Source organism: Spirosoma pulveris (genome assembly GCF_054781875.1).
Window position 1 is genome coordinate 403701 of the sequence record NZ_BAAGTO010000003.1, and the last position, 57671, is coordinate 461371.

Below are 57671 nucleotides of genomic sequence, written 5' to 3' on the forward strand. Positions count from 1 at the left end.
TTATGAGTCCATTAGCCGATTGGACGCGGGTGTTGGCCGACTGATGGACTACCTGAAAGAAACCGGACAGTACGATAATACCCTGATTGTGTATCTGTCGGACAATGGCGCGCCTTTTCCGGGGGCAAAAACAACCCTCTATGAACCGGGAATGCGGTTGCCGTGCATTGTTAAGCTACCTAAACCCACCAAACGGGGATTTGTCCAGGACGCCATGATCTCTTGGGCCGATATAACACCTACGCTGCTGGACTTTGCCGGTGTCTGGTTCGGCATGTCGCCAACGTACGGGCGTTCTTTCAAAGACATCATTGAGCAGGAAAATGTATCGGGTTGGGATGACGTATATGCCTCACACTCGCTACACGAAGTGACTATGTATTACCCCATGCGGGTGGTCCGGGAACGCCGGTATAAACTGATTTATAACATTGCCCATCAACTGCCCTTTCCCATGGCACTCGACTTGTATCACTCCTTTACGTGGCAGGATATTCTCCGGACGAAGCAGAAAGTATACGGTAAACGAACGGTGAATGCTTATCTGCATCGCCCCCGGTTCGAGCTGTACGACCTGCAAACGGACCCTGATGAGGTGCGAAATCTGGCGGCTGACCCGCGTTATCGGGATGTATTAAGCCGAATGCAAACCAAGCTTAAACGGTTTCAGCAGCAAACGCATGACCCGTGGGTTAGTAAATGGGATGTTGAGTGAGGTATGTAAGGGCTACGTTAAAAAGAGATCTAACCAAAAAGGCGCAAAGGTCACAGAGTATGGAGTTCTCTGTGACCTTTGCGCCTTTTTGGTTATAACTTTCACTTTGCTAGTGTCGCAATTTTCAGCTCGTTCAACTGCGCCTGCGAAATGACGGAAGGCGAGTCGATCATGACATCGCGGCCCGAATTGTTTTTCGGGAAGGCGATAAAGTCGCGGATGGAATCGGCCCCACCGAAGAGCGAACACAGCCGGTCGAAACCAAAGGCGATGCCACCATGCGGGGGAGCGCCAAATTCAAAAGCATCCATCAGGAATCCGAACTGCGCTTTGGCCTCTTCGTCCGAGAAGCCCAGAATGCTGAACATACGGGCCTGTAAATCGCGGTTGAAAATCCGGATCGAACCGCCACCTACTTCCGTTCCATTGATGACCAGGTCATACGCATTGGCCCGAACAGCCCCCAGATCGGTGTCCAGCAGCGGAATATCTTCCGGCTTGGGCGAGGTGAAGGGGTGGTGCATGGCAAACCAGCGGTTCTCTTCTTCGCCGAATTCCAGCAGCGGGAAGTCGAGAACCCATAATGTACTGAACACGTTTGGGTCGCGCAGGCCCAGACGGCTGCCCATTTCCAAACGCAGTTCGCTTAATTGCTTGCGGGCTTTCGCACAATCGCCCGACATGATCAGCATCAGATCGCCGGGTTTAGCCCCAAAATGGGCGGCCCAGGCTTTCAACTCCGTCTCGGAATAGAACTTGTCGACGGACGATTTCAGTGTACCATCTTCATTGTAGCGAACATAGATCAGCCCCTTGGCGCCAATCTGCGGGCGTTTGATCCAGTCGGTCAGTTCGTCGAGCTGCTTACGGGTGTAATGCGCGCAACCAGTGGCGTTAATGCCCACGACCAACTCGGCCGAGTCAAATACGCCGAAGCCTTTGCCCGAGGTCATGTCGACGGTATCGAAGGGTGCTTTTAACTCGACGAACTCCATGCCGAATCGGGTATCTGGCTTGTCGGAGCCGTAGAACTTCATCGCGTCGGCATAGGTCATGCGGGGAACCGAAGCCATATCAATGCCTTTGACGGCCTTGAACAGGTGACGGACCAGCCCTTCAAACATATTCAGAATATCTTCCTGCTCCACAAACGACATTTCGCAGTCGATTTGTGTGAACTCCGGCTGGCGGTCCGCGCGAAGGTCCTCGTCCCGGAAACACTTGACAATCTGATAATACCGGTCAAAACCCGAAACCATCAGCAATTGCTTGAATGTCTGGGGCGACTGGGGCAGGGCATAAAATTCGCCTGGGTTCATGCGGCTGGGAACGACAAAATCCCGTGCGCCTTCGGGTGTCGATTTGATCAGAACGGGCGTTTCCACTTCAATGAAGTCCTGCCCATCCATGTAAATTCGGGTTTGCTGGGCCATGCGGTGGCGCAGCTCAAGGCTCTTGCGAACGGGATTCCGACGTAAGTCGAGATACCGGTACTTCATGCGGAGGTCATCGCCCCCGTCGGTTTCGTCTTCGATGAGGAAAGGCGGCAGTTTAGCAGGGTTCAGCACCTCCAGCGACGTTACCTTCAACTCAATCTCACCGGTTGGAATATTCGGGTTTTTCGATTTCCGTTCGATAACGGTTCCCGTGGCTTTCACCACGAATTCACGGCCCAGGGAGCGGGCAATGGTGAACAGTTCAGGAGCTGTTTGGCCGTCTTCGAGCAAAAGTTGTGTAATACCGTAGCGATCACGGAGGTCAATCCATAGAACACCGCCTTTATCGCGGATGGTCTGAACCCAACCGCAAAGGGTTGCTGTGGTGTTGTGGTCAGTAAGGCGGAGTTCTCCGCAGGTGTGCGTCCGAAGCATGGTTTCGTAGGTAAAGGTCTGTTACACAGAGATGCACGGAGGATAAAAGAGATACACTAAGAACTCTGCGTATCTCTTTTATCCTCCGTGCATCTCTGTGTAACAGTTATTTTATAAACCGCAAAGGTACCAACTCACTTCCGGTAATCCAATGCTGGTTTACGATCGCCAAGCAGGGCTTCGTATTTAAAGTTGGCCCCACGCTTCTGAATCCATTCAGCCCGGGCTTTCTCGATAAGGGCGGGCGATTTGTATAAGTCCAGCGCCGTCAGGGCCAGCGTCTTGGCAGCTACGATCATGCCTTTCTGCCCAATGCTCATGCCACTGGCCGCCGTCGACTGCCAGCTGTGGGCCGACGAACCCGGTACCCAGGTAGCCGTCGACAGGCCAACGGTGGGGACCGTCCAGCTTACATCGCCCACATCGGTAGAACCACCACTGGTTGCACTCTCCGACGCATCCCGGAAATCTTTCACCAGTGCCGCGTTGGTAATGGGTACTTTCTGTTCGCCAAAGGTTGCGCTGATTTTCTCGGCGAAGGCCGTTTCTTCGGGTGTGTACGTAACACCACCAACGGTTTTCAGATTCTGGTGCATCACTTCGGCCAGCGTGACGTTGGGTAGCAGGTTAAAAACACCACCCAGCACTTCCCACTCCACTTGGGTGCCGGTACCTTTGGCCGCCCCTTCGGCCGCATTCTCGATCCGTTTCCAGACACTCTGCAGAATATCGCGATCTTTATGCCGGGCGTAATAATAGACCTCCGCAAAAGCCGGAACCACATTCGGAGCGTCGCCCCCTTTAGTAATTACGTAGTGAATCCGGGTATCCTGCGGAATGTGTTCACGCATCATGTTGACCATGTAGTTCATGGATTCAACGCCATCCAGCGCCGACCGACCCCGTTCGGGCGATGCGGCTGCGTGAGCGGCAATTCCCCGGAAACGGAATTTAGCATTCTTATTCGCCAGCGATGTGCCGGCATCGGCGGCATTCTGCGAACCAGGGTGCCAGTGCAAGACCACATCGACGTCGTTGAACAACCCTTCGCGTACCATGTACACCTTACCCGCGCCCCCTTCTTCGGCCGGGCAGCCGTAAATTTTGATCGTTCCCGAATGCCCCGACGATTTAAGCCAGTCTTTTAGTTCGACTGCAGCGGCCATTGACGCCGTCCCGAACAGATTATGCCCGCAGCCATGCCCGCCACGCTGTCCCGGAATGGGGGTAAAGTCGGGCTTGGCTTCGGTAGCGAGGCCGGGCAGGGCATCGTACTCACCCAGTATGCCGATAACGGGTTTACCGGAACCGTAGGTCGCCACAAAGGCGGTTGGAATACCCGCCACGCCCGTTTTTACGTCGAAGCCTTCTTTTATGAGCTGATCCTCCAGTAGTTTCGAGCTTTTCTCTTCCATATAGCCCAGCTCGGCAAAGTCCCATATTTTTTTGGAGATCCCCGCGTACTCGGGCGAGCGTTTGTCCAGATTGGCTAGGATGGCCTGCTTGTCCTTGTCGGGGCTGGCGGTTGCGCCCGTTTTTTTGTTTCGGCCCGATTGGGCGAAAACCAGCACAGGCAGTAGCAGTGCTGCTGTAAGAAGTTGTGTTTTCATGCGGGTGTATTCAGTAATAGGGAGTGATAACCGATAAAAATAGGAGAAAAACATAAGTCCGGCAATCCTGCCACGACAATGTTGTACATACCAGGTCATTCATACTCCACTAAGTTCGCTGCCGATCGTATTGGCGCACCGCCGGAGGAGAGATCAAACAAAACAACATCGGCCATAAAACGGGACAAAATGCCTGTTTTATGGCCGATGTTCAGGAGGGAATGCCTCCTCGTGACGGAGGAAAAACGATTGGAGCTTATAGAGGCAGCCGGATAACGCAAAGGATACTCGCTGTAGGGCAACCACTATCGAGGGGATTAGCCCATTGATATGCCCAGCTTACTCAACTCATGTTGCTGACGTATCCAGATTGTTTCCCGCTTTAGCTGAAATGATTTTGTTACTTCTGAGATCTCCTGCTCTATATCTATTGACTTGTCGGAATTCATGAACCGGCTGTACATGTGTCTGGCTTTTACCGCCTGGATTGCCTGACTCTCTGAACCGTAATGCTGCTTCCATTCCTGAACATGGCGCTGAAGAACAACCAGCCAGCCAGGGGTATTATCGGGAGAGCTTGCCTGAACGGCGGCAGTACTTGAGTCAACCACTTGCTGACGGTACTCATTAAATAACTGATTAAAACTTTCTCTTGTCATAATTACTAACTATCAGTGGATAGAGATAGTAAATAGGTTTACGTTTATGTACAAAGAAACAAGTATTTAAGGTCAGGTCGTATTATCCGTACAATAGTTTTTTATTTTGGTGCTTAGGTATTTACTAAATGGTAAGTTAATAATACGGATAATTACTTTCGGTAACAAGGTTTTTGCCTGAAACGCCTTGACAAGCAGGTGCAAAACCCTACTTAACCAGCCATTGCGGCCTAAGAGGTGGGTTGTTTATTTTTGTCTACCAGCATCTGTATCGTCGTTTTCTCATATACGGCCAGGTTCGCATCACGAACCCGAAGCATGATTGGGCGGATCGAACACGTCTCTTCATCGTTGCAATCGTCGCAGCGCACGTAGAAGTTCAGGGAAACGCAGGGGGTAGGAGCAATGGGGCCATCGATGATCCGGATCACCTGAGCCAGATTGATGCGCTCCGGGTCTACCCGTAACAGATAGCCGCCCCCTTTGCCTTTCTGGCTTTGCAGAATGCCATGATTGCGCATTTCCAGCAGAATACCCTCCAGAAATTTATGGGGAATGTTTTCCCGCTTGGCAATATCCGTAATCAAGATGGGTCCGGCTCCGTAAGATTCAGTCAATGCTTTGAGAGCCTTAATCGCGTACTTTGCTTTTTTTGAGATCATAGATACGTTTATTTTTCGGGACGTTCCCGATAGCGCAAGTGAAATAGTCAGTTTATCCTATAAAGTTTGTGTAGTAAATTGGAAAATAAAAATTATGACCGTTATTTTACTCATTGGGTTGTCGAAAAAAGTCGTTTTCTGCTGATCTCAGCGTAGTTGGCTGCCCCCATTGCCCCATTGACATCGTTTGTCAATGGGGCTTGTTACTCTTACTGTATGCGTATAAAATCCCTTGACCTTTTACGGCAGGAAGCCGCTCAAAGCGGAGAATCGACTCTTAAACGGTCCCTTGGTGCATTCAATCTGGTTGCCATTGGCATCGGTGTTATTATTGGCGCCGGTTTATTTTCACTAACCGGGCTGGCGGCCGCCAATCATGCCGGACCGGCTGTTACCCTTTCGTTCGTGGTGGCCGCCATTGGGTGCGCATTCAGTGCCTTGTGTTACGCCGAATTTGCGGCTATGGTGCCTGTGGCGGGCAGTGCTTATACGTATGCCTATGCTACCCTGGGCGAACTGTTTGCCTGGATCATTGGCTGGGATTTGGTGCTGGAGTATTCGGTAGGGGCGGCAACGGTGGCCATCAGCTGGTCGCAGTACTTGACCCGGTTTCTGAGCTATTTTGGGCTGCATCTACCGCCCCGCTTCATGGCGTCGCCGTTTGAAACGGTACTCGGAGCCGATGGAACGACCGTTTCCGGCTTCGTTAATCTGCCCGCCGTCCTGATTGTGGTGCTCATCACCGGCATTATTATCCGCGGAACGTCGGGCTCTACCCTGTTCAATTCCGTTGTAGTAACGCTGAAAGTACTGGTTGTGCTGGTGTTCATTGCGCTCGGCTGGCAGTATATAGATCCCGCTAATTACCAGCCGTATATTCCAGAAAATACCGGCACTTTTGGTGAGTTTGGCTGGAGTGGGGTGTTACGCGGGGCCGGGGTTGTGTTCTTCGTATTTATTGGGTTTGACATTGTGGCGACTATGGCGCAGGAGGCCCGCAATCCCCAGCGCGACATGCCCATTGGAATTATTGGTTCGCTAGTGGTTTGTACGCTGTTATTCGTGCTCTTCGGGTATGTCATGACGGGTATGGCCAACTACACGGAGTTTAAGGATAGTGCGGCTCCGGTAGCCATCGCCATTGCCAAAACGCCCTATCGCTGGCTGGGTCAGTTAATTATTGGTGCCATCCTGATCGGCTATACATCGGTCATTCTGGTCGACTTACTGGGTCAGTCGCGGGTGTTTTTCTCAATGAGCCGCGATGGGTTGCTGCCCAAAGTATTTTCTGAGATTCACCCCCGTTTCCGAACGCCCTGGAAGGCAAACTTGCTGCTGTGCGTGTTCATTGGCCTCTTTGCGGGCTTTGTGCCCATCCGGGTAGTTGGCGAAATGACAAGCATCGGAACCTTGCTGGCGTTCGTGATGGTGTGTCTGGGCATACTGATTCTCCGCAAAAAACAGCCGGATGCGCCCCGATCCTTTCGGACGCCCTGGGTGCCGGTGGTTCCTATCCTGGGCATTCTTACCTGTTTGGTCATGATGGTCTCCTTACCCGGCGATACGTGGCTGCGGCTGGTGGTGTGGCTGGCTATCGGCCTGGTAATTTATTATTCGTATGGCCAAAAGCGGAGTAAATTGCGGGAAAGCTGATACGCCTATGACTCCACCCGCCCCCGAGACAGGGCTAGACCGGGCTATCCGGCCGTTCGATTTTATTGCGCTGATTATCAATATCACTATTGGGGCGGGAATTCTGGGTTTGCCCGCTAAAATTTATGGGCTGGTGGGCGCCTGGAGCTTACTGGCTTATGGAGTTAGTGCAGCCATCGTGACACTCATTATCCTGTGTTTTGCTGAGGTAAGCAGCCGGTTTAGTGGCACGGGCGGGCCATATCTCTACGCGCGTGTTGCGTTCGGGCCGCTGGTGGGCTTTGAAGTTGGCTGGCTGTTCTGGCTCTCCCGCATGGCCGCCTTTGCCTCCATCTGTAATTTGGTTGTGAACTACGCTGCACTTTTTCGCCCTCAGCTGGGCAGCGGCTGGGAGCGTACCGCACTGATAACGTCAATTGTGCTGGCCCTGGCTATCCTGAACTACCTGGGTGTGCAACGGTCGGCTCGGGTCAATACGGTGTTTACCATTAGTAAGCTACTGGCTATTGGCGCGTTTGCCGTGGGCGGGCTCTTTTTCATAAACCCGGACGCCTTTGTGTTTCCCCGTTTTCCGGACTATACGCCGTTTTCGCAGGCCGTCCTGTTGCTGATCTTCACGTTTTCCGGCTTCGATGTAGCGGCCATTCCATCGGGGGAGGTGCAGCATCCGCAACGAACGGTGCCGCTAGCCTTACTGGTGTCCATTGGTACGGTGGCGGTGTTGTTCATGGCCGTGCAGGTTGTTTGCATCGGTACGTTACCCGATCTGGCGCATTCGGATCGTCCGCTGGCCGATGCCGCCGGGCAGTTTATTGGTCCGGCCGGGGCTGTGTTTATCGCAGTTGTGGCTCTGCTCACAGCCCTGGGCACACTGCACGCGCTCATGCTGACCGGTCCGCGCCTGCTGTTTGCCATGGCCGAGCAGAAACAACTGCCCCGCTGGCTGGCCCGAACGCACCCTCGTTTTCGTACGCCTTATATTGCCATCTTCGTTACGGCTGCGTTGCAGCTTCTGCTGGCCGTAACGGGTACCTTCCTCTACGCACTCACGCTAAGCACCCTGATTCGGTTGGCGTACTTCGCCCTGACCAGCGCGGCCCTGCCTGTGCTGCGTCGGCGTACCGATGTGCCAGTGGCGCAGTTTCGGGTGATGGGTGGTGTAGTTGTTGCGAGCGTTACGGTTTTGTTGTGCGTCTGGCTGCTGAGCAATAGTTCGGGTCGTGAAGCCCGCGATGTGGCCATTGCCGCTGGGATTGGGCTGCTTATTTTTCTGGGGATGCGAAGAAAAGCGAGCGGAAATTGAAGAAGGGGTGTCACGGTTGCAACCGTGACACCCCTTCTTTCATTATTCCGATGAGAAAACAGCGTCCTAATTCTTTTTGCCCGATGACATTCTGGCCGGGGCACCGCCCGCAGGCGTTTCGGCCGGGGGAGTGGATGAACTCAGTACGTTGCCTTCTTTATCCAGTTCGACCAGTTCGTAGCCCAGTTTTTCCAGGCCGGGTTTGATCAACTGTTTGTTACCCACCACCGTAATGATCATGTTATTGATTGGTAGTTGTTTTTTGGCAACGGCGTCGATTTCGGCTTTGGTGATCTTGCGAAGAATTTCACTCTGCTGTTCCACATAATTGCGGGGCAGGTTGTACTCGATGATCCGGCTGAGGAAAAATGCCTTCTGGAGCGACGTTTCGTAACGCAGGGCATCGCTCTGGCCCAGTGAGCTCTTCACAAAGGTCAGTTCCTGCTCCGTTATGCCCGATTTGGCGTAGTTGGTTATTTCCTTCACAAACTCAATCACCGAGCTATCCGTTGCGGCCGCTTTTACGCCCGCCTGCGCCGTAAAGGGACCGGGGGTGTTGGTGCTCGAAAAACCCGAGCGAGCCCCGTAGGTATAGCCTTTGTCTTCGCGCAGGTTCATGTTGATGCGGCTGCTGAAGGCCCCGCCCAGCATGTAGTTGGCCAGGCTTGCCTTGTAATAGTCGCCGGTGGCGTCGTAAGGCAGGTTCGTGATATAGCCTATCCGGATTTCGGACTGGGCTGCCTGCTCTTTATCAATCAGGTAAAGACGGGTTTTGTCGATTTTTTTAGGCGCCGGGGAGGTTGGGATTTTCACCGGTTTCGCTGCCCATTTCGACAAAAATGCCAGCTTGGGCATGATCGCTGCCTGTTCAATATCGCCCACAATCACCATGTTTGTTACCGATGGCGACAGGTAATTTTTGTAAAATGCCTTTACATCGTCCAGCGTAATGGATTCAACCGTTTTGGTGGTTCCACTTAAAGGCACCGACCGGATATTATCGGAGCCATAAAGCAGCTTGCTGTAGGCTTTGTTGGCAATCACAACCGGCTGCGTGCTCTGGTTGCTGATCAGTTCCAGCTGTTGCTTTTTCAACCGATCGAAATCATCCTGGTCAAATTTGGGGCGCAGCAGTTTCTCTTCCACCAGCGCCAGTGTCGAATCCAGATTCTTCATTAATGCTTCGACCGAGATGGTGATCTCTTCGGTATTGGCCCGGATATCGATGCTGCTGCCCAGCTTCTCGAGCTTCGTGTTAAGCTGCTCGTTGGTGTAGTTCTGCGTAGCCTCGTTCATGAGCGAAGCCGTCAGTTGCGCCACCCCTGCCTTCGACGGGTTATTGGCTTCCAGCAAATGTCCGCCCTTGATGGTGAACAGCATCGTTATGGCCGGAATCTCGTCGTTACGCGTGCCAATTACCTTGATCCCGTTGGGCAGTTTGTCGTTCCAGAAGGGGGGTACTTTCAGGGCCGGATTGGCGCCGGGGCCGGGTTTCGTTTTCCGGTCGAAACTATCTTTGGGTTTGGTGTAAGTCAGACCGTTATAGCCGTAATCCGGGGCCTTGTAGTTGGCCGTCGACACTGTGTAGTTATCGGGTTTCGCCACAATTTCGGGCTTGCCTTTAGGATATACCGTCAGGATTACCGCGTTTTTACCCTTTATGTACTGGTTAAATACCCGCATCACATCGGCTTTCGTCACACTCGTGTAGCGTTTCAGTTCCTGAGGCAGGTAGTTTGGGTTGCCGAGGTAGGTTTGAAAAGCTGCCAGCTGCGATACTTTGCCGGATACGCTCGACAGGCCGTTGATCAGATCCGCTTCGCGGGTGGCTCTGAACTGCGCAATGTCATCATCGGTAGCACCCCGGCGTTCAAATTCGGCCAGCGTCCGGCGAACAACGGCTTCGGTGCTATCCAGACTCTTGCCGGGGAACGGCAGGACGATCAGCGCCATCTGGCCAGCCAGCTCGGTGGCGGGGTGCGAGGCATTGGCCTGAACAGCCAACTGCGTTTTTACCAGATTCTTATAGAAGAGTGAGTTTTTACCACCGCCCAGAATTTCGGCCAGTGCGTCGAGAGGAGCTTCGTCCGGGTGGTAGTTCGGCACCGTTGGAAATACCAGTTGCAGCATGGGGAAGCGCACGTTATCCTCGTACGAAACGTACCGATCTTTGTCTATCACAGGCGTGGGCACCTGCGTTTTAGTCACTTCCGGACCACGGGGAATCGAGCCGAAGTACTTTTCGGTCAGAGCTACTACCTGTTTGGCGTTTACGTCGCCCCCAATCGTCAGCACGGCATTGTTGGGACCGTACCAGCGCAGGAAGAAGTTTTTCAGGTCGTTCACATTTACCCGGTTCAGGTCTTCGATGTAGCCGATGGTAAGCCAGGAGTAGGGGTGCCCATACGCATACAGGTTTTTAGCTACGTACTCACTGGACAGTCCGTAAGGTCGGTTGTCGTAGTTCTGGCCGCGTTCGTTTTTAACGGTGGCCCGCTGAATCTCGAACTTTTTCTGAGTAACGGCATCCAGCAGAAAGCCCATGCGGTCGGCTTCGAGCCAGAGTGCCCGTTCGAGCTGGTTGCTGGGCAGCGTTTCGTAGTAGTTCGTTCGGTCGCGGTTGGTCGATCCGTTGAGCGTTCCGCCCGATTCCGTCACGATCTTGAAATGCTCATCGTCGGCTACGTGGTCGGAACCCTGAAACATCATGTGTTCGAAGAAGTGAGCAAAGCCCGACTTCCCGATTTCTTCCCGGGCCGAACCCACGTGGTATGTGACGTCGACGTGAACGACGGGGTCGGAGTGGTCTTCGTGAACAATCAGCGTTAAGCCATTGGGCAGTACGTATTTCTCGTAAGGGATTACGAGCTCATTACCCTTTCGGGTTACTTTCTCAACCAGCCGGGTCTGGGAATGAGCCACTCCAACCGATAACAGGCATAGGAATGGCAGTAGTAAAGGAAAGCGTATGTTCATGAAATGGGTTATTAAGCAGACAAAGTACGAAATAAATACTATCTTAAAATCCCGATTACCCGATTTTCGTTACCAAAACATGCTTTCCCAACCTATTTCAACCATTGCTACCCGAACAACAGACCGTGTTTGTGAAGTAGCCTGGTTTTCTGATCTCTGCGGAGAAGATACCGAATTTATCAGCGTTCGTGAGCCTGCCAACAGTACCTTTTCACACTGCCGCGATATTGCGCTGACCGCCGAACGGCTCGGTTTTGCCAACTTACTTTTACCCACGTCGTACATGATCGGGCAGGAGGTGATTCCTTTTGCGGCCGGCGTCGCTCCTGATCTGCACACCATTAACCTGCTCACCGCCATCCGGTGCGGGGAAATGCACCCGCCCATGCTGGCTCGCTCGCTGGCCTCCCTCGACCACATGCTTCAGGGACGGCTCACGATAAATATTATCAACTCCGATCTGCCCGGCTATCGTGAAGATGCCGATTTCCGGTACCAGCGATGCGCCGAAACTATTCAGATTCTGAAGCAAGCCTGGACGAGTGACCGTATTGAACACGACGGGCCTGTTTACGGAAAAATCAGTCTGGCCGCCGACCCGGTTAAGCCGTATCAGCAAAACGGCGGGCCATTGCTGTACTTTGGTGGTACATCGGATGGGGCGCGGGACGTTTGCGCCCGTTACTGCGATGTATTTTTGATGTGGCCCGAAACGGAAGAGCTATTGTACGCCAACATGCAGGACGTTGCCGAACGAGCCGCCCGCTATGGCAGGCAGGTGGATTTTGGCTTACGAATCCACGTGATTGTGCGCGAAACCGAGGCCGAAGCCCGCAACTGGTCCCGGCATATCATGTCGAAGTTCGACCCGGTACGTGGGGCTGCTATGAAACAGTCATCACAAAGCTCGTGGTCGCTGGGGGTGAAACGGCAGAACGAATTGCGCGAAGCCGCTGATACCGATGGGTACGTGGAGCCGCTGCTCTGGACCGATATTGGCAAAGCCCGTTCGGGAGCGGGCGGAGCGCTGGTAGGCAGTGCCGATCAAATCGTAGAGAAGATCAATCGCTATATGGACATGGGTATCCGGGCCTTTATTTTTTCAGGCTATCCGCTCAAGGAAGAGGCCGACTACTTTGCCCGGCTGGTATTACCCCGTTTGCCCCAAACGACGCTCTCGCGTTTGCAGAACCGGATGCCTGTTAGGTAAGTCCAACGGTATTCTTCTTGAAGATCTGTTGAATCTGATGGATCTCGTCGTGGTAGATAGTTTTCTTTCGGGTGCCGAAATAGAGCGTATTTTCAATGATGGTTGTGCCATCCCATACTTTTTTGACCTTTCCTGCGTCGATCTCTTCCCGGCAGAGAAAGTCGGGAATGATCGAAAATCCCTCCCCGTCACTCAGACACCGGACAATGGAGCAGATGTTGGGCACAATGTAGTTCGGTTTGAAATCGGGGTGTCTGTTGAAGTTCAGATGCCAGAATTTTTTCAGGTTGTCCATGTCCGCTGCGGTACTGTACCAGATGTGCTGCTTCAACCAGACTTCGGCCTCATCGAATTTTCGGTCTGCCAGTAAGCTGTTCAATTCTGTAGTATCCGATTTGGCTCCGCTTACCAGCACAATACGCTCTTTGGAAAATGGGTTGTACTCCAGGTTTGGCTGTGGTCCTTTTTGTGGGGTGATTATCAGGTCCAGCAGGCCTTTGTCCAGATCCTGCTGCATTTCGGGATACTCGCCGAACTTGATGATAACATTGAAGGGGAGGCTCGCGATATGAGGTTCCAGCGTGAACTGGAAAGTTTCAAAGCACATGCCAATGCTGATCGTGGCCTTGTCCGTTTTTGAGCTTTTATGAAAATGCTGCTCGGCGGCTTCCAGTTTGCCAATTGGTTCCAGAATGAAATTATAGAGGACCTTGCCGCGCTCGGTCGGTACCATCCGGCGGGCGGCCCGATCGAACAGTTTGTATCCCGTGTGTGCTTCCAGCGAATTCAGGTGCAGGCTCACACCCGGTTGAGAAATGTATAATGCCTGAGCCGCTGCCGTTAAGGACCCCGTCTCATAAATGGCTTTGAACGTTCGGAACCATTCCAGATTGACTACCATAATCTATCAGTTTACTGATTTAAAGCTACTATTTAACTTATTTTTATGATAGATCATGCCTATCTAATTTTGCATCTGTCAATCTGGTAGGAATAGTAAATACTACTGGAATAGAGCAAACAGCTATTTCAAAATGAAAAATATATTTGTTATCAACGGCGGACAGAAGTTCGCTCATTCCGGGGGATTGTTCAACGAAACACTTACGGGCTGGACGCTCGACTTTCTGTGTCAGCATCCGGAATTTGCCGTGAAGGTCACCAATATCAACGAGCACTACGACCCAGTCGACGAGGTGGAGAAATACGTTTGGGCGGATGTGGTCATTTACCACACGCCGATCTGGTGGTTTCAAGTGCCTCACCAACTTAAACAATACATCGATCTGGTTTTTACGGCCGGGCACCAGCGCGGTATCTATACCAGCGATGGCCGCTCGCGGAAGAATCCTGCCATCAATTACGGAACTGGCGGTTCGCTGCAGGGTCGGCAATACATGCTCACCACCAGCTGGAATGCGCCAAAAGAAGCCTTTACACTACCGGGTGAATTTTTTGGGCAGAAAAGCGTCGATGAGGGGGTTATGTTTGGTTTCCACCGGATGAATGCCTTTACCGGTATGACTCCTCTGGCAGGCATGCACTTTCATGACGTTGAAAAGAATGCTGACATGAACCGCGACCGACAGCTCTATACGGCTCATCTGGCCAAGATACTACTGAGTGATCCTGATGCGACCGGCATTATAGCCGAATGCAGGGAGGGGGAGTTAGTTGTCGGTTGAAGAATTCGAATACAAAAACGCGTCCTGCCGACTGCTGGAAATACAATCCTTAAGTTTGTCTCCAGCAGTCGGCAGGGCGCGTTTTTGCTTAAATTCGTTCGGCAATAAAAGCCGCTACTTCAGCTAATCGGTTTGAAAAGCCCCATTCATTATCATACCAGGCTGCTACAGACAACAGGTTGCCTTCTTTAGCCGTAAGCGGTAAGTCAATAATGGACGAGTGGGGGTCGGCAACAATGCGGGCCGACGACCATTCGTCTTCCAGCGTATCCATTACTCCTTTCAAAGGGCCTTCTGCGGCTGCTTTGCGGAAGGCATCATTCACTTCCTGCACCGTACAGTCTTTCTCGGTAATAAGATTCAGTTCGGCAATGCTGCCGGTACGCGTGGGTACCCGGTACGCCTTGCCCGTAATCTTAAGGTCTTTCCAGATGAATTGCAACGCTCTGGCGGCTCCCGACGATGATGGAATGATGTTTTCGGCTGCGGCCCAGGAGTCACGCCGGTCTTTCATCGGCTGGTCCGTTAAGGATTGGGTATTGGTATACGAGTGAACCGTTGAAAAGAGGCCGTACTGAATGCCGAAGTTTTCCCGAATGACCTTTACAACGGCCGCCAGGGCATTGGTTGTGCAGCTACCCATGCTGACAATATGGTGGTTGGCCGGATCGAAAGTATCCAGGTTTATGCCTTTCAGCAACACCGCATCGCAGTCGTCCAGCGATTTGCTGGGGGCGCTGATGAGCACGTATTTGGCACCTTTATCGAGGTGAGCCTGTGCCCCCGCCCGGGTAGTGGCACGACCGGTACAGTCAATCACAAGGTCGACACCCAGAGCGCTCCAGTCTGGTATATCTTTGGATGAATTAATATACGGAATGGTTCGCTCACCAATGGTTAGCTTGCCTTCGCTGCCGGAAACGGGTTCGTGCCAGCGACCGTAGTTTGTGTCGACAGCGAAGAGAGCGGCCAAGGTGGGCTCGTCCCGGATGTCGGAAATAGAAACAGGTACGAATAAGTTATTCTGCAAGCCAACGCGCAGAAACTGTCGGCCAATACGGCCAAATCCATGCAAAGCGATTGTTGCCATACGAAGCAGGAATAGAGATTTGATTCTGGTATGTTATACGAACAGCAATAACAAAAAACTGCACCGGCGGGGTGTACCCTGGCGGTGCAGTTTTTAAAATGCTCCCGTACCTAAGCAACTACGTTGTCTGGTAGTTGTTTGGCAGGAACCCAAAATCATGACTCGTATGCAAGGCAAGTCGGCCCACCTGCCCCAGCCTAATAAGCAGCTTGAATATATAGGCGACGGACTTTTTCGCGCGAGCGTTTCAGCCGCATTTTTACGGCGCTCACATTTAAATCGAGCTCTTTGGCAATCTGATTGATATCCAGCCCCTGCTGGTACTTCATTTGCAGAAGTGTAACATCTTCAGTCGCTATTTTACTTAATGCTTTGGCAAGATGGTATGCACGCTCTTCAAACAGGTCCGAATCATTCATATCCACAAACTGATGGGTCAGATCTTCGTCTAAGGATTTGATTGGCAGACGGTTGGATATTTTAATCTGGTCCATGCAATAGTTATAGGCAATGGAATAGAGCCAGGTAGAGAAGGTTGATCGTTCCTGAAAACGATCCAGACGGGAGAAAGTCCGGATGAAAATATCATGTGTAAAGTCTTCCGCTTTTTCAGTGTCTTTCGTTATCGAAAGGCATCGGTTATAGACTTTACCCACGTATCGCTTGTAGAGTGCTTCAAAACAAGCGGTTGGGTTAGTACTAAGTTGTTGTCTGATTAATTCTTCGTCGTTGAGTTGTCTTTTCATCGTTGTAGTGAACTTCATAAGTTAACGCTTGCGGATAGGGGTTTATTTATTTTTTATTATGACACTAATTTGTGTGTAAATGTTGGTTGATGACAACAAATTTCGATGAATAGCTGATTTTGCCCATTTTTTGGTAATAAACCGTAAACTTATATCTTCTTTATATGCACTATGGTAGCATAATGTGTCCATTATGAAAATATAAAAGGTTACTAATCAGTCAATTTGTTAAACAAATGTTTAGATGATTATAGTATAATTTATCCTTTAGATTATAAGACTCATTTGCGTGCATATAGTTTAATTGGCCTAGTCAGGTTGATTGGTATCTACATATAAATGCGGGCTGAGGCAGAACTGGTTCTGCCTAAAGAATCTACATAGGCAAAACAAATCAAGCAATTGAGAGGGCTTGTCCGGGCTTTCGTTTAATAAAATACAAAGCGGTAAAACGGTAAAGGGGGGAGTAAGGCCATTTGCCCGCTCCCCCCTTTACCGTTTTACCGCTTCACTACGCCCCAAACTCAGGAATTTATGGCCTCCTGTAACGAATCCGCGCCCACTAACTTCTTATAGAGGGTAAGCGCCTGAGCCACTACCTGATCCATGTTGTAATAACGATAGGTGCCCAGTCGGCCAACAAAATGTACGGATTTCTGCTCGTCGGCCAATTGCTTATACTGACGATATAAGGCCGCGTTTTCGGGTCTTGGAACCGGGTAATACGGATCGCCCTCGTCCTGTGGATACTCGAACGTGATACTCGTTTTCGGATGCTCCTGCCCGGTTAGCTTTTTGTACTCCGTAATACGGGTATAAGCATGATCGTTCGGGTAGTTGACTACCGAAACGGGCTGGTAATCTTCTACATCGACCGTTTGGTGATCGAAGCGCAGGGACCGGTACGGAAGTTTGCCGAAACAGAAGTCAAAGTATTCGTCGACAGGACCCGTATAAATAAGCTCGTCGTACGAAAGCTCATTTTTCACCTCTTTGAAATCGGTACCCAGCATCAGTTGAATGTTGGGATGCGCTACCATTTTTTCGAACATTTTGGTGTAGCCATGTAACGGCATACACTGGAACTGATCCGTAAAATAGCGGTCGTCCTGATTGGTCCGGGTAGGGATGCGGGAGGTCACCATCTTATCGAGTTCAGATGGGTCGACGCCCCACTGTTTGCGGGTATAGCCCCGGAAAAATTTCTCGTATAAGTCGCGTCCTACCTGGCTGACGACGACATCTTCGGAGGTTTTGATATCCTTGACGGGTTCACCTACCGACGCAAAATAGTCGGCTAGTTCTTCGGAGGTAAATGAAAACCCATATAATTTATTGACAGTATCGAGGTTGATCGGAATGGGCAACAGCTGGCCATCTACGGAGGCAAGCACGCGGTGTTCGTAAGGCCGCCACTCGGTAAACTGCGACAGATAAGTAACAACCTCAGGGGAGTTAGTATGAAAAATGTGCGGTCCGTACTGGTGAATCAAAATACCATCTTCGTTCAGGCAATCATAGGCGTTGCCACCGATGTGTGGACGCTTGTCAATAATCAGGATTTTTTTGTCAGCCTGCGTTGCCAGGCGTTCGGCCAACACGCTACCGGCAAAGCCAGCACCAACAATGACATAATCGAAATGCATATAGTATAAACGTAAAGCGTTAAGTGAAACACAGCGTAAAGCAACCGGAACGTGAAAGTTGATTGCTATGTACCCGTACCTTAAACAAAAAAGTCAGCCGATACTTGTATCGAACTGGTACTGGTACAATAGAGTAGAGGTTGTAGAGGCAGGTACAAAAATGGGTAGCTTTGCTCGGATAACCAAACCAGATGGAGAGCAGAGGTTACTGCCCCGTGGCTGGGTGGTGACTTCACTAGCGAAATTTTGTAACTGAAAGGAGATACCGCCGAACAAATTGACACCAGTGTAACAACGCTTATTAACAATTGCTAGCTGAGGCATTCTTCTGTTTTATCTCTGGCTTACAAACACACTATCTATACTAACTAACGAAAGGTGTAATGTGGCTCTGAAATTTGCAGAAAAAATAAGGCAACGGTCCCGCCTTGCCAGAGGAGTTGCGAGATATACTTGATTGGCTGATTGTTAGCTGTTTTCGTTGTTCGACAAACGGTTTATTGTATACGGCTTATAACCAGCTTATTTTTTAGCTTATCTATTGGTCAGCCTAGGATTTACACCGGCTTTTTTTGCCGGAAAGTGAAGCCGTACCGTTACCTCACTTATCACGCTTGCCGGTAAGCCTATCTTCCCCAATTAGGCGTTAAACCCCTGTTCATTAACAACGTTATAAATTAGTTTGACCAATGAAAAAGATCGTGATGATGGGGGCCATGTTACTGACAGTAGCAGCCTTTAGCGCACAGGCGCAGACAACGAATTCGGGCAGCAGTTCATCGAATGGCACCACCACCAATACAGGTTCTGGCACATCAGGAACAAGCGGTACGTCGGGTACCAGTGGATCAACAACGGGCTCTGGTACATCGGGCACCAGCGGTTCAACAATGGGTACGGGTACCACAGGCAGCGGTTCGACGATGGGTACAGGTACGTCGGGCAGCGGTTCAACAATGGGTACGGGTACTAGCGGCAGCGGTACAACGGGTAGCGGTTCGAGCACATACGGCACTGGCAACCAGGGCAGCAGTTCGGTTTCTGGTCAGTCTGGTTCAACCACACAGGGCTCGTCTCAAAGTCAGGGCCGAAGCGGCCGGAAAGCAAAACGGAATAGCAGCAGCCAGAATGGCAGCAACAGCTCTTCTTCATCGTCGACCAGCACTCCTCCTGAAAAATAGGGCAACGCGTGTCCGATTATAAAGACGTCCCCCGATGGAATCACCCCACATCCGCGTGTGATTCCATCGGGGGACGTTTCAAAAAGACTATGCAAACACAAATCAGAACTTATTTCCCAATCGACGGAGGTGGTGTCGATGCAGGTGCCCGCGTGATCGATACCGCTGGAACCGATGAGGACTTCGACACCGCTGGCGATCTGAAGGACGATGACGAGGCTACTGCTGCAGGTTCTAATGAAATGGGACCGGAGACCGTATCCGGCGGCAACACCTAACGGACAAGCTCATTTTTAGGACTGGTTGTACCGTTGAAAAGAGCGCATCTCAATCGTGTATTTACTGACGAATTGGTAAGGCCATTGCCTAACAAGGCCTGCCTATCCGTAAACGTATATAGGAAAACCGGTGTTTATCAAACCAAACAAAGGGGTAGGCAGTAGGCTCTAGCGAGCAGCCGCTGGCCAATAGCCGATGAACAATCAAAAGTTAATTCGGGAAACGCTGAATAAACCTCTACCAAACAAGTTGGCCTTATGGGGCGGTCTGGAATGTACCGTTAACCGGGTAGGTGATGAGTATCAGGACCAGACCGTGCGCAGTGGGCACCATGATCGGCTGACCGATCTGGATCTAATTGCCGACCTGGGTATCAGTGCCCTTCGTTACCCTGTGTTATGGGAGCGTACAGCCCCGGATCGTCCCGATAAACCGGACTGGTCGTGGCCCGACGAACGCCTTAACCGCCTGCGTCAACTAGGTATCCGGCCCATCATCGGGTTGGTGCATCACGGCTGTGGTCCACGTTACGCCACGTACGACGACCCGGCCTTCGAATACGGACTGGCTCGCTATGCCCGACAGGTAGCCGAACGATATCCCTGGGTTGATGCTTACACACCCATCAACGAACCCCTGACAACCGCCCGCTTTGGGGGACTCTATGGGCTCTGGTATCCGCACGGTCGATCGAATCGGGCTTTTGTGGATTTGCTGCTGCGCGAGTGTCGCGCCACCATCCGGGTCATGGCTGAAATCAGGTCCGTACAGCCCAACGCTCAACTCATTCAGACCGATGATCTGGGCAAAACTCATAGTACACTTCTCCTTAGCTATCAGGCCGAACTCGAAAACGAGCGTCGATGGCTTGGCTGGGATCTACTCTGCGGGCGCGTAACGCCCCACCACCCGCTATGGGCGTATTTGCGGGAGTCGGGCGCATCAGAAGCCGATTTGTGGTATCTGGTTGAACAGGCCTGCCCGCCATCCGTAATCGGGGTTAACCATTACGTGACGAGTGAGCGGTATATAGATCACCGTATCCAGCATTATCCACCTCATCTGCACGGGGGCAACGGCCAGCATCGGTACGCCGATACGGAGGTGGTACGGGCCGCCCCGGAGCAGCGTACCGGTTTAGCCAGCTTGCTGCAGGAAGCGTGGCAGCGGTACGAGTTGCCTATTGTAGTAACGGAAGCCCATCTGGGCGATCGGCCGGAAGAACAGATGCGGTGGTTAGGTTAACTCTGGCAGCAAGCGCAACAGGCGCAGGATGCCGGTGTGGATGTCCTGGCCGTAACGGTCTGGGCAATCATGTGCATGTATGACTGGCATTGCCTGCTCACCCGTCGGGAAGATCGCCATGAACCGGGCGTCTTTAACGTGGGCAGCGGTAGCCCGGAACCTACCGAACTGGTCGCTATGCTGAAGCGGTTGGCAGCCGGGGAACCCATTAAGTTGCTGGTACCATCTGGGCCGGGGTGGTGGCAAACTCCTGAAGCTCAGATCTACTGCCTTCCCGAGTCTTTACTGAGCACCCCCGCTGAGTAAAGACTCGGGCCTGGTCCCGGCTGCCAACACAAAAAACACCGTGATGGCACCGTGCCCGGTAACCAGCCGAGAAGAAGAGCTGGAATTAGCGTAGTTATAAAGAAGTTAGCCGAGGTCAATAAAAACTTTCAATGCGCAGAATCTGCTCTTCAACGTCCGGAGGCACAACCTGCCGATCGAGCAGGATTTGGGGGGCAGCTTTCATGGCTTGCAGGAAACCCAGCCGTACGTTGACATCGTTTCGCAATTTTTTGAGAATGAGCATTGTGTGCCGCATGGCGTAATAGGCGGGACGACGAAGCCAGTAGTACCAAAGGGTGTCGCGGGTGATGTGCTGCGTGCGTTGAGCCAGATTGCGCAGTTTGGATGGGTAATGATGCGCTACCATATCATCGGCATAGGCCAGGCTCCACCCATGGGTGCGCATATCGACCGAAAACATCCGCTCTTCGCCCGCAATGGCAAACCGGCTGTCAAAGCCGCCAATGCTCAGGTACGCTTCTTTTCGAACCACGGCGGCACAGCACACAAAGCCCAGCACCGCCGGGCCGGGCAGCGGACGAGGGTCCATAATGGGGCTATGTTGCATGGCATCGCAGACCGAGTCGACTTCTTCCTGATCGCCAATGAGAATTTTGCCGGCCAGAACGCCCAGATGCAGGTATTTGCTGAAATAGGCGGCTGCCCGGCCCAGCGCGGGTGGTTGCCAGAACGAGTCGTCATCGCAGAAAGCAATTAGGGATGTTTGCGCCAGTTTAACCCCGTCGTTGCGGGCTGCACACCACTTGTTCTGGCCGAGCGACAGTACCGTCACCATCGGATAGGTTGCTTTTACGCGGTCGTGAGTGCCATCGGTCGACGCATTATCCACCACAATGATGGGCGGGTTCTGGGGCAGGGCGGCCAGTTTACCCAGTGTTTGGAGTAAGGTCTCTACGCGGTTTCGGGTAATGATAACAATGGTAATATCTTTTACGGACAGCATAGGTTCTGGTCAGGTTATGTGCTTGTTTAAGAATGCGCGATCGGTATCTATTGTCTTGTAAACCTGTTCTGGTACTCATTGATGGGCTGATGGCAGTCGGCCTGCACATACTGCCGGCGCAGCCACTGGCTCAGACCATCTAAACCGGGAAACAGGACGCGCTCGTTGATATTGGCCTGATCGAGTTTGTCGCGTATTTCCCATTTAAGGCGGTGGTCGATCACCAGCTTTCGGTACATGTCGGGGCGCGTCTCCAGCCATTGATTCAGGCTGACGGTAGGATTTGAGACTACCGAAAACAAGGCGTATTGGTTGATGATCCGGTCGTCGATGGATGGTGGTTCGAGGAGCAGCGCAAACGGTTCCCCGGCCAGCTGATCAAAATCATTCAGCGACTGAATATGACTGAGTATATCAACTGTAAAGATGTCGGCTCCTTCGTTTGTGAGCAGTTGTTTGAGGGATGCAGGGAGTTGCTGGTGAACTTTCTGGTAATCGAGGCACCAGATAACGCCATCCCGATCGTATAACTCCAGCGAAGTCGTAACGAAATGCAGGGCTACATAGGGCGAAAATGTCCAGTCCATCAGCCGGGTGGGTAGCCCGTGGTGTTGAGCAACGGAAAGCCAGTACCAGAAAGAATCCCGCTCGACAACATTCCGGAGGGCATATTTTTTGAAGTTTCGGAGTAAATGCCGTTCACTGTGCTGGTAGCCTTCTCCCAACCGCATCAGGGATGTATCCAGCAGAAAGGACTCATCGGCCATTCCCCGAAACACAAACGGAGGGCGGAATCGTCTGAGCGATGGTGTCCAGGCATTTTGATACAGAAAATCCATCAATTGATCCCAGGTTGTGGCCCGTTCTTCACGCATACACGCCTTTTATTTACGTTACTGGAAACACGTTAGGCATCGCTAACCCCCTTAACGTAACCCGATGATGGGATGAAGGTCCATGCGAAATACGGACGTGTGAGGGAACGGCTACGGTCAGGAATGCTCCGGGAAGCAGGCATCCCGATGAAGAAACCTGCATGGGTTGGTATGCATCTTTACCCGTACCAAAGAGAAGAGTTTTCGCAACAACAGTTGCCGCGTGCCCGACAGTATTGTCATATGCTATTAACCTTTGTCGGGCGTGGTCTGAGACTTTACTTTTAAATTACCCGGTCTCTGGCCGGAGTAGTTTACATAAGTCATTCATGCCGGTTAGAGACCGGATAAAGCCTGCCCGTAGTCGTAGACCACAAACAACAAAGGGGTCAGCACAGGCACCATCAGGCAATACCATACTCATCGTTTATCGGGCGAGAAGGTGCCGATAAACGATGAGTATGGTATTTTTAACTTTTAGGAATAGCCAATTAGTGCTATATAGGTAGTTATACCGTAAACTGTAAGGGGGGCAGTGTAGTGGTTTCCCACCAGTAAGCGCGTAGCTCCTGAAAATAAGCGAGCCATTCTTCGTAGCTTCCAGGCTTCACCAGATAAGAAGAAATGCCAAGCTGATACGCTTCCAGTATATCGTAATTGTCTGTTGATGAACTAAGCATCACAATCGGAATTTGATTCAGGGGAGCGGGCATGGCTTTGATTTGCTTTAGTATATCCCAGCCATCTTTGCGATCGGGCAGGTATAAATCCAGCAGTATTTGTTTAGGTAGTTCCCACTCCTGGGTTTCCCATTCTTTCAGTAACGTAAGCGCCTGCTCCGTGGTAGCTGCTCGAACCGATGCTACTTCCGGAAGGCAGGTTTTCAAGGCCTTCTGGATCAGATGCCAGTGGTCGTCGCTATCATCAATAACGAGCACTTTAGCCAGATTGAAATTAGCTTTGATTTTTACCTGTTCATTGTTGCTTTTCATACGTATAAGGGAGATGACAATAGACTACTAGTAGTAACAATCTGTCTATGTAATAGATTAAAAACGTTGCGCTCCGCTTTATACCCTTCTATATGAAATTTGCGTGGACCAAACGCTTGAGCCCACCCATCCAACTCGTTAAACCGACCCTGACAGGCGTGGTTGCGAAAGCCACTTGGTGCGGGAATGATGGCCGGTCAGACAGGTGGAATCGTCAGGCTCTCTTGCCAATATTGATCAACACTGGATAAGAAAGAATCCCAGTCGGCATAGGAAACTGGCTTTGTCAGGTAATTGCTTCCCCGCTGGGTTATTTGCTGCCGATCGCGGGGGTCCGTTGACGAACTCATCACGACAACCGGTAAATGACGGTAATCAGACGTTGGTTCTTTAAGCGTATAAAGCAATTGAAGGCCGTCTTCCAGCGTCGGCATGTATAAATCCATCAGGATCATACGGGGCAAAGGCCTGCGTTCTACCAAACAGCCATGCAGATAGCTTAATGCTGTGGGGCCATTACTGGCATCGACTGTCAGCACATTCGGTAAGGTTCGTCGAAGAGCACCCTTCAGTAACCGCCATGTATCCACCTGATCTTCTACCACCATCATCCAGTTCTTTTGTTGATCCTGACTCATCGATATACACACGTAAATGAATTGCTTCGTGGCATTAAGATATTTAATAGAATAGAAGTATGTATATAAGTAAATAAGTAAGGCAACGGTCCACCTCTTGCCAGCTCGCCAAAAGGTTGAAAGGTGAGTTTAAGAACACTAAAACCGATTTAAGTGTCTCTACATGAATTGATACCGATGATTTTCAGGTACTAATGAGTAGTGAAAAAAGCAATAAAAATGTTGATGGCGAACACCAAAGTAAGACCGGTGAGAGCAAAATTAGCTGCGACCTGTTCATCAAATTTTTGACTGAAATTCTGTCGGCAGGGGGGGGGCTGGTTCGGGGATAAACCGGCGGTTGACAAACCAATGGCACTGGGTATATTTGACTACTTTTACCTGTGGCTGACCTTTACCTGTAGGTATAAAAAAAGCGCTTTCGTATGCAAGCGCTTTTCTACAATGTATGTACTTAGCTATAAGGCGGCTTACCGATGTCCACCTTACCATCTGCATTTCGATTGGGGTGGGTGGTGGCTACGTCATCGTCCTCTTCCGGGTCGGATGGGCTGATATCCATACCACTGAGTGGTGTGTCTTCGGGCGAGTCATTGCCGGGTAATGTCGTCGATTTATCAGATCGGTCACCTAAACCGGCGGGCGAAACAGCCTGTTTGGCCCGGATGATGGCTTCTTTATCTTCGTCTTCCATAGTGTTTTGCGTTGAGCGGTTTAGTTATTGTTTGCCTCATTTAACTACCCGCTACCCGGAAAGTTTGCAGTTTACTTCGCATTCGGAAGGTATTTTACTCCTCCTTTTTATTTATAAATCATTCATTATTAGCCTAATAAGAGTAGATGGAATTGCTCTCCGGGACGTCAAATTTTTAAGGTTTCGGGTTGTCGCTTCGGGTATCATTGGTTGCCGTTTTCAAGCATGGAGGTACAAATGATCCCTATGATTTATGTTTCGCAATTAGTGATTTGCCTAATCAGGTCGTTTCGGTTGGGGGTAGGGTAGTAGGCCGGTCGGTAATGAGATTATTCAGACTGAGTAACTTACGAAAGTAGCTTTCGGGTGGGGTTATGAACAAGCTTGTTTTTTGCATAGACGAGTTTGTATGCGGGCTTGCCGTTACCTTACTATCGCCGAAAAGCGTAAACAGCCGACACAAATAGGGCGTTCCGGAAGTAGATAAAAGCCTTATTCGGAGTAAATCAACAAAAAACGTTATGAACACTAAATCAATGGCAATGGGCCTGCTTGTGGTCCTGGCACTCACCAACGTCTCGTTGGCACAACAAACAAACTCGACGATGAACAGCGGGGCGACCAGTAAGGTCGGCAACGAAAGCATGTCGGCATTCGACAACCAGAACAAGAAGGGAGCGGCAGCTGTCTCGGCTGTGGCCGCAACCTCCGCCAAACTCTCTACGGCCGATCAGGACCTGATGATGCAGGTAGCCAAAGGCGGTATGATGCAACTTGAGGCTAGCCGATTGGCAGTGCAGAGCGCAACCAATGACCAGGTGAAAGCATTGGCACAGGCAGAAGTTGATGAGCAAACCGGCTTATCGGCCAAACTTCAGGAGATTGCGTCGGCCAAAGGTGTCACGTTACCCACCTCACCCGACGCGGAAACACAGGCTGTACTGACCAAGCTGCAAAGTGCAACGGGTATGTCTTTCGATCGCCTGTACCTGACCGAAAGCGGGGTTAAAGGTCACGAGAAACTTGATAGTGTGATGTCGATGGTGGAGTCGAAAGCAACCGATCCCAGCATGAAAAACCTAGCTAAAGCGGCTCATCCGCTGGTGAAAACGCATTTGAAAGTAGCGCGTCAAATCATGAACGCTATGTAAGTAATCGGCTTGGGTAGCGGCTGTGCCAAACACCAGGACACCGTCTGGTACAGCCGCTAATCCGTAAAAACGATACGCATGGAAAGCAGAGCAAAGTTGGCCGGTCATCCGGCTCACCCAATTTTAGTGGTTTTTCCATTGGGATTACTCCTTACATCGGTCATTTTCGACATCATCTTTCTGTTCAATGACAACTCAACCATGACCGTGGTGGCCTACTGGATGATAACCGCCGGTTTGTTGTGGGGTGTCATTGCGGCTGTTCCGGGACTGATTGACTGGATTGCTATTCCAGCCGCAACCCGCGCCAAACGGATCGGCCTGTTTCATGCCTTGGGAAATGTAACCGTATTACTTCTCTTTGGCCTAAGCTGGTGGCTCCGCACCGACGAACCCGACCATCAACCGCCTACCCTGGCCTTAATCTGCTCATTCATTGCGTTTGCCGTGGGCGGAATCAGCGGCTGGCTGGGTGGAGAATTAGTCGATCGGTTGGGCGTTGGGGTTGATCCGGATGCGCACCTGAACGCGCCCAGCTCACTGTCTGGCCGACCCGCCGGAGAGATGGACCAATAGCTTCGTACCAGGCATTCTAAGTACCTGCTGACCCCGGTTTTCCCGGCTTCGGCGAGATGATGTTTCTTCCTGAAAACCAATTCCTCCTTCCCGTTTCCTGCGGCTCTATTGTCTTTCAACAGAGCAGATCTGGTTTGCCTTGTCGCGCCAGAAGTTATGAAGGACTTCTTCTCCTGCTTTGGCTGGCCGGCCAAAAGGTAAATCATTAAATTGTTGTGTAAGAAGTTATTAACCTATTTCAATGAAGTAGAACAAACGGCATACTGCGTCCTAATTGAAGTATGTACTCCTTAATTTTTGAATACAAATTCTTTTACACACTTCTCTTTTTAGACATATAAAGTCATCGCAATCAGCGAAATGACTACCGCTTACTATATAATACTGCTTTATCGATACAAAGGACGATTCTTTAATATAAAACAGTCCATTACGCTTATATATTTGCGTCTGCCAAGAGCAACATAGTGACTTCTGGTAAGTTATTCGTAGCGTCTGGTTTTCAGTAGTTCGATTCGCCGGAGGTTAGGGGAATATCGATTCAATATGATAGTAAATATCAGTTGAATAAGGCCTCTTTAGCTAGTAATATGTAACTATAATTATCATTTTGGTTACTACGTGGGCGGTATCGGTAACTTTTTGATGAATACGGGCTGAATTTTATGAATTGGCACTGATTGCGCCAAACAAAAGTATGACGTATATACGGTTAAGTGGTTTGTAGTTTTTGAGCTTTAGCCAACGTGCTGCTCTGTACAAGGTCAGGTTGTAGATGAGCGGAGTGAGTAGGTAGGATTGCAGAGTATTGGTCAGCCAGACTTAGATGCGGATCGGCATGTCTAACCTGGTAAGTGAATTAACCTATTTTATTTCTACATCATGATTGATTTCACAGTTCAAAACCGCATCGATATCCCAGCCAGTCGGGAAAGAGTTAGTTTTCTTCGGGTAAATGACACTAAGTTGGGCTGGCAAACCCGGCCAATCAAAGACCTTGTACTTATTAAAGGAGTGCGTGGTTACAGCTGGTTGCAGTGGGCCGATGGCAGTAGACAGATGATGGCCTATACCATCAAATACTACGTGAATAAGTTACCCGACAGCGACTTTATCCGGGTGCACCAAAACTGCATAATAAACCGAAACCTCATTCAAAAAATCCTGATAACCCACCGGGGGCCGTTCGTACGTCTGACCAACGGTGACGAAATCGTGATTTCCCGCCGACGATGGATGGTAATAAAGCGCGATTTGTTGAAACAGTCCTAAAAGATAGTTTACTTTTATGGTCTAAATCAGCTGTTTAATGCCCTTTGTATTGCAATCCTTCCGAGTCACTAACTTTAGATCAATCGTCGACTCGGGCGAGATACGTATTAACGATTGTACCTGTTTGGTTGGCACCAATGAGTCGGGAAAAACGAACTTGTTGATAGCGCTGCAAAAATTGAATCCTTCGAATGGCGAGTTGATCGTTCCCTTAACCGATTATCCCCGAAAGCAGTATGTGACCTTCGATACCAGCTCGGGAAAAGAACCATTCCTTCGGGCAACCTTTAAGCTGGATGAGTCCGTGACAGCTCAAATGGGCGAAAAGCTGGGGTACAGTAACGAACTTCTATCGGTTGTGGAGGTTGCCCGATACTATAACGGGCGCTATGAAGTGAACTTTCCAGGTTCGTTTCTGGGGCAGTATCCAAACAGATACATTCATGGCTTACTGAGCAACTTTTACGAGCAATACCTGACAAGCGATCTCATAACGCGGGATAAAGAAGAAATCTCGCAGGACCTGCGGGAGTTCATTGAGCGACTCATTGCGCTTCTGCCAGCGTCGGGAAGTCTGGGTGAGTATGATGTGTACAACCTGATTTCTCAACTTGATGAGTTCATCACCGTTAAATACTCGCGCCGACAAACGTTCCGGCTTTTTGTTGACGAACAACTAAAAACACCCCTCGAAAATATTGCCCGGCTGCTCACCCATAAGCGGATCGTTCTTACTCCGGAACAGCAGCAATTGTTCATTGATCAACTGCCGAGATTCGTTTATTATACGGATTACGGCAATCTGGACGCCGAAATTTACTTGCCCCATGTTATCCAGAACAGCACCCGACAGGACCTGGGCTTTAAGGAGCGGGCCAGAGTTCGAACATTGAAGGTGCTGTTTGATTTTGTTCAGCTGAAACCCGAAGAAATTCTGGAATTAGGGTCGGAGACAAGCCAGACAAAGGTGATCACCCGCGATTCGTACGGCCGAATCGATAGTACAGTCGTTGAAACGGCACTCGAAAACACGGTCGACCAAGAGCGGGAAAACAAAAAGAAACGGGAAGTTATCCTTCAGGCCGCGTCGGCTCAGCTTACAAAAGCTTTTCAGGACTGGTGGCGACAGGGGAATTACCGTTTCCGTTTCCAGGCCGATGGCAATCATTTCAGAATCTGGGTGAGCGACGAAAAACGCACCGAAGAGATCGAACTGGATGGGCGCAGTAAAGGGCTTCAATGGTTTTTTAGCTTCTTTTTAACCTTTCGGGCAGAGCAGGAGAACGGCCATTCCAACTGCATTCTGTTGCTCGATGAACCGGGTTTGTCGCTTCACCCGATTGCGCAGCAGGACCTGCTGACCTTTCTGCATTCACTTTCCCGCAATAACCAGCTTATTTATACTACGCACTCGCCTTTCCTGATTGGCAGCCAGGAGTTAAGTAATCTTAAAATGCTGTACGTTGGGGCCGACGGCAACTCGGTCGTATCGGACGATTATCGGGCAACGGCGCACGAAGCGCAGGAGTCGTTTTACCCCATTCGGGCCGCGCTGAACCTGCAGGCATCCGAACAACTCCTGACGTCCTGTCTGCCGGTGCTTGTCAACGACGTTTCCAGCCAGATTTATCTACAGCTCATAAAATCATACTTGCTGCAAACGGGCGCGCATCCGGCAACAAAAGACTTGTTGTTCATACCCGTAGGCGGGGTAGAGGGCGTGGAGCCCCTAACGCGGATGCTGGCACAGCAGGTAGGCACGTTACCCTACGTGCTGCTCGATGGAACAGGTACGGGACATGCATTGGCCAGTGCTTTGATTACTACGTCATATAGCAGTTCCCCATCGCACGTGATTACACTGAGCGAGTCCGGAACAGACGAACGAGTGCTGGAAGATTTTCTGCCTGCAAACGACCTCGCCCGCCATTTTTCCCGCATGTATCGTGGAAAACAAACTGATGATTTTGATTACCTCCTGCTCCCGAACCAATCCATTGTGCGCCAGATGGAGCAGTTTGCGCACGATAATGGCTATACGCTGGCGTCCGACTGGCGATTAACCCTGGCTGGCCAGGTGGCTAAGACGTTCGAAAAGCTGGTTCCCCGCCTTCAACCCGAAACGATTCAGGGGTGGGTTGCTCTGTTTAACAGACTAGCCTGAACCGGATGGCCTTGTGGTTAATCTGAGTAAACGAAACCAGTTTGGTCAATATAAACCAGTCTGTTGTTTCGCCGAACCAGCGACAGTCCCTTATGGAACCGATAGGCATGGCTGAACGCGTAGGGAATGACGAGTTCGCCGGTTTGGTTGATATACCCCCATTGATCCCCCATTTGAACAGCGGCCAATCCTTCCGAAAAATTATCGGCATTGGTAAACTGGTATGGAATAACCAATTGCCCCTGCTGGTTGATGTAGCCGAATAGATTGCCTTTTCGAACCAGTGCCAATCCTTCGCTGAACGGGAATACCGCATTGAGCAGGATCTCGTCAAATTCGCAGGGAATGACGAGGTCTCCCCGAAGATTGATAAAGCCTATTTTTCTCGCTTTTTTCACCGAGGCCAGTCCATCAACGAAATTACCGGCCATATCGAACTGATACGGAATAACCAGCTTGCCTTCCTGATTGATGAATCCATACTGACCATCTTTTTCAACCGTGGCCAGCCCCTCCGAAAAGGGGAGAGCAAAGGGTAGTTCGCACGGGATGCGAAGTGTACCCGTTGCATCGACAAATCCGTAAAAACCACCCATTTTAACGTTGGCTAATCCTTCGGAAAAATGCCCGGCGGAGTCGAACTGCGGGGGAATGACCGGCGTGCCCTGTTCGTCAATGAAGCCGTATACCGCATTTTGACGGATACAGGACCGCCCTTCGGCAAATTGCCCGGCTTCATCATATATACAGGGAATGCGTGGATGGCCTTCTGTATCAATGAACCCGTATTTGCCCAACTGCCGAACAACGGCTACCCCTGCTCTGAACTCCCGCACCTCATCGAACTGGCAATCGATGACTAATTTACCTTCTTCATTGCAAAAGCCCCATCGTCCCTGTTTGCGTACCGGGGCAAGCCCGTCAGAAAACAGGCCCACGCTTTCCCATTCGCCCGGCCCCACGTGTTCGCCCGCCTGATTGACGAAACCCCACTGCTTCTTTTGTAGATACGGAACAAGGGTAGTTTTGGTTGCCGTTACCCGTGTGAGGGCTGCTGCCAGTGCCGGTTTTGGAGCAGGCAATAACGCCATAAGACCCGGTATGGGTCCGGGTGGGCAATGAATGGCGTATTCCAGAAGACCGGCCCTGGCAGAAACCTCAGCAGACGATAACTTCCGAAACAGATTCCATTGGTCAGTTTGAAACGGCTCCTGAACGAGATCCAAGGTGAGAAGTAACGTATCCGTGTCGGTGCGTAACGCCGGTAATCGGCTCAGTGCGTGGAGCTCCAGTGAAAGGGCCAGCAGGCTAAAATCGTCCAGGTTGCGGTCGAAGTGGGCAGGCACGCGGGCCGGATGCCGGTAGGGCAGGGTGCCGGTTTCGGTAGCCGCCTGCCCGGCCAGTGCGGGCACGAAACAGCCGTCGTAATCGATCAGTACCAGCTGCCCATCGGGCCGGATCAGGATGTTGTCTGCTTTTAAATCGCCGTGGGCAAACGGTTGGTTGAGTAACCAGCGAACCAGTTCGTCGAACTGGTGGGCGAGCCGGGCAAGTTTTTGCGACTCCTGGTTTAGGCAACAGTCGGCCACATACTGGCTGAGGGTTTGCCCATCGACCCACGGCATCAGAACCACATCAAACTCATGCTCCTGGCCAAATCGGGTATCGACCCATAGTTCACTGGGGTAGAGCGTAAACGGGATCAGGCAGGCCGCTGGATTCTCTGTCAGGTAGCGGCCAATGGTCCGAATACGCTCCCGACGTCCGGGGGCATCCCGCAGAAAACAGCGCAACGCCATTTGTTGCCCCGTTTGTGGGTCGTTCATGCGAAAGACAACGGCAAAGTTTCCACTGCTGAAATAAAGCTGGCCATCGGCTTTCCGAACCGGAACCAGGTGATTCAGCCGACTGAGCGTTTCGGTGGCCAGTTCGATGGATTGTATGTATTCGCTGATGGAAGGAAACATGCGTGGTCAGGAAGCTATCAAGATACAGGTGTAATCGTCGATACCAAGCAGTTGGCGGGTGCGTAAAAGCTGGGTATGCTGCACAAACAAATCCGGCGATGCCATCGCCTGCCAAAGAGGGTCCCAAACCTGATCCGAAAAACCACCGGCTGCGGGTTCCCAGAATGCTTGGTGCATCTGAGCCCGGTTTCCCAGGGCAGTGGGCAACTGAGCTAATGCCGCCAGTTCATGACAGTCGCCCGCTAATGCCTGATGTGCCATGAGCAGGTATTGCCCCAGGGTATCGGTGCAGAGTGCCAGTTTAAGGCCAGGCTCGTGGGGCCAGCGGCCGCTTCGAAAGCCGTCTGCTGTACAGGGAAACTGCCAGTTCAGCAAATAGGGTGCTTCGGTAAATTGGCTCAGTGCCGGATTGGAGGCCATTACCTGCCCCGTGGCCGGGTTGAAACACAGTACGATAGCATCACCGTATACCGACCAGTGCAGCCAGGCTGCCTGTTGATGCAACGTTGCCAGCGTGGCGCCGGACCCTTCGTTCATAAACTTCAACTCGGTCAGGTAATTTGCCGCAGCCCGCGCCTGATACTGATCAAAGAAACGTCCCCAGTGATTATTTAGCCAGTCGCCCACCTCGTCAATCACGCTGAACGGCTGTTCGGGAAGCTGCTCGACTAAAAAACGGGCCCACTCGCCCGCGTAGAGGCCCGTGCCACCCGCACCATCCGCAACTGCCCAGAGGCCGGCCTCCGGGTCGACCCGCCAGGCGTCTTCGTTCTCGTCGAAAAGGGGGAATTCTTTGCCTACCGATGCGATTCTGGTCGTCATGAGTCGGGACGCAACTGGTGCGAAAAGTGCTGATTACTCTGGGTAGGCGTGCCAATGTTCATAAACTTGACCAGCGCGTCCATATTGGCGTTACTGCACATACCGACGTAAACCGGTCGCTGGTCGAGGTCGAACAGGGAGGCTATGTCAGTATGATACGGTGGCGGCATTTCACTGGACATATCATAAAGCAGGCGGGCGTAGGGGTCGTTGCCGAGTTCACTGGCATTGGACGGGAACAGCACCGCTTTTCCACGTTCGGGGGCAATATGAATGTTCATCAACAACACATGACCGTCGGGCGTGTGCAGTTGCCGAACACGCTCGCTGCACGTCAGTAGATCCTCGTCGGTGCCATCGGTGGCTACGCCGTCGGTGATGTTTATGATGGTGGGCGGATACACATCTTTTCCCGCCTGGGCCGCCAGCCATTGCTGCACCAGCGATTCGGCCAGTGAGAGGGCGCTTTTCATGGGGGTACGGTGCCGGTGTACCGGTTCGATCCAGACCGGCCGTTTTTCAGTAACGGCAATGGTCCGGCCGCGGATGGTCCGCTCCGTGGCGAGTTCGTCGACCCGGATGGTCGCCTGGGCCAGTTCGGCAGGGCTCAGGAACGTTTTACCGGTCATGGCTCCCGACCAGAGCAGATTGGCCTGTTCGCTGCTTTGCCCGCCGTAACCGATGAGGGCTACATCGTAATAATGCCGGATTTCGTTGCCTTTCTGGCAGCGGAGGAGCAGTTCAAACAGGGTTTGATTAATGATTTGGGCCACGGCCACGGCTTTGCTCACCGTCTGCTCGCGATAGGTAGTCATTTCATCCATTGAACCCGACTGATCAATCAGGAACAGAAACGCCGTCGGGTTTTGCCGCATGATTTGAGCCGTGTACGGGCGGTCTTTCATCGGCTTTTGAAGGGCCTGCTGCAAGGTTGTCTGTAGCGCCGGGAGCGGCAAGGTAAACGGAGAGGTGGGTAACAGGTTCGACATAAGGGCCGTAGCAATGAATAACCAAAGCTACACTCTATCCAGCGCCTGAGCCAGCATAGCGAGGTGTTCCTGCAAGTTTTTTTGCAGCCCGTCGAAGTGAGCATCCTGCTCTGCCGGGCTCCGGGACATAATGACATAGCCTTCCTGCTGCCGGAGGGCCTGGATGTCGGTTTCAAGTGCCTGTTTACGCTGAGTAAGCCGTTCAACTACCTGTCGAAGCGCTTCAGGGTCATTAGGCTGGGTAGCTTCGTTCAGAAAGAGCAGGCCGTCCTGAAGTTGCTGCGTCAACTGGCGTACGACCGTCCAATCTTTCTTGCCATAAGCCTCGTTGAGCTGGACCATAAAGGCCGTAGCCCGTTCCTGTTTATCGGGCTCAGTAAAGAATAGATCGGGATGAGCCTGGGCAACGGCCTGCCGGTAGAGTTTCCGGAGTTCGTTTTCTTCGGCAACTGTATCCGGCTCGGCGGGGGCATGCGCCAATGCTTCCTGCACCCTTTGCTGTGTTTGCTCAAAGTGGGCTCGGGCCTGATGGGCCGCTTCGGTATCGCTCCGACGACGTGTCTGACTGGCCCGCCGGGTGGTTAGCTGCACTTGCAATTGAGCAATCTTTCCCAATAGCTCACTGAGTTGGTGGTTTAACCGCCGGTAGTACGAGTCAATGAGGGATTGAGCGCGGACTTTTTCGGCTTCGAGGGCTGTGAGTTGGGGGAGGATAACCTGAACTTGATCGAACGATATAGAATCCACACTCTTGTTTGATGTTGGCTGTGCTTGTCTATTCGAATTTGTCGAATGCAAATTCATCGGTTAGGTTGTCGAAAGCTGGGCAATTTGCTGAACATCAGTTGAAAAGTTTGTAGGTAAAAGCTCACCTGGCTCATTTGCTTCGGAAAGCTAAATTTGAGGCCTGACGCTAAGCGTCAGGCCTCACTTGATTATTTTCTCCTGGCAGCTCTTTCTTCAGCATCTTTTTGGGCAACTTCAGCTGCCTTCGCTCCTAAAACCATTTCTTCATCTAGCTTTCGCTTGGCAATCACTCGATTATTTTCTTTGATCGCGTAGAGCGCATCGTCCTTTATTTGCTTCAAAGACGCGAGGATTTGCTCTATGACCCCTAAGTAAGCCCTTTTCTGACCCAGGCTCAGGTATGATTTTCCATTAATTTCAGCACCACGCGCTTCTACTGCAACCATGATCTCTCGGGTCTCCGAAAGAATTGTGATTATCAACTTCCGCTGTTCTTTATTTAAGTCGAAGCCTTCATATTTATAGGCTTTGTGAATCGCTTTTACACCCATCCCTATGTTGTATACCCCCCCAGCTACCGGCACAAAACCGGCAGCTAAGGTTGCGCCTACGGTTGGTATTTGCGATAGCCCACTTTTAAGGTGTGGGCTGACGGCTTTGACCACCTCGCCAACCGCTACCCCTCTGGCTCCTGTCACCGCAGCTACGCCCGACTCGTCGGGAGCCCCCCGATCTCTCAGGTTTTCTTCCGCATTGGTAACCAGCAAGTCACCGGCTATAAAAGCGGGGCCTGTAACCGGAGCTGTTAGCCCTAGTGTAGCACCATGAACAATACCGGCCACGATTTTTACCACTCCTCCGGTGGCCATCTTCATCCGTTGCTTGTCAATAAAGCCTTTGGTAAACAATTCTACATCCCGGTCCAGCCCTTCTATGTCGTGTAGTAGTAGACCAAAGTTAAAGAAAGGATCGTACGCAATGGCGCGCATTTCATCAGGCACATACGCATCGCGGTCAGCACCGGAAGAGGTTTTGAATTTTATGCGTTCTTTACTGATTTCTACTACCGGACGATATTTTGCAGCATGCTGTGGACTCATCATAATCAGAGGGGCATTGCCTACTATAGACCTCCTTCTGGCAGGAGCCGACTGGATGGCTTTTTCAATAAGCTGATCACGAAGTAAGCCATGGTCTATGGCGACCGCAGGTATGGGTTGGTCAACGACAACCAGGGCTTCTCTATCCTGTGTTGGAGGGCTAATGAATCTAGCGGCTAAAGGACCTACATTCATGGTAGGCAGGTTTCTGTAATGCATGGCTACCACTGCAGGCATTTGGTTTGGCAGGGTGGGTGCAGAGGGTGTGATGAAAGTGGCTGCTTGTCTTCGGTGCTTGTGTTTCGGTCCTTGCATACGTACGATGGGTTCAATGGTACAAGTTAAATCGACATACTCCTTGAGTAGGGTGGGTGGTGTTTAGGTTTATCGATTTAGAGAGAGACGCCTTTTTTTCGCTTGCGGACATACGGATCTGTACCACCGGCTTGTTTGTCGTGATTGGCTTATCGTCCTCATCTCTTAATTTTCGACTGAAAGGTTTACTTCCTGTACCAATCACGAGCTAGTTTTTTGGTTATGTGAGGTTACTGATTGCGACTGACTATTAATCAATCTAAACCCACTGTTTCCAACCGGAGCTCATCGCCTTTACTAGTCCCAAGGGTTTGCTGAAAATGGATTGTCCGGTTCAGACATTGGACGAGGCATTGACCTTAAACTCCTTAATACATAAGGGGCACTATAGTCCGCAAATTGACGCTGTCTTGTTGATACAGTTGGTACGAATCCCAGCGGGGCAGGTGTGAAAAAACCTAATACTCCCCGTACACTTACAGCTACTTGTCTTAACTCAGGGTCTGTATGAACTGACGCTCTGCTTTGGTCCCTGGCGTCAAGAACGGCGCTTACAGAACTGCCAACAACCGGAACGAACCTAGCCGCTCTACTCACTGGCAAACCTACTGACGAAATTGCTGTTCGGGTATAGCCGACAATAGTGCCTACTGCCGAATTTGCCATCGACATTCTGCTTTCTCTTTGTGATTGGTCTTCCATAATTGTTGTGTTTTAATGGTTAGTATGCGGTTGAGTTTTGTGAGTGTCTTTTATTCCTTTGAGCCAATTCCAGCGATAGAAGGGGCATGACCACGGCTGATATTCTAGGGATAGTCGACTTTATACTTGATGGCCTAGCAGCCGTTGAGCTTGTGGCAACTACAATGGGTTAAGCTAATGGCTGGACTATAATTTATATTTCATCAAAATTGTAGTCCCTTTTTTACATTCTCCTTCTCAATATCCTCCAGCGTTTTGCCTTCTTTCCCATATTCCTTTCCCAGCGCCATAATGATGTCCTCGTGTGTAATAGGCCGTTGCCGTTTAACAGATACCAGCGCGCAGGTTCGCATCACATTGCTGATAATGGCGCCTGTAACCGGGTATTTCTCGGCCAGTTTATCAAAATCCACTTTAGGGTCAAGCTTCAGAGGGCCGCTGAAAGTCTGCTTCCAGAGTTGTACCCGTTTGCTGATATTAGGCGCGGGAATCTGAATGATAGACTGGAACCGGCGCATAAACGCGGCATCCAGATTGTCTTTGAGGTTGGTTGCCAGAATAATGATGCCCGGAAAGTCTTCAATTCGCTGCAGCAAATACCCTACCTGCTGGTTAGCGTGGCGGTCGTTTGAAGAGCTGGTCTCCGTCCGCTTTCCAAACAGGGCATCGGCCTCGTCGAAGAACAGAATCCACCGGCGGCTCTGGGCTAAGTCGAATACCTTCCCGAGGTTTTTCTCCGTTTCGCCAATGTATTTGGACACGATCATGGACAGGTCAATACGGTACACCTCCAGTCCGGTGGATTTCCCAATTAACGACGCCGTCAATGTTTTACCCGTTCCGGGAGGCCCGTACAGAAGGGCTCGGTAGCCCGGCTTCAGATGCTTGCGCAAGTGCGGGTCCTTTAAAAATTCTTCGGAATGCCGAATCCAGGTCTCAATCTCCCGTACTTCTTCTATTACCGGGAAGTCCAGGATAAGGTCGTCCCAGTCGAGTGAGGTTTTTACGCGGCTGGCCGGGAAGTCGGGGCTGTATTCGGGCGTACCCCGTTCGCCGGTGCAAAGCAGGGAAACATATTCTTCTGAAATGGATAATATACCGGCCAGTACTGGCTCGTCTGGCGCTACGGTTCCCAGTTGAACAATGCGCATCTGAGTAAGCAGTGAATCCTCGAAAAGGTGCACCCTGAGCCGGATTCGCTTAACGGTATCCAGCCCGGCCAGCAGAAACAGAATGGTTTCGGCCGTTGGCAGGAACCCGGGATGATGGATGGGTTTTGCCCCCCCAAACTCCGTAAATGGCCGGTCGTAAGTACTATTCCGAAGAAAGAAAAAATCGAGTAGTTGCGGCCGGATATGCGGTGCCAGTACCAAAATGAGCAAAAGCCGCTCAAAGGTGGTAAGCTTGTAATCGTTGACTAGCTGGGCGTAACTGGAAAAATCGTTGGAAAGATCGGGAACCTCAATCTCATCAATATCTGCGTACACACACTCCTGACCGAAGTACAGTTGCAGGCGGGTACTGATTACTTCTTCCAGCCAAGCCAGTTCATAACTGATCGTGAGACCATTGGCTGTGATGTAATTCGTTACGGGTGTACTCATGGGGTAACCGCTTCGTTAACCTTTAGGGGTATTAGGTGTCATGATATTGATACGCCCATGTCCTTTGTCCTCCAAATCAGTAAAATCCAGGGTGAACACTAAACAGTCATGTCTCAAAACATAAATGTCAGCATTCACCCTGGAAATAATACTGTTCCGTAGTCAGCAAGGCTACGGTGTGCCAGTTGGTCAACCGATTAACTATTTATCGGCCAGCCCGCGTCGTAGGCTGCGGCACCAATGGTTATTTTCTCCGCCGTGATGCTTATATCCGCCATGAAGTTAGTGCCTCCCGCCGGTTGAAAGCCTTCTTTGTAACTCGTGATGTAGCCATTTTTGAAATCGACCGTACGAAAGGTACCGTCTTTACCAGATTGCCAAAACTCTACCATGCCATCGATAGCTTTGTTCTGGGCATTGATCATGGTATCGATCAAATTTTCGTTTTGCGTAATTTCGATAGTAAGCGACAAATCCCCTGACCGAACGGCTGAAGAAGGTCGGCCTTTTTGATCATAATCTCTGGAGAAAGATACTCCGAAGCTGAGAACATCGAACTTTTGACTACCGAGTGTCAGGGTTGACGTAAATCCTATATTTGCTGCGTCTGCCATGTTTATGTCTAATTAAAAGGGAGTACCTAGTTCTTCACGGGCCATCGCTGATCGAGTACCGCTTTCTGGATCGTGATTTTTTCCGCTGATATGGTAAGCGAACAGGTATACGCGGCTCCTGCCGCCGAGAAAGATTCGCTATAATTGACGATATAGGCGTTCTCAAACTCAATCTTGCGGGTCACACCGTCATCACCGGCATCGGTAAATTCCAGAGAGCCTGATTTGTAAGGCTTGTTTTGTGTGTTGACCATATTTTCAACCAGTGCTGATTTGTCAGTGACTTCCACTGTAAATGAAAATTGGCCGCCCATAACGTGGCTGGAAGGTCTTCCTTTGATATCAACGGATCTTGTAAAGCCAATGTCTCCGCCCAGAATATCAAATGTATCTTCGCCCAGTTTTATTTTACTTGAATACGGCATAGATGTAAATTGAAAAAGTTGAAACCTTAGGAATAGTTAGTTAACAGGGCGATTATGCCTCTGCGTAGTCAGATACCCATTCCGGACTTTCAACATCATCGCCCCGGCGCCCGTCGAGCCGGATCACGAAGCTCTTGGCAGGGAAATAAGGCGTTAGCCGAATATCTAGGTAAATACGGTCTTTCTGTTTGCTGTCGCGCTCAAGCCGAACGATCTTAAACTGGTCAAGGAGTTTGTTCGGGCCTTTGATGCTGTCCAGGTAGTTGGCGATCTGACGACGTAAATCAGCTTCGATCAGCGTGTTCCAGTTTTCGAAAGCCCGCCGGTTGAGGAAGTCGAACAACACTTTGGTGATGTGATCGAATACCCGCACTACGGAGTAAGTTTGCAGCCCCAGGTTGTCGCCGTTGAAGAGCGTTTTACCACTAAAGGCCATCACGCGGCTGTATTCATTAACCAAAGGCACCAGATTGAGTCGTTCGAGGGCCGATAGTTCGCTTTTGCGGAGTTCGAAGCGTACGCCTGGCACCTCATTCATGCCGCCGTGCTTTTTGCCCGCTGTCACCTGCGACATCAGCGTGTAATAAACTTTACCGGCGAGGGCTGCGGAGGGTGGAACAAACAGGTCTTCTGTTTCGCCGGCAGCCGCTATTTTTTCCCGCCCCAGCGCCCAGTTACAGGTCATAATGACATTGGATCGGAACAGTTCAGCCCCGGTCATGTCGGCGGTACTGAATAAGTCAATTACGTCGTCGGGGCTATCCAGGTCGGCAAAGTCGGTGAAGAGCATGGCCTTGTTGGCATGGGCAATTTTAGCCCATTTCTCCAGCACGGCATTCGAGCCCATAAAACCGGGCACAACCAGCAACGAGTAGTTTTTGCGCAGGTCCAGGCGGTCATAGTTTTGCTTTAGCTCGTCGGCAATGAAGTCGATGACGCGGGAGTTGTCGAGGTCGGTCAACTGCTCAAAGCTGGCATTGACAACCGTAACATTGGATAGTTTATCCGCTTCTGCGTTTTTATAGAAAAGGGAAAGAGCTCGGTAGCTCACTTCGAGGTCATGCGAAGCGGTCAGGGCTTTCAGCAGGTTTTTGTTCAGGCTGGCTTCCACCTCTTCGGCTTTTGTCTTGGCCATATCCTGCATCTCGTTCTGATTGTCCGAGGAGCTCAGGACGTCGACCCATAATTTCAGTTTCTCCTTCAGAATAGCCCGGTCTGTGGCTTTGGTCGGGTCGCTGAGGTAGATTTTTTTACGCGCTTTGCGGGCTGGATTGAGGTTTTGTGATCCTTCCAGGAAGGTTTCTAAAAAGGCATAGCCACCAAAGGCCTGCAAAGCGTTTATTCCGGGTAATTCGCCAGTGGCAACGGCTACTGAGGGTCTTGCATCCAGTTCCGGCTGCGGGGTAAGTGATTCGCTTTCCATGTGCTAGGAAAATCTTTGGCAAAAGGTGAAAGATTTTTTTTAGGTGTAGACTTAAGCGGCTGTTGCCTCTTCATTTGCTTCCAGCTCAGCAATCAGGGCCTGAAGCGTCTGAATCATAGCGGCCTTGGCTTCGGGCTGGTTAAGGGCCGTTTGCAGGATACGGTGACTCTTCAACCGATCGTTGATTTGAGCGTACTCCTTGAACTGGGCATCCTGCGAACGGAGGAAGGGGCTGTTCGCAATCATGTCTTTGGACCGGAAATCAGCCACACTCCGGAACTTGAGGACTTCTTTTGTCGGCATACCATCAAGGGATTCGAACTCAACTTCTACGCTGGGTTCGAACTTCTCAAAGACAGCTGCTACTGTTTTCAGCCCGTAGACCACTTCCGGATTGATCGGGTCCTGCTGCGTTAATTTCTGCGCCAGTAAGGTTCTGTTATACGGAATTTGAGCAATTCCCTCAGAGGCTTCCGGCTTGATTTCGTTACCACCTATTTCGAATTCAAACATAAGAGTTTCGGATTATGAGATGTAGGAGTCCAAAACTAGAGATTAGATGATAAATGGCAAGTGGTTTGAAAATGAGGGTGGTACCTTTTCAAACAAACGGTATGGTTAATTTCAGGAGCGCTTTTTTTTTGCCGTTTTAACGAATTGACAAGCCAATGCGGCTACGCTATTGGGTAAGTTCTGGCGGGAGCAAGTGCCGGACAGGATAAACGGACTACTGTGTAAGCTGATGCAAAGGGCTTATTGTTGCATAGCCTCACCCAAACAGGATTATCTATACCATCTGTTTGAAACAGCTTGACATTTGAGCCTTTAGGGGGATATATATGCAGGTTTTATTGCCTTTCCGGTTTATCCTGCTAGCTTCTTTTCGCCCTTACCCCATCAACTAATCATTTCATGGCCTTACCTATACGCATCTTTATCCTTCTGTTAATCGGTTTATTGAGTATAAGTAAACCTTCCCAGGCACAGATTGTGGTTTCTTCGGTTGCGCCTGATCCTGTTTGTGCCGGTGCTACGATTACAGCTGCTTTTACATCCTCCTCCGTTGATCTAGGGACTGTCTCTCTGTATTTGAATGGGCCCGGTACGACGAATTTATTATTGGCTCAGCAGGCAGTAATCACAGGCACTGGAAGTATATCGGCAACAATCCCCGCAGATCGTATTACAGGAAGTTACACCGTCCTTCTAACCAGAACATCGCTCATTTTTGGCACTACTGTATCGGGTAGTAGTACCAGCTTTACGATTAACGCACGCCCTGCTGCACCGGGAGTTACAAACGTAAGTGTATGCCAGAATAGCCCCCCGGTTTCCTTGCTGTCGGCTGTCACGGCCACCGGTGCGCTGAAGTGGTATACCGGCTCAACCGGTGGTGTGGGTACAACAGTGCCCCCCACACTGTCCACAACTACGGTGGGCCAGACTACCTATTATGTCAGTCAAACCAATGGGAGCGGCTGTGAGAGCGATCGGGCATCCATTACCTATACCGTTGTTGGGTTGCCTGCGGCTCCGACTGTTTCGCCTGTTTCGGTTACGTACTGTCAGGATGTAACAACAGCCGTGCCGCTGGTAGCCACGGGCACAGGAACCCTTAACTGGTATTATGTAGCTGTGGGTGGTACCAGTGTTCCATCCCTTACTCCGTCTACGGCAGCCTCGGCTAATTACTACGTGAGCCAAACGGTAAACGGTTGTGAAGGTCCCCGGGCTACCCTGCGTGTGAGCATCAATGCCAAGCCTGACAAGCCTGCGGTTATGGCCCCGGTAGCCTATTGCCAGGATGCCAGCGCTACCCCGCTAAGTGCCACGGCCAGTACGGGTAACTATACACTACGCTGGTACGGTACAGATCCCAGCGGAGGAACTGCCACGACCCTGGCCCCCATCCCAAAAACCGGCACGCCGGGGGTATTTAATTACTACGTGACGCAACGGGACCCTGTTGGTTGCGAAAGTGATCGGGCATCCATCCCGGTAACGGTGAATGCCCGCCCGGCAGCACCGGGCACAACGGATTTAAGTGTATGTCAGAATACGACTCCGCTTTCAATACTGTCGGTCGTTACGGCTTCAGGTACGCTGAAATGGTATGCCAGCTTTACCGGAGGGACAGGCTCTACCGTGGCGCCTGTACTTTCTACAACGGCCGTGGGTGTTAGTGCCTATTATGTCAGTCAGACCGATGGCAATGGTTGCGAGAGTGACCGGGCATCAATAAAGTACACGGTTTCTTCGCTACCAGCCACGCCAACGGTGGCTGCCGGGTCGTTGTTCTACTGTCAGGATGCAACGCCATCGCCCCTGGTCGCTTCGGCGGCTGGCACGCTGAAATGGTACACAACTTTAACGGGTACCGTTCCACTGGTTAGCCCGGTGCCTTCTACTTCCCTTGCCGGAAGTGCTACCTATTACGTTAGCCAGACCGATGGCAATGGTTGCGAAAGCAGCCGTGCCAGTGTAACGGTGGTGACGAGCTCACGACCCGCTTTGCCAAGCGTTGTGTTGCCGACAGCTTACTGCCTCAATACGACCCCGGCATCTTTGTCGGCTACGGCGCTTCCCGGTAATACCCTCCGCTGGTATGGAATGGATGAGACTGGCGGAACGGCATCCACTGTGGCGCCCTTACCGGCAACCAGCAGCGCCGGTGTTTTTCGCTATTACGTTAGCCAGGTAGATGGTAATGGCTGTGAGAGCTACCGGGCTGTCATTCCCGTTACGGTGAATGCGCTCCCATCAGCCCCGGCTACATCGCCAATTGGCATTTGCCAAAACGCACCGGTGCCCTTGATAACCTCGGCGGTATCGGCCCCGGGTTCCCTGAAGTGGTATACGTCCCCCGCCAGCCCGGCCTCGACGGTGGCTCCTGTGCTTTCCAGTTCCAGTGTGAGTTCGACCACCTATTATGTCACGCAGACCGATGGGAATGGCTGCGAGAGTAGTCAGTCGCCTGTTCTGGTGACCGTTAAACCATTACCACCGGCCCCTATTGTACCAACAAGCCCGATTGTACTCTGCCAGAGTTCCGTAGCGGCCCCGCTGTCGGCAACTGGAACGGGCACGCTGGTCTGGTATGATCCGGCAGGGAATTCGTTCTCGTCGTTAACCCCTTCTACAGCAACGGTTGCTCCGTCAACGTATAAAGTGAGCCAGATCGTTGATGGCTGCGAAGGACCAACGGCCAGCATAACGGTTATTGTCATAGCAAAGCCAAACTTGCCGGTGGTGACGGTTCCCGCAGCCTATTGTCAGTTTGAAACGCCTGTTCAGTTATCTGCTACGGGTCTTAACTTAAAATGGTTCACGGACCCCGTGGGTGGCTCATCGTCTGCCGTAGCACCTACCCCAACTACCAATGCACCCGGAACGACAACCTTTTATGTTAGTCAGACTGATGGGAACGGCTGCGAAAGTGACCGCGCTCCCATTGCAGTACGGGTGAAGATGAAGCCCGCCCCGCCGGGTACCGCCCCCATTAGTTTCTGTGCCAATCAGGTTACGGCTTTAACGGCTACGACGGCTACGGGAGGGAGCTTAAATTGGTACGGTACCGATCCGGTTGCCGGGACGCCTTCGTCAACGGCTCCTGTACCAGCAACAGCGGTTATCGGAGCGCCCATTCTGTATTATGTCAGTCAGACCGTGGAGGGTTGCGAGAGTGACAAGGCCACCGTTGCAGTTACGATTGTTGGCTTGCCGCTGGCGCCAACGGTGAGTTCGGCTCCGGTAGTCTATTGCCAGGGAGCCGTATCCGTTCCATTATCGGCCACGGCAACCGGTACGTTGAACTGGTACACTGTGCAGACCGGCGGAACCCCTTCTGCAACCGCTCCGGCTCCGCAAACCACAAGCAGTAGTCCAGGCACGAGTTATTACTACGTTAGCCAGACGGTCAATGGCTGTGAAGGACCGAGGGCTACCATTGCGGTTACCATTAACCCCAGACCCGTGCAACCCCTGGTTACGCCGTCGTTGGCCTACTGCCAGAATGCACCGGCTACCGTACTTTCGGCTACCGCCCCCGGGGTGGTGCAGTGGTATGCGGAGGCTACCGGCGGTACGGTCATCCCTGCCCCGACGCCCGTAACAACAACACCCGGAGTGACGAGCTACTATGTGAGCCAGACCGATGGAAATGGCTGTGAAAGTGAACGGGCTGTGACCACCGTCACGGTTTTAGCCACGCCCGTCGCGCCAACCACCACGCCGTTCGTCTTTTGCCAAAATGCCGTACCAACGTCGCTAACGGCTATACCCAGTTCCGGGGGTATCCTGAACTGGTATACGGGGCCAAGCGGTGGCGTAGGCACGAGCACGGCCCCCGCACCACCTACCTCTCAGGACGGTATATTCACGTATTATGTGAGTCAATTGGTAAGTGGTTGTGAGGGACCCCGAGCCTCCGTTACCGTTACGGTGAGACCAATGCCAACAGCGCCCAGTGTTACATCCACCCTGGTGAGTACTTGTCTGAACGCTCCTCCGGTGGCCCTGTCCGCCATCCCATCGAGTGGCGGTACACTGAACTGGTATACAACGCAAACGGGTGGCGTACCGACCTCTACCGTTCCCCTTCCTCCCACGAATAAGGAAGGTACGTTCAATTATTATGTCAGCCAGACCGTAAATGGCTGCGAAGGCTCCCGTACGCAAATTGCCGTTGTGGTCAGGGGATTACCGGTGGCTCCGGGTGTCAGCGCAAGTCCGGTTATTTATTGCCAGGGCGCTACCAATGCTGTGGCGCTGACCGCTGTACAGACGAGTGGCGCTACGCTGAACTGGTATGATGCGTCACCTGGCAGTGTGGCTTCGACCATAGCGCCCACGCCGTCAACAACCGGCACCGGCATATTTACGTACTATGTGAGTCAGAGTATCAACGGATGTGAAGGACCGAAATCGCCCATTATAGTACTCATTCAGGCAACGCCAACGGCACCCACGGTCAGCAGTGTTCAGCTGTACTGCCAGGGTGGGACGGCCACCCCCGTATCGGCTACAGCATCGCCGGGGGGTGTTTTAAACTGGTATACTGCGGCAACCGGTGGCGGGTCTTCGTTAACGCCCCCCACACCGGCGTTGACATCCAGTGGTAACGTTATCTATTACGTGAGTCAAAGCCTGAATGGGTGTGAAGGACCACGGGCTCCGGTGAACATAACGATCAAGTCGGCTCCGGCTGTGCCTACGGTAACGGGATCTCCGGCCTTTTGCCAGGGTACTGTTGCCAGTCCGTTGGTTGCTCTCCCGGCTCCTGGTGGAACGCTGAACTGGTACACGGCGCTAACGGGTGGTTCGGGCACAACGGTGGCGCCCAGCCCTGTCACGACGAGTGCCGGTATCGTCATGTACTATGTGAGTCAGACAGATATATCGGGTTGTGAGAGCAGCCGTACGCCGGTAACGGTGCGAATCAATGCGCTGCCAACGTCACCGACAACCGCATCGGTTAGTTATTGTCAGGGAGCTGCCGCTGTCCCGCTGACCGCCATAGGCAGTTCGTTAAGCTGGTATACTGCACAGACCGGCGGAACGGCATCAACCGTTGCTCCGGTGCCTATTACGACAAATGCAGGTGTCAGTACGTACTTTGTCAGCCAGACGGATGCCAACGGTTGCGAAAGTACCCGAAGTCTGCTGCTGGTTGTTGTTTCGCCAACACCTACGGCTCCTTCTGTTACGCCCTTGTTGCCCGTTTGTCAGAATAGCCCGCCTTTTGTGTTGCAAGCTGCGGGACAAAATCTGAAGTGGTATGCCGATGCAACGTCCATGAATAACATGGGTAGTTCGGTTACGGTGTCTACGGCTCAGGCTGGGCCCTTCTCTTACTACGTCAGCCAGACCGTCAATCAGTGCGAAAGTCCACGGACGTTAGTGCAGGGGGTTGTTAATGCCCTGCCGCTGCCGCCAGCCGTTGCCAACCTGAATGTTTGTCAGGATGTACCGGCACAGCCACTTACGGCCGTTGGTACCGCGTTGCAGTGGTACGATAGTGCGGATAATCCAATTGCGGTGCCTACCCCTGTTACGAAGGTCGATGTCAATCAGACGTATATCTACAAAGTGACTCAGACCGTCAACGGATGTACCAGTCTCAAGGCAACTATGATTTACACGGTCAATGTAACGCCATCGCCAACGGTTGTTACGCCCGTTTCGTATTGCCAGAATGCCGTGGCTAAACCTCTGGAGGCAACCGGAACCAGTTTGCGCTGGTATAGCCCAACCGGTGCAATTACCACCGTAGCGCCCACTCCGCCTACAACCGCTGTAACAGCCGGTGCCAGTTATTCGGTCAGCCAGCTGAACACGCTGGGTTGCGAAAGCCGTAAGTCAGAAATTAAGGTGACGGTCAACGCGCTACCCACCGCCCGACTGGCCGGAACGACCACCGTTAGCCTGGGAACGTCCGCTGTACTCTCGCTGACACTCACCGGAACGGGACCTTACGGGTATGTTCTGTCTGATGGAGCTATCGGAACGGCCGAAACAGGCGCCAGTTCTGATATTACGATCAGTAAAATAACGGTTACGCCCAGTACCACCACGAGTTACTCCGTAGTGAGCGTGACAAATGCCTGCGGAAACGGGACGGTAAGCGGTGTCGCGACTATATCCGTAGAGGTGCCGTCTATTCTGACGGGTGCGCTGGGAAGTTCCTCGATCTGTACGGGAACATTACTGACCGTACCTTTTGCAACGTCCGGGAAATTTACTGCCGCCAACACATTTGTGGTAGAAATTGCCAGCGCAACCGGCGATTCACTGAGCCGCAGGTATACGCCTATCGCCAATGGCTTGCTGCAGGGAAACACGGTTGTTACAACTATCCCCAGTACAGTAGCTGCTGGTCTTTACTACATTAGGGTGAGCGCAACGAATGCCCCCTATGCCGTTCCCGGTATCCGAAGTCCAACCTTATTGACGATTAAAGCCCTGCCAACCGCTTCGCTCAGCGCGAGTAAAAAGTTGATCTATAAAAGTGAAAGTACCGAACTGCTGTTTACGTTGTCCGGTGAGGCACCCTGGACTATCTCGTATGCGGCCGGTGCTGAGATCAGGTCGGCTGGAGCAACGAAAAATTTATACTCGTTAACGGTTACACCCGCCACCACAACGACTTACAAACTGTTGTCTGTTTCGAATATCTGTGGTGTCGGAAAAATTGAAGGTACGGACACCACGACCATTCGGGTCGATGTGCTGCTGGCGGAATCCGATCCGTTCGGGAATTCGGTGAAAGTTTACCCGGTTCCAGCCGATGAGGTGGTGACGGTCGATATTGATCTTCCGCTGCAAAAAGAACCGGCCCAACTGCAACTGATTGGCTTTGACGGACACATAACCGAGCAGGTATCGACCCGGCAAAAGCAGACAACCTTGCAGCTGGATAAGGTATCTGCCGGAACGTATCTGCTGTACATCACCATCGGCAACAAAACAACGGTGCGTAAGATTTTAAAACGGTAAGTGGTTGTCGGTTATTAGTTTAGAACTTTCGACTGGACCCGTGCCACGGCTACGCTACAACTCACGAGATAGCCGTGGTACAGGTCCAGTCGAATATGGCCTGTGCGGGTAGAGACCATCGAGAGATTAGCGGGAAACCCGGCGAATCGCTATCTTTCTCCGCGAATCTCTGCGCCACAGCTCAATACCCAATATCTGGCCTGGCCGAAATAAATACCGATTGTTTGAAAAAATAGGCGTGTTATTAAAATTAGTATATGTTTGTTGACATGGCCTGTAACTCAATTGTCCTTTTATGCCTCCAGCCGCCCGTTTAACCGACATGCATGCCTGTCCCATGACGACGGGGCCCGTACCGCATGTGGGCGGTCCTATAGTTGGGCCCGGTTGCCCGACGGTGATGATCGGGGGCTTGCCTGCCGCCCGTGTTGGCGACTCACTGGTGTGCGTCGGGCCGCCCGATACAATCATTAAAGGATCCGTAACTGTGCTGATTGGCGGGGCACCAGCCGCCCGGATAGGCGATTCGACCGCTCATGGCGGTACGATCGTGGCCGGATTTCCAACCGTCATGATCAATGGTTGATTGAGCCGAACGAAAACGTATCGGATGCACCCCGGATTCTCTACTGTCTAATGAACGTCACATCGCCCTTTATCATAAACTACATTATCTTATTGCTGATTGCCGCTGGCATGACCGCCTGGGCATTCTGGATTAACCGGCAGAATGAGCTAATGGCTGGCAAACGGTTGCTGTTAACGGTCCTGATCGGTGCATTGATTCTTACCCTCCCCGGTTTATTTGGGCTGATTGGCCTGGAGTTTATTCCGGTAGGGTATATTGTGGTACAGGTTGTGAGCCTGGTTTTGGGAGTTCTTTTTCTAAATCGGATGCTGGTCGACATGGGACCGGCTTTTGCTGCCAAACCCGCTTTTGTCATCTTACTGGCGGGCAGTATTATTGGCTTCGGTGCTGCATTGTTTACTCCGGTGTTTCATTACCTGAGCAGCTTTTTGTACGGCGTTGTTCCGTACGACCTCTGGGCGGCAACCAGCCTGCTTCCCTTTGTGCTGCCCATCCTGTTCGCGTATACGTTTAAAGCGTTAGTGTCCGTTCCCAGCGAGATTTACAAACTCTGGTACTATCCACGAAATGCCGAAGAGGTGGATATGGAGGAGGTTGATTATTTCCGACTCACGCTGCTGGAAGTTCAGATCCATAAACATCCCGGTCGTAAAGAGCCACCCATTAAAGTAAAGGCCCGCTCAACGGGAAATATGGCTTTTGGGACTTGGTTCCAGAAACTTATTGACGATTATAATGTCAAGTTTCCCAACGATCCCATAAAGACATTCGATGAGTCGGCTCACGAGTACGGCTGGTCATTTTATAGCATTAAACCGTCATTGTTCAGATTTCGGAACTATATTGATTTTGAAAAAACAATAGCCGAGAATAACCTTAGCGAGAACCACCTGATTGTGGCCAAGCGGGTGGAAGAACTTGCCTAACTGCCTATGTTATTCCCTAAAAATCACCTGCCGGTAAACTGGGTCGATGGCATGAAGCTGTCGCAACAGCATTTTGTGGATACGGATCATCAGGTTCAGGATCTGGTCCGTGATTCGATATCTCTGTTCCTGACCAGTTATAACTACGGCTTGTTGCCGCCGGTACGGGGAACGTCTGTAGCCCATGAGTTCGACCTGCTCGAAAAAAATGGCAACTATGTCGAAGTGCGCCTGTTTCGGTGCAACGCCATTACGCAGGGAGGCTGCCGGATCGCCATTAATCCGGATGTGCTGAAGTTTACGGTGCTGACGGCCTCGTTTGCCATTACACAGCATACCGACAATCAGCCCCCGGTCGGGTATGATATTGTCCTGGCCGTAAATCCGTTCGAGAAAGTACCCGTTGGCAATCCGAACCCGGAGGAGTCACCGCTCCGGCATCCCTACACCGAGTACGGTTATGAGCTGATGGTGGTGGCGTCCCAGCAGGTCAATGCGGATGAACTGGGCCAGCATCATCTAATTATTGGCAAAGCGATCTACCACGAAGGGCACTATATTATTGACACGCAGTATATTCCGCCCTGTGCGTCAATTTCCAGCCATCCCCGACTGATTCAGTACTACAAAAGTTTTGGCTGGGGGTTGAACGAGATTCAGGTTAGTTCATTCAAGATTATTCGAAAGGTTTTCGATCAGCAGCAACCGTCCGATATTGCCCGGCATGTTCAGAACCTTTGCAACCGGATACTGGACTATTTAGGGACTGTCTTTTTCGATTACCGCAATATGGACCACCAGCACCCGCCCGTAATGCTGGTAGGGTACTTTGCCAACCTGACCAGTATTATTTATACCGGGTTATACTGCATGCCAAGTCGGCAGAAAGAAGAACTTCTGCATTATTTCTTCGAATGGACTAACGTAACGCCGGGCCAGTTTGAAGAACTCCTGCTGCGCTTGCTGGAACACGATTATAACCATAACCAGATTGGCCTTTCGATGCACGCGATTGAGCAGTTTCTGGGCGTTTTTACCAAACTCTGGAGCAAACTCAGTACGCTCGAATATATCGGGCAGCGGAAAGAAACGATTCTGGTGCATGAGGAGGCCCCCATCCAGATTGCGCCCAGCCGACGGGGCTGGAATATTCTGGACTAAGGGGCAGACCGGTCTCCCGATCGAAATACCTGAACTTGTTGTACACTAATCCGGTCTCCTGATCGTCGAACTGTCCGCTGCCCAGAAAGGTGTGCCAGCGTTGGGGACCGGTTAGCATGTGTTTTTTGCCGAACAGGCACCACGGCCATTCCCATACGGGATTACCCTGCCCGTCGTGCATCGACAGGGGCTGCCCCAGGTAATTACAGACCACACTATACCTGGTTTGGTCGATCTGGAGCATCGTTGTTTCGGCTCCCCGACCGGTATACCAGGTAAGTTGAACCGGTTCGCTGCCCCTGCGGGCATGCCATTCGTGCAGGAGCCGGTTTGCGTCCCACGCCCAGCGAACGGTGTGGCCATCGCTGGTTTTCCTGATGCGACGCCCGAGGGCATCGTATTCGAACGTAACCACGCTGGCATCCGGGCAGGTAACCTGCTGCAAAGTGCCTGATTCGTGCCATACAAACTGCCACACCTTGCCGGCTGTCTGTTTTTCGCGCAGATAACCGTCCGAATCATAATAAAAACGCGTTGGACCGACCTGTATGAGCTGCCAGCCCACTTCGCTGGTTCTGGCGGCTGGCCTCAATAATTCCTGCTGATAGCGCGCCCGGTTGGGCTCCCAGTGGTCAACCCACCCGGCAGAGCCGCTGGCTTCGATCGGCTCATGGGTCGAATCGTAAAGCAGCGTAGCCGTACCGAAACGGGAATCCTGCAAACGGGTGAGCAACTGGTGCTGCCATTGGTACGTTTGCGAACGGGCGGCTTGCAGGCGACTTCCCCAAAAAAGCTGGTGACTGGCTGGTAACGGCCCCTGATCATACTGCCAGCGGCTGCGCAGATTGCCGGGCATCAGGCATTCCATTAAACGCCCCTGCCGGTCGTGTGTGTAGTCCAGTTGCCAATCGGGGTGTTGCTGCCGGGCCAGAAGGCTTCGGCTATCGTAGGTGTAGGCGGCACTGGCCTGTGCGGATGAGTTCAGACCGATTCGATTTCCGGCCTTGTCATACACCGTTTCTACCAGGGTATTATCAGCTTTTTCCGCAACGATATTTCCCAGCGGGTCGCGCTCGAACTGAATCAGCGTGTTCGGGGTAATCGCTTCAATAAGCCAGCCGTCCGGGCGATAGGTATAATGGTGCCAGCTGCCGTCGGAGAACAGTACTTCGGTCATTCGTCCGGCCGCATCGTAATGAAAGCGAGTTGAACGGCCATCCGGTCGGCAATAGTCCCGTACCCGCCCGGCCGCATCCCTGACGAACTGCCAGCTGAGTTTGTCTTTACTCCGAAGTTCAATGAGTTTGCCGTCGTTCGTATAAACGGGTTGGTACTGGCTAATTGATTTGGCCGCGTTGGCCGCATTGCCTTTGGGTACCGTAACCGCTGCGGGAATCGGGTTCGCCAATTGCCCCAACACATTGAACGCCCAAGTTGTGCTTCGCCCCGTTTCGGTGGTTTCCTCGTTTGGATGGGCGTACTGATCGTACGCCCATCGGGTCCAGCCTGTTTTCAGATCTTTTCTTTTCCGAAGCAGTCCGTCCTTCGTATAGCTAAAGGTTGTTTCGGCGCCAAGCGGGTTCAGGCAGGTGAGGAGTTGTCCGTTCTCAGCGTACGACCACTGCCAAACGCCATTGGCCCGATCGATCAGCTCCGTCAACTGGCCAGCGTCGTTATACTGCATGTGCATCTGCCCGCCGTCCGGCCAGACCGTCTCCATCAGGTTGCCTTTGGGGTCGTAGGTATAGAATGTGGTGTTGCCAAGGGTATCCTGCTCACTCAGCAGTTCGCCGTATTCGTTGAAAAACCACACCCGCTGTTGACTTCCTTCGCCAACAAAACGCTGAACGACTCCGGCTTCGTGCGTGTATTGCCTGACCCGATCGGCGGAGTCCGTAACGAGCGTACGACCCTCAGCGGGCAGATATTGAAGGCGCAGCGAAACCGGGCTGTCACCCCACTCTACCCTATGACACCGATGGGTAGCTTCGGTTTTTTCATAGGTGAAGAAGCTACTTTGTCCGAAACGATCCGTCAGCCGGATAAGCCGATTCTGTCGGTAACTGTATTGAGCCGTACGCTTACCGGCCACCAGCACATCGGATAGATTATTGGTTTCGTCGTACACATACATTACCAGCGGGAGTGCGCTCGTAGGCTGGCCGGTAGCTGTAATGGCCAGCCGGGTAATGCGCCCCTGCGCGTCCGTTGTCACATCAATAATTCGCTGAAAGTCGTCCGTTATGCGCTGCAAGTGCCCCGCGCCGGTATAGCTAAATTGAATGCGGTGGAGTAGGTGGGGGCATTCAACGGCGATCAGCCGACAAATTCGGCCGGCCGGATTCCGGGCAAACCGATAACGCATACCGTCGGCTCCCCGGAGCCGGTAGCCGTGATCGTCGTAGCTAAGCGCGAGCTTTTCGGTACGGTGCAAATACTGCTCGCCCATTGCCAGAAGCGGGAAAAGTACGCCCCGATTGTCCGGTAACCGAATCACCACCTGATTGCTGGCCTGATCTTCCAGCAGGGCAAAATCGTACGAATGCCGCCATCCGCAACCCAGGGGGCCGGTGTTTAGTTGGTTGGATCGATAAAACCGTTTCCACCGGAAGGGGAGCGGCCCCGGAATCTCCACATCGACTTCCTCGATCATCACTTCACCGGACGACACATCGACAACGCGGCCATTGAACGTCCGTCGTCCCCAGGGCAGCACCCGACAATCATCCGGCGTTAGCCCCAGCCGATTCAGAAGCTGGGCAACCTGTTCCGGGTTTTCTTCTCTGGCAGGTAACGCAGCGTTGGTTGCCGGGTAGAGCAATCGACGTAAACCAGATCGAAACGCGGGTGATTCCATGGGTTATTGAGTTATTGGTTGATCGTCAGGTAATAGTTAATAACTAATCACCAATAACCATCATCCATCGTTTGTTTCCGAGGAGTTGAGTCAGTAACTCATCGGCTTTTCGTCGTTTTTCAGGCGTTTGCTGCCGCTGCCAGTAACGTTTGCCTATCTCGGGCAAACGGGCCACCGGGTGCTGTTCGGGCGGCAGGTTTTCGGCCAGGGTAAATAGCCGAAGGTAATGCGTGTCGGCCAGGCGGCTCCGGCCACCGAGATCATGGGCCACGGCTAGCCGACGATGACTCTCCACCGCCAGCAGCCACTCCTCCAGGTGTTCGGCCCGCTTGCTGGCCAGATCATACCCGTCGATAGCTCGTTGCCGTTGTCGGGTAGTTTCGTAAACCTCGCCCGCCCCTAGCCAGGCCATCAGGCTGATGCGCCCGGCAAGCGCGTCGCCCGCATCAAATAACGGCTCCATCTGGTTAACGGCGAGCAGGTAACGGGCCAGTGCCTCATCGTACCGGCGCTGCTCTTTGTAGGCTTGTGCGATGGAGAGGTGAAGGCCGCCCTCAAGGCCGGTCCAGCGTTCCTGCTGGCAGATCAACTGGCACTTTTGCGCGAAGTACAACACATCCTGCAGGTTTTGCTGACTGAGGGCCGTGGTTAGTTCGGCATGATACTGCCGAAACTTTACATCGGGTGCCGTAGGCGAACCAAGCGCGGCTACCTGTTGAATTACTTTCTGAAACTGGAGGTTGATCGGGCTTGAGTAAACCTCTTTCCGAAAACGGCCGGGTAAGGTGGTCAGTTGTTCGGCACCGATGGTATCCGTAATGAGCACACGAACCGTAGGCGAAAGGCCACCCATCAACAGGGCTGTCACCATCTGGTCCAGCATGATATGGCTGGCGGTTGCCTGAGGCAGAAGACAGATAACCAGAAAGCCGTCCGTATAAGGGCGGAGCCGGGTATCCAGCTGATTGACCGCCGTAATGAAGCGGGTGATCGGGTCCTGTTTGGTACCTTTTGCTTCAGCCGGCCACTGGATGGTAATACGCTGATCGGCCAGTAGGGGAAGGTCATGGCCGATCTGTTCGGAAAGGTCGTTGAGGGCCTGTTCAAAGAATACCTGCCAGTGTTGAACGGGTGTGTCGAGGGTGATAAAAATGTCGTTGGAAATGGCCTGGGGGCCGGTCTGTTTTTCCAGGAACAGCGCCAGAAACCAATGCTCGTTGGGGGCAAACAACCAGCGACACAGGCGGGCATCGGGCAACCGTCGGAATTCCTGCCAAAGCCGTTCAAGAACGGATAGGCGCTGGCTTAGCGGGTTCATTGTACGCTACGGAGTGGTCTATGAATTAGGTTTAGTTAATCATGACCATTGACCCTTTAATGGCTGTCATGCCGGAGCTTTTAACGTTCATCGTACCCGTTCCTTCGACATCGGTCATGGCTCCTTTAACGTTCATCTGGGCGGATGCTTCTACTTTAACCTGTGTACCTTTGATGTTAACCGCCTGCTTGGCATCCAGCGTAATGGTCGTTCCCGACAAGACAATTTCGGGGGCTTCTATAGTCACTTTGGCGGTGGCTTTGACCACAATGTTCTTGGAGGAATTAATGGTTATGTCGCCCCCCGCACTGGGTACGGAGATCTTGATAAAATTCTTCTCGTCCACCTGCAAATGGATTTCTTTCACGCTGGGTTTTTCGATAAACGTCAGTGTACTGCCGCTGCCCACGCTGATGTGCTTTTCTTCCTCGGGCTTACTGGTATCAATGGCGCTGTTTTTACCATGCGGAATGGCCCCAATCACAAAGGGGCGTTCGGGATTGTTGTATTCAAAGCCAACCATGACCTGATCGCCGATACCCGGTACAAACTGAAAGCCGCGCGTTTTTTTGTTATCCGCATGCAGACCAAAATGTGGCTGGGTCATTCGGATGAAGGGGGTTGTTTCTGAGGCACTCATCCACAACATCCTGACCTTTACCCGCCCCATGCCTTTAGGGTCTTTGTTTTCCGTCACTTCGCCAATCTGGGTTTGAGCCATCGGCCTGACCAGTTTGCGAACAGGCATAGCGGCTACATCGGCCGGAATGGCCCGAAAGCGGTTTCTGTATTCACCAACCCCACTAACATAATGAACGACATCGGTTACGAGGTAAGGGGCCGATTGCCCGCCTTTGCCATTGGGTGAATCCGTGACGACCAGTTTACAGCCCGGAAACAAGCCCGGAATCGTGGCTTGCCCTTCCATAAATTTCTCTTCAGCGGCCAGGGTGGCCCGTTGATTGTCGCGGTAGTTGGGCATATCGGCAGCCGTCTGGGCCGGATGTGGTGCGATGATGCCAGCCGTTGTCGGTTTACCGTAAGGAGGCAAGTCTTTGGCTGACTCCGACTCCAGCCGCTTGTCCTCCTCCGCCAGATAGTCATACTGTTTAACGTAGGTAGGGACTGCCCGTACGCCCGTGCGGAAGTACGTTAAGTTGGCCCCGAAGGTTAGGTTTAGTTGCGACGTTGTACCGGGGTTGGTTGTAAAGTGGAGTACTGCACCATCGTAATAGAACCAGGCGCCAAAATCGTAAGCCAGCCGCTTTATGAAGTGCCAGACCGACTCTGAATACCGAACGCAAAACGGTAGTTTAGTCGGTTTCACACTGCCTCTTACATTCTTTTGCTGCGAATAGCTACTCAGGCACTGGTTGACAATATCGGTGATCGACTTATCGATGAACGTTTCGGTGCCGGGTACCGTGAGTAAGGATTCACAATGACCGTGCCCGGTCAGGACCATCTGCCCCCAATAGCCATCATCCTGCTGCGTTAACTGCGTCTGTGTGATCACACCCTTAAACTCCAGCGGAGGGATCTCGCGCGTTCCTTTAATGGTAAGTTCCAGGTCTTTTCGATTCAATTTTTCAAATTGATCGGAGAACAGCGTCACTAAATCTTCGACAGCGTCATGTTCAAAAACTACCCGAAATTCATGCGTGGTATGAATAGACTGCTGTAAGGTTATTGAGTTAAAAGCCGATATTCTTTTTCCTTCAATAAGTAGGGTCGTTTCGACTTCAGAGGTGTAAACTGCCATAGCGGGAAGAAGCGGATAAAGAGAAAGTTTTCAAACAGGTTTTGAGCCGGAAGGGTAAATAGGGAAGGGGTCGATCACTGGAATTAACCGCACCGAATGTAAGAAAACGCTTGTCGATTCACAACCTATTCTGTTTATTGGTTAACATTTGTTTGGCGTAGTACTTAGCCTTCCCCTAACCGTCTATGAATCAGGTATTTTTTCGCCATCCAATTCGATTTGGCTCCATCATGGTCGGGCAGGAAATGCCCACCTGCGGTGTAGGTACGTCAATTGCTCAGATGCTCTACCTGTTGCTTCATACCCAGTATGGAGAGCTACGAAGCGACCGCTCGTTCGGCTGTAAAATCTGGGATTTTGACTACGACTCTACGGTTAGAAGCAGCTACTGGGTTGACCAGTTGTGTGAGTCGCTGGAGACGGCCATCCAGCGTCATGAACGACGATTAAAGAAGCCACAGGTGAGTGTGCAGTTTCAGCCGGCAGCGCATCGGCAGGATGCGCTGCCCCAGGATTTTCAGCAGCTGGCAACGGTAACCATAAATGCCATCCTGCAGGAAACGGAGGAGCCATTCCGGTTTACAACCCAACTGCACCTTAGTCATCTGTCGACGCACTAAAGTAGAGTTTATACGACACACCCATTACTCGAATTACCTCCTATGCCACTGA

The 57671-nt window shown here is 51.8% G+C and carries 46 protein-coding genes (2 of these 46 cut by a window edge); 19 read left to right on the forward strand and 27 right to left on the reverse strand.

Going from position 1 to position 57671, the window contains the following annotated elements:
* On the forward strand, window positions 1-715 hold the 3' portion of the coding sequence (locus ACYVJM_RS14465) for a sulfatase family protein (RefSeq protein WP_461148940.1). It extends 851 nt beyond the left edge of the window; only the last 715 of its 1566 coding nucleotides appear in the window; its start codon lies off the left edge, out of view; the stop codon is at window positions 713-715.
* A gap of 101 nt (window positions 716-816) precedes the next feature.
* Here ACYVJM_RS14465 and aspS read toward each other — a convergent pair whose 3' ends face one another.
* The 4 genes from aspS to ACYVJM_RS14485 form a co-directional block, all read right to left on the reverse strand.
* Entirely contained in the window at window positions 817-2586 is a 1770-nt protein-coding gene (aspS, locus tag ACYVJM_RS14470) for an aspartate--tRNA ligase (RefSeq protein WP_461148941.1), read from the reverse strand.
* Between the two features lie 134 nt (window positions 2587-2720).
* Complete coding sequence (locus ACYVJM_RS14475) at window positions 2721-4196, reverse strand: amidohydrolase (RefSeq protein WP_461148942.1); 1476 nt, start codon at window positions 4194-4196, stop codon at window positions 2721-2723.
* A 317-nt stretch (window positions 4197-4513) separates the two neighbouring features.
* The gene (locus ACYVJM_RS14480; protein ID WP_461148943.1) at window positions 4514-4855 is read right to left on the reverse strand and encodes a hypothetical protein; all 342 of its coding nucleotides are present in this window, start codon (window positions 4853-4855) and stop codon (window positions 4514-4516) included.
* 230 nt (window positions 4856-5085) lie between these two features.
* Window positions 5086-5517 (reverse strand): RrF2 family transcriptional regulator, encoded by a 432-nt coding sequence (locus tag ACYVJM_RS14485; RefSeq protein ID WP_461148944.1) that lies wholly within the window; start codon window positions 5515-5517, stop codon window positions 5086-5088.
* Between the two features lie 216 nt (window positions 5518-5733).
* Here ACYVJM_RS14485 and ACYVJM_RS14490 point away from each other — a divergent pair, with 216 nt between their 5' ends.
* Together ACYVJM_RS14490 and ACYVJM_RS14495 are read left to right on the forward strand one after the other, a co-directional pair.
* On the forward strand, window positions 5734-7170 hold the full coding sequence (locus ACYVJM_RS14490) for an amino acid permease (RefSeq protein ID WP_461148945.1): 1437 nt from the start codon (window positions 5734-5736) through the stop codon (window positions 7168-7170).
* 7 nt (window positions 7171-7177) lie between these two features.
* Window positions 7178-8473: an APC family permease gene (locus ACYVJM_RS14495; RefSeq protein WP_461148946.1), complete on the forward strand. Its 1296-nt coding sequence runs from the start codon at window positions 7178-7180 to the stop codon at window positions 8471-8473.
* A gap of 66 nt (window positions 8474-8539) precedes the next feature.
* On the opposite strand, the gene ACYVJM_RS14500 is transcribed toward ACYVJM_RS14495, so the two are convergent.
* Entirely contained in the window at window positions 8540-11449 is a 2910-nt protein-coding gene (locus ACYVJM_RS14500; RefSeq protein ID WP_461148947.1) for a M16 family metallopeptidase, read from the reverse strand.
* A 79-nt stretch (window positions 11450-11528) separates the two neighbouring features.
* Between ACYVJM_RS14500 and ACYVJM_RS14505 the strand changes: the two genes are divergently transcribed.
* Window positions 11529-12659, forward strand: coding sequence for an LLM class flavin-dependent oxidoreductase (locus ACYVJM_RS14505; RefSeq protein ID WP_461148948.1), 1131 nt, complete (start codon window positions 11529-11531; stop codon window positions 12657-12659).
* On the opposite strand, the gene ACYVJM_RS14510 is transcribed toward ACYVJM_RS14505, so the two are convergent.
* Entirely contained in the window at window positions 12652-13560 is a 909-nt protein-coding gene (locus tag ACYVJM_RS14510; RefSeq protein ID WP_461148949.1) for a LysR family transcriptional regulator, read from the reverse strand. The genes ACYVJM_RS14505 and ACYVJM_RS14510 overlap by 8 nt on opposite strands.
* A 133-nt stretch (window positions 13561-13693) precedes the next feature.
* On the opposite strand from ACYVJM_RS14510, the gene ACYVJM_RS14515 reads away from it, so the two are divergent.
* Window positions 13694-14344: an NAD(P)H-dependent oxidoreductase gene (locus tag ACYVJM_RS14515; protein WP_461148950.1), complete on the forward strand. Its 651-nt coding sequence runs from the start codon at window positions 13694-13696 to the stop codon at window positions 14342-14344.
* An 88-nt stretch (window positions 14345-14432) separates the two neighbouring features.
* Here ACYVJM_RS14515 and ACYVJM_RS14520 read toward each other — a convergent pair whose 3' ends face one another.
* The 3 genes from ACYVJM_RS14520 to glf form a co-directional block, all read right to left on the reverse strand.
* A complete protein-coding gene (locus ACYVJM_RS14520) occupies window positions 14433-15434 on the reverse strand; it encodes a type I glyceraldehyde-3-phosphate dehydrogenase (protein ID WP_461148951.1) in 1002 nt (333 codons plus the stop codon).
* 197 nt (window positions 15435-15631) lie between these two features.
* On the reverse strand, window positions 15632-16180 hold the full coding sequence (locus ACYVJM_RS14525; protein WP_461148952.1) for an RNA polymerase sigma factor: 549 nt from the start codon (window positions 16178-16180) through the stop codon (window positions 15632-15634).
* Between the two features lie 524 nt (window positions 16181-16704).
* On the reverse strand, window positions 16705-17826 hold the full coding sequence (gene glf, locus ACYVJM_RS14530; RefSeq protein ID WP_461148953.1) for a UDP-galactopyranose mutase: 1122 nt from the start codon (window positions 17824-17826) through the stop codon (window positions 16705-16707).
* Window positions 17827-18515: 689 nt separating this feature from the next.
* Here glf and ACYVJM_RS14535 point away from each other — a divergent pair.
* From ACYVJM_RS14535 to ACYVJM_RS14550, 4 genes are all read left to right on the forward strand, one after another.
* Window positions 18516-19007 (forward strand): hypothetical protein, encoded by a 492-nt coding sequence (locus ACYVJM_RS14535; protein WP_461148954.1) that lies wholly within the window; start codon window positions 18516-18518, stop codon window positions 19005-19007.
* An 89-nt stretch (window positions 19008-19096) separates the two neighbouring features.
* On the forward strand, window positions 19097-19285 hold the full coding sequence (locus ACYVJM_RS14540; protein ID WP_461148955.1) for a hypothetical protein: 189 nt from the start codon (window positions 19097-19099) through the stop codon (window positions 19283-19285).
* A 196-nt stretch (window positions 19286-19481) separates the two neighbouring features.
* Window positions 19482-20531, forward strand: a complete 1050-nt coding sequence (locus ACYVJM_RS14545; RefSeq protein WP_461148956.1) for a family 1 glycosylhydrolase — start codon at window positions 19482-19484, stop codon at window positions 20529-20531.
* Window positions 20532-20567: 36 nt separating this feature from the next.
* Window positions 20568-20837, forward strand: coding sequence for a hypothetical protein (locus tag ACYVJM_RS14550; RefSeq protein ID WP_461148957.1), 270 nt, complete (start codon window positions 20568-20570; stop codon window positions 20835-20837).
* A gap of 115 nt (window positions 20838-20952) precedes the next feature.
* Here the strand turns inward: ACYVJM_RS14550 and ACYVJM_RS14555 are convergent, their stop codons facing one another.
* From ACYVJM_RS14555 to ACYVJM_RS14575, 5 genes are all read right to left on the reverse strand, one after another.
* Window positions 20953-21822, reverse strand: a complete 870-nt coding sequence (locus ACYVJM_RS14555) for a glycosyltransferase family 2 protein (protein ID WP_461148958.1) — start codon at window positions 21820-21822, stop codon at window positions 20953-20955.
* 47 nt (window positions 21823-21869) lie between these two features.
* Window positions 21870-22697, reverse strand: a complete 828-nt coding sequence (locus ACYVJM_RS14560) for an FRG domain-containing protein (protein ID WP_461148959.1) — start codon at window positions 22695-22697, stop codon at window positions 21870-21872.
* A 509-nt stretch (window positions 22698-23206) separates the two neighbouring features.
* Window positions 23207-23689, reverse strand: a complete 483-nt coding sequence (locus ACYVJM_RS14565; protein ID WP_461148960.1) for a response regulator — start codon at window positions 23687-23689, stop codon at window positions 23207-23209.
* A gap of 197 nt (window positions 23690-23886) precedes the next feature.
* Window positions 23887-24327, reverse strand: a complete 441-nt coding sequence (locus tag ACYVJM_RS14570) for a response regulator (RefSeq protein ID WP_461148961.1) — start codon at window positions 24325-24327, stop codon at window positions 23887-23889.
* Window positions 24328-24781: 454 nt separating this feature from the next.
* Entirely contained in the window at window positions 24782-25021 is a 240-nt protein-coding gene (locus tag ACYVJM_RS14575) for a hypothetical protein (RefSeq protein ID WP_012928631.1), read from the reverse strand.
* 521 nt (window positions 25022-25542) lie between these two features.
* Between ACYVJM_RS14575 and ACYVJM_RS14580 the strand changes: the two genes are divergently transcribed.
* From ACYVJM_RS14580 to ACYVJM_RS14595, 4 genes are all read left to right on the forward strand, one after another.
* Window positions 25543-26172, forward strand: a complete 630-nt coding sequence (locus tag ACYVJM_RS14580; RefSeq protein ID WP_461148962.1) for a DUF4142 domain-containing protein — start codon at window positions 25543-25545, stop codon at window positions 26170-26172.
* Window positions 26173-26250: 78 nt separating this feature from the next.
* Window positions 26251-26748: a DUF2231 domain-containing protein gene (locus tag ACYVJM_RS14585; protein WP_461148963.1), complete on the forward strand. Its 498-nt coding sequence runs from the start codon at window positions 26251-26253 to the stop codon at window positions 26746-26748.
* A gap of 882 nt (window positions 26749-27630) precedes the next feature.
* Window positions 27631-28020: a LytTR family transcriptional regulator DNA-binding domain-containing protein gene (locus tag ACYVJM_RS14590; RefSeq protein ID WP_461148964.1), complete on the forward strand. Its 390-nt coding sequence runs from the start codon at window positions 27631-27633 to the stop codon at window positions 28018-28020.
* Window positions 28021-28057: 37 nt separating this feature from the next.
* Window positions 28058-30184, forward strand: coding sequence for an AAA family ATPase (locus tag ACYVJM_RS14595; protein ID WP_461148965.1), 2127 nt, complete (start codon window positions 28058-28060; stop codon window positions 30182-30184).
* A 17-nt stretch (window positions 30185-30201) separates the two neighbouring features.
* Here ACYVJM_RS14595 and ACYVJM_RS14600 read toward each other — a convergent pair whose 3' ends face one another.
* The 10 genes from ACYVJM_RS14600 to ACYVJM_RS14645 form a co-directional block, all read right to left on the reverse strand.
* A complete protein-coding gene (locus ACYVJM_RS14600; RefSeq protein WP_461148966.1) occupies window positions 30202-32151 on the reverse strand; it encodes a WG repeat-containing protein in 1950 nt (649 codons plus the stop codon).
* Between the two features lie 6 nt (window positions 32152-32157).
* Window positions 32158-32973 carry a hypothetical protein gene (locus ACYVJM_RS14605; RefSeq protein ID WP_461148967.1) on the reverse strand — a complete coding sequence of 272 codons (816 nt, stop codon included), beginning with the start codon at window positions 32971-32973 and terminating at the stop codon, window positions 32158-32160.
* Window positions 32970-33962 carry a vWA domain-containing protein gene (locus ACYVJM_RS14610; RefSeq protein ID WP_461148968.1) on the reverse strand — a complete coding sequence of 331 codons (993 nt, stop codon included), beginning with the start codon at window positions 33960-33962 and terminating at the stop codon, window positions 32970-32972. Before ACYVJM_RS14610 ends, ACYVJM_RS14605 begins: the two co-directional genes overlap by 4 nt.
* A gap of 27 nt (window positions 33963-33989) precedes the next feature.
* Window positions 33990-34709 (reverse strand): J domain-containing protein, encoded by a 720-nt coding sequence (locus ACYVJM_RS14615; RefSeq protein WP_461148969.1) that lies wholly within the window; start codon window positions 34707-34709, stop codon window positions 33990-33992.
* Window positions 34710-34897: 188 nt separating this feature from the next.
* Window positions 34898-36124 (reverse strand): hypothetical protein, encoded by a 1227-nt coding sequence (locus ACYVJM_RS14620; RefSeq protein WP_461148970.1) that lies wholly within the window; start codon window positions 36122-36124, stop codon window positions 34898-34900.
* Between the two features lie 905 nt (window positions 36125-37029).
* On the reverse strand, window positions 37030-38430 hold the full coding sequence (locus tag ACYVJM_RS14625; protein ID WP_461148971.1) for an ATP-binding protein: 1401 nt from the start codon (window positions 38428-38430) through the stop codon (window positions 37030-37032).
* A 197-nt stretch (window positions 38431-38627) separates the two neighbouring features.
* Window positions 38628-39044 (reverse strand): type VI secretion system tube protein TssD, encoded by a 417-nt coding sequence (tssD, locus tag ACYVJM_RS14630; RefSeq protein WP_461148972.1) that lies wholly within the window; start codon window positions 39042-39044, stop codon window positions 38628-38630.
* Window positions 39045-39070: 26 nt separating this feature from the next.
* Window positions 39071-39469 carry a type VI secretion system tube protein TssD gene (gene tssD, locus ACYVJM_RS14635; protein WP_461148973.1) on the reverse strand — a complete coding sequence of 133 codons (399 nt, stop codon included), beginning with the start codon at window positions 39467-39469 and terminating at the stop codon, window positions 39071-39073.
* Window positions 39470-39521: 52 nt separating this feature from the next.
* Window positions 39522-40892 carry a type VI secretion system contractile sheath protein TssC gene (locus tag ACYVJM_RS14640; protein WP_461148974.1) on the reverse strand — a complete coding sequence of 457 codons (1371 nt, stop codon included), beginning with the start codon at window positions 40890-40892 and terminating at the stop codon, window positions 39522-39524.
* A gap of 51 nt (window positions 40893-40943) precedes the next feature.
* Complete coding sequence (locus ACYVJM_RS14645) at window positions 40944-41405, reverse strand: hypothetical protein (protein ID WP_461148975.1); 462 nt, start codon at window positions 41403-41405, stop codon at window positions 40944-40946.
* Between the two features lie 399 nt (window positions 41406-41804).
* Between ACYVJM_RS14645 and ACYVJM_RS14650 the strand changes: the two genes are divergently transcribed.
* The 4 genes from ACYVJM_RS14650 to ACYVJM_RS14665 all read left to right on the forward strand — a co-directional run bounded on the left by ACYVJM_RS14650 (window position 41805) and on the right by ACYVJM_RS14665 (window position 51062).
* Entirely contained in the window at window positions 41805-48386 is a 6582-nt protein-coding gene (locus ACYVJM_RS14650; RefSeq protein WP_461148976.1) for an Ig-like domain-containing protein, read from the forward strand.
* Window positions 48387-48681: 295 nt separating this feature from the next.
* The gene (locus tag ACYVJM_RS14655; protein WP_461148977.1) at window positions 48682-48972 is read left to right on the forward strand and encodes a PAAR domain-containing protein; all 291 of its coding nucleotides are present in this window, start codon (window positions 48682-48684) and stop codon (window positions 48970-48972) included.
* A 50-nt stretch (window positions 48973-49022) separates the two neighbouring features.
* Window positions 49023-49901 (forward strand): TssN family type VI secretion system protein, encoded by an 879-nt coding sequence (locus ACYVJM_RS14660; protein ID WP_461148978.1) that lies wholly within the window; start codon window positions 49023-49025, stop codon window positions 49899-49901.
* Between the two features lie 6 nt (window positions 49902-49907).
* Window positions 49908-51062 (forward strand): hypothetical protein, encoded by a 1155-nt coding sequence (locus ACYVJM_RS14665; RefSeq protein WP_461148979.1) that lies wholly within the window; start codon window positions 49908-49910, stop codon window positions 51060-51062.
* On the opposite strand, the gene ACYVJM_RS14670 is transcribed toward ACYVJM_RS14665, so the two are convergent.
* The 3 genes from ACYVJM_RS14670 to ACYVJM_RS14680 are packed head-to-tail and all read right to left on the reverse strand — an operon-like array spanning window position 50956 to window position 56999.
* A complete protein-coding gene (locus ACYVJM_RS14670) occupies window positions 50956-53919 on the reverse strand; it encodes a DUF6531 domain-containing protein (RefSeq protein WP_461148980.1) in 2964 nt (987 codons plus the stop codon). The two genes, ACYVJM_RS14665 and ACYVJM_RS14670, sit on opposite strands and share 107 nt — an antisense overlap.
* A gap of 43 nt (window positions 53920-53962) precedes the next feature.
* On the reverse strand, window positions 53963-55237 hold the full coding sequence (locus ACYVJM_RS14675; RefSeq protein WP_461148981.1) for a hypothetical protein: 1275 nt from the start codon (window positions 55235-55237) through the stop codon (window positions 53963-53965).
* A 31-nt stretch (window positions 55238-55268) separates the two neighbouring features.
* Complete coding sequence (locus tag ACYVJM_RS14680; protein WP_461148982.1) at window positions 55269-56999, reverse strand: type VI secretion system Vgr family protein; 1731 nt, start codon at window positions 56997-56999, stop codon at window positions 55269-55271.
* 185 nt (window positions 57000-57184) lie between these two features.
* Between ACYVJM_RS14680 and ACYVJM_RS14685 the strand changes: the two genes are divergently transcribed.
* Both ACYVJM_RS14685 and ACYVJM_RS14690 read left to right on the forward strand, forming a co-directional pair.
* Window positions 57185-57619, forward strand: coding sequence for a GPW/gp25 family protein (locus ACYVJM_RS14685; RefSeq protein WP_461148983.1), 435 nt, complete (start codon window positions 57185-57187; stop codon window positions 57617-57619).
* 42 nt (window positions 57620-57661) lie between these two features.
* A protein-coding gene (locus tag ACYVJM_RS14690; RefSeq protein WP_461148984.1) for a hypothetical protein crosses the window boundary here: on the forward strand, window positions 57662-57671 show its 5' portion. The gene runs 1886 nt beyond the window's last position; only the first 10 of its 1896 coding nucleotides appear in the window; it begins with the start codon at window positions 57662-57664; its stop codon lies beyond the right edge, outside the window.

Coding starts and splice junctions, on each gene's coding strand:
- ACYVJM_RS14515 (WP_461148950.1), top strand. CDS start 13,694: ATGAAAAATATATTTGTTATCAACGGCGGACAGAAGTTCGCTCATTCC.
- ACYVJM_RS14525 (WP_461148952.1), bottom strand. CDS start 16,180: ATGAAAAGACAACTCAACGACGAAGAATTAATCAGACAACAACTTAGT.
- ACYVJM_RS14505 (WP_461148948.1), top strand. CDS start 11,529: ATGCTTTCCCAACCTATTTCAACCATTGCTACCCGAACAACAGACCGT.
- ACYVJM_RS14520 (WP_461148951.1), bottom strand. CDS start 15,434: ATGGCAACAATCGCTTTGCATGGATTTGGCCGTATTGGCCGACAGTTT.
- tssD (WP_461148972.1), bottom strand. CDS start 39,044: ATGGCAGACGCAGCAAATATAGGATTTACGTCAACCCTGACACTCGGT.
- ACYVJM_RS14620 (WP_461148970.1), bottom strand. CDS start 36,124: ATGCAAGGACCGAAACACAAGCACCGAAGACAAGCAGCCACTTTCATC.
- ACYVJM_RS14510 (WP_461148949.1), bottom strand. CDS start 13,560: ATGGTAGTCAATCTGGAATGGTTCCGAACGTTCAAAGCCATTTATGAG.
- ACYVJM_RS14495 (WP_461148946.1), top strand. CDS start 7,178: ATGACTCCACCCGCCCCCGAGACAGGGCTAGACCGGGCTATCCGGCCG.
- ACYVJM_RS14545 (WP_461148956.1), top strand. CDS start 19,482: ATGAACAATCAAAAGTTAATTCGGGAAACGCTGAATAAACCTCTACCA.
- ACYVJM_RS14650 (WP_461148976.1), top strand. CDS start 41,805: ATGGCCTTACCTATACGCATCTTTATCCTTCTGTTAATCGGTTTATTG.
- ACYVJM_RS14660 (WP_461148978.1), top strand. CDS start 49,023: ATGAACGTCACATCGCCCTTTATCATAAACTACATTATCTTATTGCTG.
- glf (WP_461148953.1), bottom strand. CDS start 17,826: ATGCATTTCGATTATGTCATTGTTGGTGCTGGCTTTGCCGGTAGCGTG.
- ACYVJM_RS14680 (WP_461148982.1), bottom strand. CDS start 56,999: ATGGCAGTTTACACCTCTGAAGTCGAAACGACCCTACTTATTGAAGGA.
- ACYVJM_RS14535 (WP_461148954.1), top strand. CDS start 18,516: ATGAAAAAGATCGTGATGATGGGGGCCATGTTACTGACAGTAGCAGCC.
- ACYVJM_RS14485 (WP_461148944.1), bottom strand. CDS start 5,517: ATGATCTCAAAAAAAGCAAAGTACGCGATTAAGGCTCTCAAAGCATTG.
- ACYVJM_RS14610 (WP_461148968.1), bottom strand. CDS start 33,962: ATGTCGAACCTGTTACCCACCTCTCCGTTTACCTTGCCGCTCCCGGCG.
- ACYVJM_RS14600 (WP_461148966.1), bottom strand. CDS start 32,151: ATGTTTCCTTCCATCAGCGAATACATACAATCCATCGAACTGGCCACC.
- ACYVJM_RS14580 (WP_461148962.1), top strand. CDS start 25,543: ATGAACACTAAATCAATGGCAATGGGCCTGCTTGTGGTCCTGGCACTC.
- ACYVJM_RS14475 (WP_461148942.1), bottom strand. CDS start 4,196: ATGAAAACACAACTTCTTACAGCAGCACTGCTACTGCCTGTGCTGGTT.
- ACYVJM_RS14625 (WP_461148971.1), bottom strand. CDS start 38,430: ATGAGTACACCCGTAACGAATTACATCACAGCCAATGGTCTCACGATC.
- ACYVJM_RS14640 (WP_461148974.1), bottom strand. CDS start 40,892: ATGGAAAGCGAATCACTTACCCCGCAGCCGGAACTGGATGCAAGACCC.
- ACYVJM_RS14590 (WP_461148964.1), top strand. CDS start 27,631: ATGATTGATTTCACAGTTCAAAACCGCATCGATATCCCAGCCAGTCGG.
- ACYVJM_RS14645 (WP_461148975.1), bottom strand. CDS start 41,405: ATGTTTGAATTCGAAATAGGTGGTAACGAAATCAAGCCGGAAGCCTCT.
- ACYVJM_RS14685 (WP_461148983.1), top strand. CDS start 57,185: ATGAATCAGGTATTTTTTCGCCATCCAATTCGATTTGGCTCCATCATG.
- ACYVJM_RS14500 (WP_461148947.1), bottom strand. CDS start 11,449: ATGAACATACGCTTTCCTTTACTACTGCCATTCCTATGCCTGTTATCG.
- ACYVJM_RS14670 (WP_461148980.1), bottom strand. CDS start 53,919: ATGGAATCACCCGCGTTTCGATCTGGTTTACGTCGATTGCTCTACCCG.
- ACYVJM_RS14665 (WP_461148979.1), top strand. CDS start 49,908: ATGTTATTCCCTAAAAATCACCTGCCGGTAAACTGGGTCGATGGCATG.
- ACYVJM_RS14565 (WP_461148960.1), bottom strand. CDS start 23,689: ATGAAAAGCAACAATGAACAGGTAAAAATCAAAGCTAATTTCAATCTG.
- tssD (WP_461148973.1), bottom strand. CDS start 39,469: ATGCCGTATTCAAGTAAAATAAAACTGGGCGAAGATACATTTGATATT.
- ACYVJM_RS14560 (WP_461148959.1), bottom strand. CDS start 22,697: ATGCGTGAAGAACGGGCCACAACCTGGGATCAATTGATGGATTTTCTG.
- ACYVJM_RS14575 (WP_012928631.1), bottom strand. CDS start 25,021: ATGGAAGACGAAGATAAAGAAGCCATCATCCGGGCCAAACAGGCTGTT.
- ACYVJM_RS14490 (WP_461148945.1), top strand. CDS start 5,734: ATGCGTATAAAATCCCTTGACCTTTTACGGCAGGAAGCCGCTCAAAGC.
- ACYVJM_RS14570 (WP_461148961.1), bottom strand. CDS start 24,327: ATGAGTCAGGATCAACAAAAGAACTGGATGATGGTGGTAGAAGATCAG.
- ACYVJM_RS14555 (WP_461148958.1), bottom strand. CDS start 21,822: ATGCTGTCCGTAAAAGATATTACCATTGTTATCATTACCCGAAACCGC.
- ACYVJM_RS14595 (WP_461148965.1), top strand. CDS start 28,058: ATGCCCTTTGTATTGCAATCCTTCCGAGTCACTAACTTTAGATCAATC.
- ACYVJM_RS14540 (WP_461148955.1), top strand. CDS start 19,097: ATGCAAACACAAATCAGAACTTATTTCCCAATCGACGGAGGTGGTGTC.
- ACYVJM_RS14585 (WP_461148963.1), top strand. CDS start 26,251: ATGGAAAGCAGAGCAAAGTTGGCCGGTCATCCGGCTCACCCAATTTTA.
- ACYVJM_RS14675 (WP_461148981.1), bottom strand. CDS start 55,237: ATGAACCCGCTAAGCCAGCGCCTATCCGTTCTTGAACGGCTTTGGCAG.
- ACYVJM_RS14655 (WP_461148977.1), top strand. CDS start 48,682: ATGCCTCCAGCCGCCCGTTTAACCGACATGCATGCCTGTCCCATGACG.
- aspS (WP_461148941.1), bottom strand. CDS start 2,586: ATGCTTCGGACGCACACCTGCGGAGAACTCCGCCTTACTGACCACAAC.
- ACYVJM_RS14480 (WP_461148943.1), bottom strand. CDS start 4,855: ATGACAAGAGAAAGTTTTAATCAGTTATTTAATGAGTACCGTCAGCAA.
- ACYVJM_RS14605 (WP_461148967.1), bottom strand. CDS start 32,973: ATGACGACCAGAATCGCATCGGTAGGCAAAGAATTCCCCCTTTTCGAC.